65 protein-coding genes and 2 pseudogenes (2 of these 67 running past the window's edge) are annotated in these 56917 nt (G+C 40.1%); 11 read left to right on the top strand and 56 right to left on the bottom strand.

The window, feature by feature from the left end; translation table 11 throughout:
• The 30 genes from ISX45_RS00935 to ISX45_RS00805 form a co-directional block, all read right to left on the bottom strand.
• On the bottom strand, window positions 1–571 hold the beginning of the coding sequence (locus tag ISX45_RS00935) for a terminase large subunit (RefSeq protein ID WP_194519756.1). 1157 nt of this gene lie to the left of the window's left edge; only the first 571 of its 1728 coding nucleotides appear in the window; the start codon lies at window positions 569–571; its stop codon lies off the left edge, out of view.
• A 6-nt stretch (window positions 572–577) separates the two neighbouring features.
• Complete coding sequence (locus tag ISX45_RS00930) at window positions 578–964, bottom strand: phage terminase small subunit P27 family (RefSeq protein ID WP_194519755.1); 387 nt, start codon at window positions 962–964, stop codon at window positions 578–580.
• Window positions 965–1060: 96 nt separating this feature from the next.
• Window positions 1061–1408 (bottom strand): HNH endonuclease, encoded by a 348-nt coding sequence (locus ISX45_RS00925; protein ID WP_194520587.1) that lies wholly within the window; start codon window positions 1406–1408, stop codon window positions 1061–1063.
• On the bottom strand, window positions 1408–1554 hold the full coding sequence (locus tag ISX45_RS00920) for a hypothetical protein (RefSeq protein ID WP_194519754.1): 147 nt from the start codon (window positions 1552–1554) through the stop codon (window positions 1408–1410). The genes ISX45_RS00925 and ISX45_RS00920 overlap by 1 nt, the downstream gene beginning before the upstream one ends.
• Window positions 1555–1589: 35 nt before the next feature.
• A complete protein-coding gene (locus ISX45_RS00915; protein ID WP_194519753.1) occupies window positions 1590–1895 on the bottom strand; it encodes a hypothetical protein in 306 nt (101 codons plus the stop codon).
• Between the two features lie 46 nt (window positions 1896–1941).
• Window positions 1942–2370, bottom strand: coding sequence for a DUF6173 family protein (locus ISX45_RS00910; protein WP_228485599.1), 429 nt, complete (start codon window positions 2368–2370; stop codon window positions 1942–1944).
• Window positions 2371–2813: 443 nt separating this feature from the next.
• A complete protein-coding gene (locus ISX45_RS00905) occupies window positions 2814–3236 on the bottom strand; it encodes a hypothetical protein (RefSeq protein WP_194519752.1) in 423 nt (140 codons plus the stop codon).
• An 80-nt stretch (window positions 3237–3316) separates the two neighbouring features.
• Complete coding sequence (locus ISX45_RS00900; RefSeq protein ID WP_194519751.1) at window positions 3317–3679, bottom strand: hypothetical protein; 363 nt, start codon at window positions 3677–3679, stop codon at window positions 3317–3319.
• A gap of 4 nt (window positions 3680–3683) precedes the next feature.
• Window positions 3684–4172 carry a hypothetical protein gene (locus ISX45_RS00895; protein WP_194519750.1) on the bottom strand — a complete coding sequence of 163 codons (489 nt, stop codon included), beginning with the start codon at window positions 4170–4172 and terminating at the stop codon, window positions 3684–3686.
• Window position 4173: 1 nt separating this feature from the next.
• Entirely contained in the window at window positions 4174–4896 is a 723-nt protein-coding gene (locus ISX45_RS00890; RefSeq protein WP_194519749.1) for a TIGR04255 family protein, read from the bottom strand.
• A gap of 137 nt (window positions 4897–5033) precedes the next feature.
• Window positions 5034–5483: an ArpU family phage packaging/lysis transcriptional regulator gene (locus tag ISX45_RS00885; RefSeq protein ID WP_194519748.1), complete on the bottom strand. Its 450-nt coding sequence runs from the start codon at window positions 5481–5483 to the stop codon at window positions 5034–5036.
• 97 nt (window positions 5484–5580) lie between these two features.
• A complete protein-coding gene (locus ISX45_RS00880; protein WP_194519747.1) occupies window positions 5581–6753 on the bottom strand; it encodes a helix-turn-helix domain-containing protein in 1173 nt (390 codons plus the stop codon).
• Window positions 6754–6782: 29 nt separating this feature from the next.
• Window positions 6783–7586 carry a DUF5986 family protein gene (locus ISX45_RS00875; RefSeq protein WP_194519746.1) on the bottom strand — a complete coding sequence of 268 codons (804 nt, stop codon included), beginning with the start codon at window positions 7584–7586 and terminating at the stop codon, window positions 6783–6785.
• Window positions 7587–7661: 75 nt separating this feature from the next.
• Entirely contained in the window at window positions 7662–7856 is a 195-nt protein-coding gene (locus ISX45_RS00870; protein ID WP_194519745.1) for an XtrA/YqaO family protein, read from the bottom strand.
• 117 nt (window positions 7857–7973) lie between these two features.
• On the bottom strand, window positions 7974–8501 hold the full coding sequence (locus ISX45_RS00865; protein WP_194519744.1) for a putative metallopeptidase: 528 nt from the start codon (window positions 8499–8501) through the stop codon (window positions 7974–7976).
• A 12-nt stretch (window positions 8502–8513) separates the two neighbouring features.
• Window positions 8514–8951, bottom strand: coding sequence for a RusA family crossover junction endodeoxyribonuclease (locus ISX45_RS00860; RefSeq protein WP_194520585.1), 438 nt, complete (start codon window positions 8949–8951; stop codon window positions 8514–8516).
• A gap of 135 nt (window positions 8952–9086) precedes the next feature.
• Window positions 9087–9278 carry a Fur-regulated basic protein FbpA gene (locus ISX45_RS00855; protein ID WP_194519743.1) on the bottom strand — a complete coding sequence of 64 codons (192 nt, stop codon included), beginning with the start codon at window positions 9276–9278 and terminating at the stop codon, window positions 9087–9089.
• Window positions 9279–9280: 2 nt separating this feature from the next.
• Window positions 9281–9460 (bottom strand): DUF5320 domain-containing protein, encoded by a 180-nt coding sequence (locus ISX45_RS00850; protein ID WP_194519742.1) that lies wholly within the window; start codon window positions 9458–9460, stop codon window positions 9281–9283.
• Window positions 9461–9476: 16 nt separating this feature from the next.
• The gene (locus tag ISX45_RS00845) at window positions 9477–10376 is read right to left on the bottom strand and encodes a DnaA ATPase domain-containing protein (RefSeq protein WP_228485686.1); all 900 of its coding nucleotides are present in this window, start codon (window positions 10374–10376) and stop codon (window positions 9477–9479) included.
• Window positions 10312–11208: a helix-turn-helix domain-containing protein gene (locus ISX45_RS00840; RefSeq protein ID WP_194519741.1), complete on the bottom strand. Its 897-nt coding sequence runs from the start codon at window positions 11206–11208 to the stop codon at window positions 10312–10314. Before ISX45_RS00840 ends, ISX45_RS00845 begins: the two co-directional genes overlap by 65 nt.
• 176 nt (window positions 11209–11384) lie before the next feature.
• Entirely contained in the window at window positions 11385–12341 is a 957-nt protein-coding gene (locus tag ISX45_RS00835) for a RecT family recombinase (RefSeq protein WP_194519740.1), read from the bottom strand.
• Window positions 12334–13857, bottom strand: coding sequence for an SMC family ATPase (locus tag ISX45_RS00830; RefSeq protein WP_194519739.1), 1524 nt, complete (start codon window positions 13855–13857; stop codon window positions 12334–12336). Before ISX45_RS00830 ends, ISX45_RS00835 begins: the two co-directional genes overlap by 8 nt.
• A 121-nt stretch (window positions 13858–13978) precedes the next feature.
• A complete protein-coding gene (locus tag ISX45_RS20145; protein WP_407649682.1) occupies window positions 13979–14134 on the bottom strand; it encodes a DUF6906 family protein in 156 nt (51 codons plus the stop codon).
• Between the two features lie 185 nt (window positions 14135–14319).
• Complete coding sequence (locus ISX45_RS00825) at window positions 14320–14553, bottom strand: hypothetical protein (RefSeq protein WP_194519738.1); 234 nt, start codon at window positions 14551–14553, stop codon at window positions 14320–14322.
• Window positions 14553–14936: a hypothetical protein gene (locus ISX45_RS00820; protein WP_194519737.1), complete on the bottom strand. Its 384-nt coding sequence runs from the start codon at window positions 14934–14936 to the stop codon at window positions 14553–14555. Before ISX45_RS00820 ends, ISX45_RS00825 begins: the two co-directional genes overlap by 1 nt.
• Window positions 14933–15199, bottom strand: a complete 267-nt coding sequence (locus ISX45_RS00815; RefSeq protein ID WP_194519736.1) for a hypothetical protein — start codon at window positions 15197–15199, stop codon at window positions 14933–14935. The genes ISX45_RS00820 and ISX45_RS00815 overlap by 4 nt, the downstream gene beginning before the upstream one ends.
• The gene (locus tag ISX45_RS00810) at window positions 15196–15990 is read right to left on the bottom strand and encodes a phage antirepressor KilAC domain-containing protein (RefSeq protein ID WP_194519735.1); all 795 of its coding nucleotides are present in this window, start codon (window positions 15988–15990) and stop codon (window positions 15196–15198) included. Before ISX45_RS00810 ends, ISX45_RS00815 begins: the two co-directional genes overlap by 4 nt.
• Before the next feature lie 125 nt (window positions 15991–16115).
• Window positions 16116–16247 (bottom strand): hypothetical protein, encoded by a 132-nt coding sequence (locus ISX45_RS19830; RefSeq protein WP_267240191.1) that lies wholly within the window; start codon window positions 16245–16247, stop codon window positions 16116–16118.
• A gap of 188 nt (window positions 16248–16435) precedes the next feature.
• On the bottom strand, window positions 16436–16567 hold the full coding sequence (locus tag ISX45_RS19825; RefSeq protein WP_267240190.1) for a hypothetical protein: 132 nt from the start codon (window positions 16565–16567) through the stop codon (window positions 16436–16438).
• A 13-nt stretch (window positions 16568–16580) separates the two neighbouring features.
• Window positions 16581–16835, bottom strand: a complete 255-nt coding sequence (locus tag ISX45_RS00805) for a helix-turn-helix transcriptional regulator (protein ID WP_194519734.1) — start codon at window positions 16833–16835, stop codon at window positions 16581–16583.
• A 178-nt stretch (window positions 16836–17013) separates the two neighbouring features.
• On the opposite strand from ISX45_RS00805, the gene ISX45_RS00800 reads away from it, so the two are divergent.
• Both ISX45_RS00800 and ISX45_RS00795 read left to right on the top strand, forming a co-directional pair.
• On the top strand, window positions 17014–17673 hold the full coding sequence (locus ISX45_RS00800; protein WP_194519733.1) for a helix-turn-helix domain-containing protein: 660 nt from the start codon (window positions 17014–17016) through the stop codon (window positions 17671–17673).
• Between the two features lie 14 nt (window positions 17674–17687).
• A complete protein-coding gene (locus tag ISX45_RS00795; RefSeq protein ID WP_194519732.1) occupies window positions 17688–19139 on the top strand; it encodes a recombinase family protein in 1452 nt (483 codons plus the stop codon).
• A 30-nt stretch (window positions 19140–19169) separates the two neighbouring features.
• Here ISX45_RS00795 and ISX45_RS00790 read toward each other — a convergent pair.
• Window positions 19170–19361 (bottom strand): annotated as a pseudogene (locus ISX45_RS00790) (competence protein ComK); the annotation flags it as partial.
• Between the two features lie 109 nt (window positions 19362–19470).
• Window positions 19471–19677, bottom strand: coding sequence for a hypothetical protein (locus ISX45_RS00785; protein WP_194519730.1), 207 nt, complete (start codon window positions 19675–19677; stop codon window positions 19471–19473).
• A gap of 419 nt (window positions 19678–20096) precedes the next feature.
• Here ISX45_RS00785 and ISX45_RS00780 point away from each other — a divergent pair, with 419 nt between their 5' ends.
• Window positions 20097–20975, top strand: a complete 879-nt coding sequence (locus ISX45_RS00780) for an IS982 family transposase (protein ID WP_194519340.1) — start codon at window positions 20097–20099, stop codon at window positions 20973–20975.
• A 238-nt stretch (window positions 20976–21213) separates the two neighbouring features.
• On the opposite strand, the gene aceA is transcribed toward ISX45_RS00780, so the two are convergent.
• From aceA to ISX45_RS00765, 3 genes and pseudogenes are all read right to left on the bottom strand, one after another.
• On the bottom strand, window positions 21214–22497 hold the full coding sequence (gene aceA, locus ISX45_RS00775) for an isocitrate lyase (protein WP_194519729.1): 1284 nt from the start codon (window positions 22495–22497) through the stop codon (window positions 21214–21216).
• Between the two features lie 109 nt (window positions 22498–22606).
• Window positions 22607–23329 (bottom strand): annotated as a pseudogene (locus ISX45_RS00770) (malate synthase A); the annotation flags it as partial.
• 216 nt (window positions 23330–23545) lie between these two features.
• The gene (locus tag ISX45_RS00765; RefSeq protein ID WP_181555700.1) at window positions 23546–24811 is read right to left on the bottom strand and encodes a M48 family metallopeptidase; all 1266 of its coding nucleotides are present in this window, start codon (window positions 24809–24811) and stop codon (window positions 23546–23548) included.
• A gap of 142 nt (window positions 24812–24953) precedes the next feature.
• Here ISX45_RS00765 and ISX45_RS00760 point away from each other — a divergent pair, with 142 nt between their 5' ends.
• Window positions 24954–25544, top strand: a complete 591-nt coding sequence (locus ISX45_RS00760) for an SCO family protein (protein ID WP_181555699.1) — start codon at window positions 24954–24956, stop codon at window positions 25542–25544.
• 22 nt (window positions 25545–25566) lie between these two features.
• On the opposite strand, the gene ISX45_RS00755 is transcribed toward ISX45_RS00760, so the two are convergent.
• The 3 genes from ISX45_RS00755 to ade all read right to left on the bottom strand — a co-directional run bounded on the left by ISX45_RS00755 (window position 25567) and on the right by ade (window position 28522).
• Complete coding sequence (locus ISX45_RS00755) at window positions 25567–25872, bottom strand: AzlD domain-containing protein (protein WP_194519728.1); 306 nt, start codon at window positions 25870–25872, stop codon at window positions 25567–25569.
• A complete protein-coding gene (locus tag ISX45_RS00750) occupies window positions 25865–26584 on the bottom strand; it encodes an AzlC family ABC transporter permease (RefSeq protein ID WP_194519727.1) in 720 nt (239 codons plus the stop codon). Before ISX45_RS00750 ends, ISX45_RS00755 begins: the two co-directional genes overlap by 8 nt.
• 192 nt (window positions 26585–26776) lie before the next feature.
• A complete protein-coding gene (gene ade / locus ISX45_RS00745) occupies window positions 26777–28522 on the bottom strand; it encodes an adenine deaminase (protein WP_194519726.1) in 1746 nt (581 codons plus the stop codon).
• Between the two features lie 255 nt (window positions 28523–28777).
• Between ade and ISX45_RS00740 the strand changes: the two genes are divergently transcribed.
• The 5 genes from ISX45_RS00740 (at window position 28778) to ISX45_RS00720 (ending at window position 33985) form a co-directional block, all read left to right on the top strand.
• Window positions 28778–29884: a sensor histidine kinase gene (locus ISX45_RS00740; protein ID WP_228485598.1), complete on the top strand. Its 1107-nt coding sequence runs from the start codon at window positions 28778–28780 to the stop codon at window positions 29882–29884.
• Window positions 29881–30519 carry a response regulator transcription factor gene (locus ISX45_RS00735; protein WP_181555694.1) on the top strand — a complete coding sequence of 213 codons (639 nt, stop codon included), beginning with the start codon at window positions 29881–29883 and terminating at the stop codon, window positions 30517–30519. The genes ISX45_RS00740 and ISX45_RS00735 overlap by 4 nt, the downstream gene beginning before the upstream one ends.
• A gap of 148 nt (window positions 30520–30667) precedes the next feature.
• Window positions 30668–31600 carry an ABC transporter ATP-binding protein gene (locus ISX45_RS00730; protein WP_194520582.1) on the top strand — a complete coding sequence of 311 codons (933 nt, stop codon included), beginning with the start codon at window positions 30668–30670 and terminating at the stop codon, window positions 31598–31600.
• A 13-nt stretch (window positions 31601–31613) separates the two neighbouring features.
• Window positions 31614–32888 carry an ABC transporter permease gene (locus ISX45_RS00725; protein WP_194519725.1) on the top strand — a complete coding sequence of 425 codons (1275 nt, stop codon included), beginning with the start codon at window positions 31614–31616 and terminating at the stop codon, window positions 32886–32888.
• On the top strand, window positions 32885–33985 hold the full coding sequence (locus ISX45_RS00720) for an ABC transporter permease (RefSeq protein ID WP_181555692.1): 1101 nt from the start codon (window positions 32885–32887) through the stop codon (window positions 33983–33985). Before ISX45_RS00725 ends, ISX45_RS00720 begins: the two co-directional genes overlap by 4 nt.
• 85 nt (window positions 33986–34070) lie before the next feature.
• On the opposite strand, the gene ISX45_RS00715 is transcribed toward ISX45_RS00720, so the two are convergent.
• The 4 genes from ISX45_RS00715 to ISX45_RS00700 form a co-directional block, all read right to left on the bottom strand.
• Window positions 34071–34865, bottom strand: coding sequence for an ABC transporter ATP-binding protein (locus ISX45_RS00715; RefSeq protein WP_194519724.1), 795 nt, complete (start codon window positions 34863–34865; stop codon window positions 34071–34073).
• Window positions 34831–35835 (bottom strand): ABC transporter permease, encoded by a 1005-nt coding sequence (locus ISX45_RS00710; protein ID WP_194519723.1) that lies wholly within the window; start codon window positions 35833–35835, stop codon window positions 34831–34833. The genes ISX45_RS00715 and ISX45_RS00710 overlap by 35 nt, the downstream gene beginning before the upstream one ends.
• Before the next feature lie 57 nt (window positions 35836–35892).
• Complete coding sequence (locus ISX45_RS00705; protein WP_194519722.1) at window positions 35893–36882, bottom strand: ABC transporter substrate-binding protein; 990 nt, start codon at window positions 36880–36882, stop codon at window positions 35893–35895.
• A gap of 142 nt (window positions 36883–37024) precedes the next feature.
• On the bottom strand, window positions 37025–38569 hold the full coding sequence (locus ISX45_RS00700; RefSeq protein WP_194519721.1) for a fatty acid--CoA ligase family protein: 1545 nt from the start codon (window positions 38567–38569) through the stop codon (window positions 37025–37027).
• 937 nt (window positions 38570–39506) lie between these two features.
• Here ISX45_RS00700 and ISX45_RS00695 point away from each other — a divergent pair.
• Entirely contained in the window at window positions 39507–39749 is a 243-nt protein-coding gene (locus ISX45_RS00695; RefSeq protein WP_194519720.1) for a hypothetical protein, read from the top strand.
• A gap of 94 nt (window positions 39750–39843) precedes the next feature.
• Here ISX45_RS00695 and ISX45_RS00690 read toward each other — a convergent pair whose 3' ends face one another.
• Window positions 39844–40578, bottom strand: a complete 735-nt coding sequence (locus ISX45_RS00690) for an MBL fold metallo-hydrolase (protein ID WP_181555686.1) — start codon at window positions 40576–40578, stop codon at window positions 39844–39846.
• A gap of 150 nt (window positions 40579–40728) precedes the next feature.
• Between ISX45_RS00690 and yhfH the strand changes: the two genes are divergently transcribed.
• Entirely contained in the window at window positions 40729–40866 is a 138-nt protein-coding gene (yhfH, locus tag ISX45_RS00685) for a protein YhfH (protein ID WP_194519719.1), read from the top strand.
• 92 nt (window positions 40867–40958) lie between these two features.
• Here the strand turns inward: yhfH and ISX45_RS00680 are convergent, their stop codons facing one another.
• From ISX45_RS00680 to ISX45_RS00620, 13 genes are all read right to left on the bottom strand, one after another.
• A complete protein-coding gene (locus ISX45_RS00680) occupies window positions 40959–41786 on the bottom strand; it encodes a carbohydrate ABC transporter permease (protein WP_181555684.1) in 828 nt (275 codons plus the stop codon).
• 15 nt (window positions 41787–41801) lie between these two features.
• Window positions 41802–43139: a carbohydrate ABC transporter permease gene (locus tag ISX45_RS00675; protein WP_194519718.1), complete on the bottom strand. Its 1338-nt coding sequence runs from the start codon at window positions 43137–43139 to the stop codon at window positions 41802–41804.
• Window positions 43140–43207: 68 nt separating this feature from the next.
• The gene (locus tag ISX45_RS00670) at window positions 43208–44515 is read right to left on the bottom strand and encodes an ABC transporter substrate-binding protein (RefSeq protein WP_181555682.1); all 1308 of its coding nucleotides are present in this window, start codon (window positions 44513–44515) and stop codon (window positions 43208–43210) included.
• A 57-nt stretch (window positions 44516–44572) separates the two neighbouring features.
• The gene (locus tag ISX45_RS00665; protein WP_181555681.1) at window positions 44573–45586 is read right to left on the bottom strand and encodes a LacI family DNA-binding transcriptional regulator; all 1014 of its coding nucleotides are present in this window, start codon (window positions 45584–45586) and stop codon (window positions 44573–44575) included.
• A gap of 416 nt (window positions 45587–46002) precedes the next feature.
• Window positions 46003–48408: a YhgE/Pip domain-containing protein gene (locus ISX45_RS00660; RefSeq protein ID WP_194520581.1), complete on the bottom strand. Its 2406-nt coding sequence runs from the start codon at window positions 48406–48408 to the stop codon at window positions 46003–46005.
• A gap of 75 nt (window positions 48409–48483) precedes the next feature.
• Complete coding sequence (locus ISX45_RS00655; RefSeq protein ID WP_181555679.1) at window positions 48484–49056, bottom strand: TetR/AcrR family transcriptional regulator; 573 nt, start codon at window positions 49054–49056, stop codon at window positions 48484–48486.
• 97 nt (window positions 49057–49153) lie between these two features.
• Complete coding sequence (gene hemY / locus ISX45_RS00650; RefSeq protein WP_181555678.1) at window positions 49154–50578, bottom strand: protoporphyrinogen oxidase; 1425 nt, start codon at window positions 50576–50578, stop codon at window positions 49154–49156.
• 16 nt (window positions 50579–50594) lie between these two features.
• Window positions 50595–51530, bottom strand: coding sequence for a ferrochelatase (gene hemH, locus ISX45_RS00645; RefSeq protein WP_181555677.1), 936 nt, complete (start codon window positions 51528–51530; stop codon window positions 50595–50597).
• Window positions 51531–51534: 4 nt separating this feature from the next.
• Entirely contained in the window at window positions 51535–52581 is a 1047-nt protein-coding gene (hemE, locus tag ISX45_RS00640) for a uroporphyrinogen decarboxylase (protein ID WP_181555676.1), read from the bottom strand.
• A 197-nt stretch (window positions 52582–52778) separates the two neighbouring features.
• Window positions 52779–53909: a M20 family metallopeptidase gene (locus ISX45_RS00635; RefSeq protein WP_194520580.1), complete on the bottom strand. Its 1131-nt coding sequence runs from the start codon at window positions 53907–53909 to the stop codon at window positions 52779–52781.
• 165 nt (window positions 53910–54074) lie between these two features.
• Window positions 54075–55475, bottom strand: a complete 1401-nt coding sequence (locus ISX45_RS00630) for a hypothetical protein (protein WP_194519717.1) — start codon at window positions 55473–55475, stop codon at window positions 54075–54077.
• A 195-nt stretch (window positions 55476–55670) separates the two neighbouring features.
• Entirely contained in the window at window positions 55671–56177 is a 507-nt protein-coding gene (locus ISX45_RS00625) for an antibiotic biosynthesis monooxygenase family protein (RefSeq protein ID WP_194519716.1), read from the bottom strand.
• Window positions 56174–56917 carry the 3' portion of an ABC transporter permease gene (locus ISX45_RS00620; protein WP_194519715.1) on the bottom strand. 471 nt of this gene lie beyond the right edge of the window, so 744 of the gene's 1215 nt are visible here — the last part of the coding sequence; the start codon falls outside the window, past its right edge; it ends in the stop codon at window positions 56174–56176. Before ISX45_RS00620 ends, ISX45_RS00625 begins: the two co-directional genes overlap by 4 nt.

The raw sequence follows: 56917 nt of genomic DNA, 5'->3' as shown, positions 1-56917 counted from the left end.
TTTTACCGTTGACCGTAAACGAGTAAACAATCGCATTCACGCCGCCTTTGGGACCCTTATAAATTTGCGTGCGTTGGTTCAAGTCAGGACTATTTTCAATCGTAATCGCGATTTTCTTCGCAGAAATGTTCGCTTGCTCTTTATCAACCGCTGCCGTAAAGCATTCTGCGCCGAGTTCTCCATCTGCATAAAGTGCATATGTCGCTGCACCAGCCGCAATTGTTGTTTTTTCGTTTTTACGCGGTACTTGGATATAGCTTGTCCGAATAACTCGAACAACTTGACCTTTGTCATCTTTCTTTTTCCATCCATAAATGTTAGTGAAAGCGAACTTCTGCCAATCTTTTAAATCGTAATGTTGACCAGCAACTTCACCTTCTGCGTAAATACAGAACGTCTCTACAAAATCCATCATTCGATTTGCAGCATCTAAATCAAGCCAAATATCTTTGCGCTTTTTCCAACGCTCATAACGTTCAACCGCTTGAATCACGGTTTTCGGATATTTTTTCTTGTTTCTTTTTACCTTTTTAGCAAATAAATCTGCATAATTCACACCACGTTCAATCATGGTTCATCAATCCCATTTATTCGCGAACGCCTGGAAAGCGTCTGTTGTTGAATTCGTTACTTCACCGCTAATTTGTTTTTGCATTTTTGGCGTTAAGCCTAACTGCTCTAAAAGTTTACTCATTCTTGCATTCCAGTCTGCTGTTTGCTGGGCAAGTGGATGCTTCATTTGATTTTTTGCACCAGCTTTATTGGTATGCTCTTTTGTAGCAGGGAATCCTTCATCTCGCCATTGTTCATAGACATGCGAATAAACCATGTAAGCATCTAGGTATAGCTCAATTAACGGTTCAAGCGATTTGTTGTAAGTGCCGTTTTCCTTTAACAGATCGACAATTCGTTCCCGTTCCTTTTTGCGTTTTTTGGTCATCGCAGCTTTTTGTTTCTTATCCAAATTTTCACACCCCCTTTGAAAATTTCATCTTGGCGCACGTTTGAGGCCGCCGCCGGTCCTCTAATGTCTGGTCCATTTCTAAATGGGATAGGGGGGCTAAAGTCGAAAGTACGACTTATCCTCCCATTTCTTACTTCCTTCTTCAACTTTTTTATGACAAGACTCGCAGAGAAGAATTAGGTTTTCTGGATCGAGCTTTAGCGAAGGATTCTCTTTAATCGGAATGATGTGATGAACATGAGCTTGTCTGCCAAATACAAATCGTCCGCATTCTTTGCAACAACCACGATCACGTTCATAGATGTATTCTCTCATTCGCTGCCATTCTAACGAACGGTAAAAAGGTTTGTTTTTAGACTGATGTTTATATCTCAGCTTATGTTCATCACAATATAATCCACGCTCGACACGTTGGTTGCATCCATTGTAATTGCAGTAACGCATCATTCATCATCCACTTTTTCTTTGGTTGATGCTTTGCTCTTTGTTGTCTTCTTATCTGTTGCTTTCTCCTTTAACTCCATCACTACCCGTTTGTTCTTCTCATCCCACTTTTGAATATGCGTAGCTGTTTCGCGAATGATTTGCATATACATCCTCTCCTTTCGTAAAATAAAAAAGCATCCTAATTAGATGCTTCATAACGTTCACGTAATCTACTCATTTCCTCTTTGTTCTGCTCGACTAATTCATCTATGCGACAAATGATTTGCTTCAACTTATTCTCGTTCAGAGTCCTTCTTGCTTTAGCCCATAATTCCTTTATCTTATCCTGCCTTGTTCTAATCTTCTCATTCGTATAGAAAGAACGATATTCATGTTTACAGTTAGGACAAATAAAATAAGCTAACTCAATATCACGTTCTATAGTTCTTGTTTTGAGATTGATTTCAAATTCATTTTGGCAGTGATCGCATTTAACGTTAGGCATTTGCCTTTCACCTCACAAATAAAAAAAGCACCCCAAAGGATGCTTCTCATTCTTCTTCAGAATTAAATCCAATCCGTCTTTTCGGTTTCTCTGGATTCAATCTCTTCACAGCCATTAATAAAAAGCTTATTTGTGATACATGTTGAATCAACTCTACCTTGGTACCATCTTCTAATCTTCCGTAAAATATAATTAAACTAGGGTCATAATAACCTAAATCCTCAATATGAAACTGAATCGTCTGTCCATAGGAAACTAGTCTAACGCCTACTTCATGTTCCTGATCTAATTTCTCGTCAAACTCATTAATCATTTTAACTAGTCTTTTATAAAATTCACTTGCTAAATTAGGATTATTTGGAAATTTAATTGCAGGAAAATTTAACTTTGGTGGTTCAATAACTGTTTTCGAAAGACCAGCAGCCAACATCGAAAGTCCGGCTGATTCTGAGAATCCAAAGGCATCTTTACTCATATGTAACACCTTCCCTTCGCCTACTCAATTCGACAAAATGAGACATTTTCCTTCACCAATTTTCTGTTAGATGCCGACATTTATTTCAAATATTTATTAACTAAGATTGCCGCAATGGTGACAGGCATTAATCCTTTAACAAATGGACTAGCAAATTCATAAATCTGAGACAAATCAATTCCGTTTAGCACTCTGTCATCCCCCTTTCCATTTTTATATACGGAGATGACATAATTTGGTTTCGTTGCATAGCAAAATAAAAACGCCACCCAATCGGGTGACGCTAGGTAAAAAAGCCTTCTGTTTGGAAGTTTCGCCCTGCTTCATATCCCACGATACAATCATAACATGCCTAAAACAAAATAATCTGTCGTCTTTCTGTCATTTTTCCGTCAGTTTTCTATCAGTTTTCTTTCATAATATTGCTTATTAGATTTAGTCTATTATTTCTTATTAAAAATTAATTTTAATACATGTACTGTTGAAAATAATAAAAGAGCATTAACAGATAAGGTTAAAATATAATAAAAAATCTGTAATCCTTTAAAGTTTAGAGGAAAATACGCTAAATAAAACACCCCTATATTAAGCAAAATAAAATAAAACATTGCACCTATGTACCCGTAATACCTCTCTTTATTTACTTTGATATCAGTTTTATTTTGGACAGTTAAACATGTGATAACTAAGGCTCCTAATCCGATTCCTATACTTAAATTTAATTTTGCTGTTTCTTTCATTAATTCGGAAAATAAGCTTTGATTATTATAAGTACCAGTTAACGAGCCAACAATGATGATAAGTGTTACAAATACGCCTGTAACCAAAACTGCTACTTTCTGTAAATACATTTTAACTTTATTCAAATTTTGTAATTCCTCCTCCCCAATCACGAAAAAAGCATCCTGTATACGGATGCTTAACACATGAGTTTACTAAAAACTTGCTATTTTTTATTTTGTTCTAAGATACTTTGAATTTGTTTAGCCTCGTCAATTGCCCTTTGAGTAATTATATTTAATTGTTCAATTTTATTATCATAATCAGCCTGTTGTCTTTTCCTTTTGAGTCTATCACCGATAGCCGCTATTCGATTTAGACCGTTTTTGCGAATCATGAAGAACGTATTCCAAACAGCTGCATGCGCATTTTCCTTGGAATCTAAAGAATACCCTTGGTCTTCCAAAAAATTCCTCGCATTACAATAAGCTGAATAATAAGCTCTACTTATAGCAGACCTTTTACAGCTCTCCTCTTCCCTTTCAGACAACTCGATTGCTAAATCGAGATAACCATTCCAATTGAACATTGAATCAGAACTCCAAATCAATATTCATTTTGGATTTGGCACGATGAAGATTATTAAACCACCATGTTTCATCGAGTTTATCTAAAAGGGTGTATAACAATCCAGGATCTTTTTTTGACTTGATAAGTAAATATAGCTTACCTTCATCCCCATCATTTTTATCAACTGATAAAGAAAGTTGCACATTAGAACCAAAGATGTGTCTAATCCTTAAAAATGCCTCAAATAATAACTCTAATAAGAAGCTATTCTTTTTTAGAAAAGTGCTAACTGACATATAGTCACTAAATACATATATACTATCTAATAACTCAATTTGCTTGTTATAGTTCTTATAAATAGATAAATCTTCACTTTTATCCCATTCACTTAGGCCAGCTGTTATTGAAGTAGGTGTAATTGAAACAGAAGACACTTTTTGAAAGAGTGATGGAATAAAGTTAAAGAGTGAGTTAGTGTGTTGCCATGGATTAGATAACACTCCCAACTTCATTTTAATCACTCTCCCCAAAGATTTTTCTTAAAGAATCTTTTATGCAGGCCTCAAATGTAGACACTATTCTTTCGTGACCTTTATCTAACCAGCTATATAACTTTTCGAAATTTATGGACTCTGTTTTCCCACTAAAATATGTAAGATCGAGTATTATAGAAAAATCTTCCGTACTATTCATCTGTAATCTTAAAATATCCTTATCGTCCTCAAAAGGAATCTGGACTCCCAAAATAAAGGAGGAATAATCGGGTGGTAAACCTTCTCCTAAATATGGATAAAAATTAAAATAGTCCTTTAACTCTACAGTATCAGATTCAAATCTAATTTCATTAATGTAGCGAAGTAGTGTTCTTTCGATTCCGACTGGTTCAGCAACACTTATATAGACATTAAGTATTTGGTCAACTAATTTTAAATAATCATCCCAATTAGTATATGGTATTAGTGAATTAATAATTAAATGATGAGGACCAATTTGTATAATTACTTTTTCGTCTTCGCTGCTTAGTTGTAATCGCTCAGAAATCCTAAGGTTTTGTTCAATTCCTTCATTAGATATACCTATTTCCAACTCTTTCCCTTGAACTTTTTTAGGATATTGCCCCTTTATTCCCTCGTAAATAAGCCCAGGAATTGTTGAGTCCCAAGGAGAAGTAGAATCAAATTTAAATTCACAAATCACTTCTTTCACAGGTGGATTTTTATAATATTTCCTTTCCATAAAAAAACCCCCAATTTTATGTACGTAAACGATTATAACAGTTTTTTTCTAAACAAAACAAGAAATCAGTTATTATTTTTTATTATTTCTATATTCAAAAGAAAAAAACCTTTAAATAATAAAATAAAAAAAGACACCTACACAGGTGCCTCTTCCTTGTACACTTCAATTCGCAATATGAATGCCAGCTTATAAAAAGCCCGTGCTCTCAATCGATAGTACTTGCTTTCACTCATTCCCATCTCATTGTAAAGTTCATAATCATACATTTCCTCATCGCTCAAGTATCGCTTGATGATCAGCTCCCGTTCTCTCGGACTAAGCCGATTCACGCCGCGTCTAATCCATTCCATATATTTATCTCGTTCGCGTTCAAAATCCACCTTGTCAATCACTGCTGTTTCTGTAGATGAATGAAAAGCATTGGTGTGAGCAGGAGGAACAAGTGAATATGTCGCTGTCACCTTTGGTAATTGTTCTTCTGGAACCGTCAGGAGATAAAAGCGATATTTCTCCAGTGCTGCTTCTACTCGTTTTTTCGTTTCCTCTCGATCGATTTCAGGCAACTGGAAAGTCATTTGTTTCATCTTGCTACCTCCTTAAAAATAATGAAAAAGGACACTAAACAACAGGTTCAATCTGTTATTTAGTGTCCTCCCGCTTTCGGTATCAGACCCTCAATATTTAATCGTTATTTAAATAATCTTTTATATTTACGATATTATCTGTTTCAACTTTTACTGGAGCCAACAATCCAGGTTTGAGGTTTAACAAGGTTTCTACTTCTTTAGGTTGCAGAGATATGTTATATTCCCTTTTTAGTTTTTTGATTATGTCATACCCTGACAGTATATTATTATCAATAAGCAGCTCAATTGCTTTTTTCATTGCCACTGGAGAAGCTGATTTTATTGTATCATCTAATGGCTCTTTTTTTCTCCAGTTTTGTTGGCTGATTTTTCTTTGAAGATATTGATACTGACTTTGATTGATTGCTCCGATTTTATAAGCTCTAACAGTCATGGCTGATACAGATACTTTCCATTTTCGTTTTAGATATAGATAGTTGTCTAAATCAACCGGATGGTCAACAATGTCCCTTGCAAACGCATCTTTTGGGAGTAAAAAGGCTGCTGCAAACTCATTTGCTTCACGTTCTATGTCCCGAAAATGATCCTTATCTACTTCTGAAAGATCTAAATAAGGGTCGTGAAGAATAATATGCCCTAATTCATGCGCTGCATCAAACTGTCTCCTAACAGCCGAGCCTTTATCGTCTCCAAGAATAATGAAATAATAATCTTTACCATCAAATTCCTGTTTTTGACTAAAAGCATCAATACCAGGAGTGTTTGTCATTGATGTTGTAACAATAAATCCCTTTTTCTCTAACAACCTAACCATATTTGGAATGGGTTCATCAGAAAGTCCCCAATATTCCCTCAGTTGTTTACTCACATATTCAATGTCGTTTAAATGAGATTCATCAATTTCAGGTATATCTAGCTCAGGAAAATCTACATATTTTTCTAAAAGATGTCGAATGGAAAAAAGAAGTTTAATCCGATAAGTCTGCATCAACTGATCTTTTTTGCTCGTGGAAAAAAGAGACCTAAAATAAGTATTACCTACCTTAGGTTTTATTAGATCTTCTTCAAAGAAATAATCTTTTGGAAAATCAAGTACATCGACTATGCATAATAGTGTCTCAAATGTCGGCACAGACTTATTATTTTCGTATTTTGAAATCATTTGTTTACTTACACCAATTTTCTCAGCCAATTCCGAAATAGTTAATCCTCGATAAATACGTGCAAATTTTAATCTCTCTCCATTAAAATTATTATTTTTTAGCATTTTTACTCCTCCTAAGAGAAGTTCCTAGTTTAACCCTTTTCCTTCTCTTGTTGTTCTTTGTCCTCTGTTTTTGGGCTAACTACTTCTTCATAGTCACCTTTATTAACAAATTCTTCCTCAACATCAGGTTTAAGTTTAACAAGATCGTCTACTTCATTTTCATCATCATCAAAGTCCCAATCACTAAAGTTGATATAAGATTTGTCGTATTCAACGTTAATCAATTCGCTCCAGTCCTCTTGATAAATAATATTCATATTCGGCGACAATAACGTTGCCTTAACCGACTGGACTTCACCTTTAAACTGATTAAATGTTATTATCACATACTTTTCAACTTTGCCATAATATATACCTAACATATCCCTTAAAATTTTCTCAACTGCTTTTAGCCAGTCACTATCCTCTTCCAGTGGTAGTAGTTCTAGTTGCTGTTCAACATTGGACATGTCAATGTCTAATTCTTCGACATCTGTATTTATAGTGACTAATGCATCAACATAGTGAATAGACGACCGATTTTTTCTTTCTTCAATGAGTTGATCTAACCTTTTATCTTTCATAAATGAGTACAAATATTTACTTTCAAGATCATAAACAAGAATGAAAGACCATGGCCCTCTTCTGCACTTAATGCAGATGATGTTTTCATTTTTTAATTGCTTATAGATTCTCGTATATATAAAATCCCAGGTTAAAAAATGTACACTGTTAAAGAACTCTAAATAGTGAGTTGCCATTATTTCTTTTACATCGTTTTGAACAGCATCTGATAACAGACTTACAATCTGGTGTTTAACATCGTTATCCACTGGAATATAGTAACTGGACATAGTATCACCTCTATTCTAAAGATGATACCATTTTACATATTTTATTAAAAAAAGTCAACCAAAGTACTGTTTTATTTAAAATAATTCACCTGTAGTTACATCATATTTAGTAATTTTCCCATCTACTACTTTAATAACTATACTTCCGTATTTTGGTAACTCCAATTCTTTCATTTTTCCATCAGAAATCATAACTATCTTTGAATTACTTTCAACGCTTATATTCATTTGCTCTACAAGAGAATCCACATCAATTTTTTTTAATCCCATAAGATTCCTCCCAGCCTTATTTCCATACTTTCTGTTAAACTTGTGAATCCACTTTACTTTATTCCAAAGAAGATAAGAATTGTTTTCATGGGGAGCAGAAAAACTGCTCCCTTTGGTTTACTTCACAGCTCTAAGAACTCTTTTCTCTTCACGCTCAATATCGTCCAACGACATCTGATAATCGGCTTCACGAACTGCTGCAGCAAACTTTTCGATTCCGGTATCCCATAACCCGTGGCGCTTGATAACATCCGAAAACTCCTCAACGTCATGTTCTCTGATGGACCAGCTATCTGATTCATTTTTGTCTTCGTAAATCGTAATCCACTCTTTTGTCTCTGGATCAACATCTTTAAAGCTCTTACGAGAGAAATGACATAACTCATGATCGACGAGAGCGACACGTTGTTCATGCTTCATAGCATTCCAAGCCTCAGCATTGATGAACACAAAAAGCATTTTTCCAGTTACATATCTTTCAAACGCCGTGCATTTTTTTGCCTTTCCAGCCCAATCGCTTGCACCTTCACGGAAGTAGTAGCCAATGACATCTTTTGCATCTTGAAGATGAGGATGATACTTGTCGATGATATCCTCAGCAATTTCTCTTACTTCTGTTGCTTCTTTAAAAAATGCTCCTGCCATATTGATAACCTCCTAGATTAATAGAGTTTGTTGCTGCTCCTCTAAAGGAACAATGGTGATTTCCACCCGTGGTGTTTCGCTGTACCATTTGGAAATATGTAGGTCTACTACTTGGCTGTCGTCCTTCCAAATGACGTTTTTAAGAGCGTCCTTTACGCCTTTGACGTAGTTATCCACGTCTGGCTTGCTTGTTGGTCGCAGTTGGCCGGCTTCGGCTGCTGCTTTTTTCTTTTTGCTAAAGCTTTTCAATGTAGGCTTGTACACCTTAACGACAAGGGAGATAGGTCCCTCGAGCAATTTTTCTGGACGGTGCTCGGAAGCTACTAATCTAACGTAATCTTTGAAATCGCTCGATTTTTTCGGGTCATACATTCGGATATGGCCGTTGACCGTAGTTGCCCGTGGTCGCCCTTGAGCGACAGGCTCGCCATAGACAGTAAATTGAATCATCATGATTTAACCCTCTCCATCACTAGCACATGACGCAATGTGTAGTAGTCCAAATCATAGATGGATTGACCTTGATGTTCGGTAATTCCCATGTCTAACAGCTGGCGGATAACAATCTGTCGCTTAAGTTCTTGGCTAAACTGTATCTTCATGCCGTGACATCTCCCTTCCGATTTTGCATCTCACTTCGATATACATCCGTTCCAGTTCACCTAGATGTAACTCATAAAGCTGTCTGCCATCTTTCGCCTCGTAAACCTCATGGTCGATAAGGTAATCGATCAGATACTGCTTCCGTTTTGCAACGGCTTCTTTTGGAACTGACATTATCAGCACACCTCCTGTTTCAATCGTTCTTTTGCTTCCTGAATTCGTCGGCGTAGAGCCGCCATTTCTTGTTTGAATGCTGCCTTTTGTTCCGAAGTTAATGGCTGTGGTTCAAATAGATACATACCCGCGCCTAAATACGTCGCATTTGTCTCTTCAATCCGTTTGTTTACCTCGTGCATGATTCAACCCCCCACTTTATTTCGTCCGGTAGCTTTCGCCCTCGACAGCGTATAAATGGTTTTTCGCCATTCCAAAAAGCCGGTCAGCCGCGGCAAAGCCAATTTTGTCCTCTAGCGTGTCCGCGTCTTCGTTTGAATTAAAAATGATCGGCTTTTGCATTTTGTACCGCTCGTTAATTATGCGGTAGTACAACCCCTCGCGCGTTTCTGTGTGTTTTAACTTTCCTAATTCATCCCAAACTAAAACGTCTGCCCAATGGATCGCCGTGTATAGTAACTTGTTGAATTGTTCGCCGTCGTCGTTGAAACGCTTTGCCGCGCTCAAATCCTCTATGAAAGTATCGGATATACATAACACACGACAACCTCGCATATGGCCGTTTTCATCCGGTACTTTGGCGTTATAAATCAACCATTTCGCCGCTGCCATTTGTAAGTGTGTTTTGCCTAATCCGTAGTTATTGTGCTGCTGTCTAACCCTATTTCGTTCTCCCGGCGGTAAAGCTTTTATTTTTGCCTCGCCGTATGTTGCAATAAAACCTATGCTGTTATGCTTGCTGTTCCGTATACTGCTAAACTCCTTTAGGTAGTTAACCATGGCGTTATAAAGAAGCCGCTGAAATGGTTTTTCTCGCTCGTAATTATCAAAGCGCGCGTTTATAAATTCTTCCGGGATCATTGCGTTTTTTAAACGAGCCGCTAACGCTTTGCGTTCAAAACATTCGCATTTAACGGCTATGTCTGTAAATAATGGCTCCCCTGTTTTTGGGTGTTTCTTTTGTTCCCCTGTTTCCGGGTTTATGTCCGGTACTCGTTTAATAATATGGCCTTGGTCTTTGCATCTTGGACAATCATATTGTTTTAATAAATGGTCGTTTTCCTGGCTCGATGTTTGGGACTGTTCGGTCTTTTTCACTGCCTTCTTTTGTAGGTCTGCTAACACCTCGGCGATGCTTGTGAACCGTGTCGTCACTGGTTATTCCCTCTCCTTTTTGACCAAAATAACGATCCAGAATGACCTTTTCTAAATAGGTGAAACTTCGAATGTAATCTAACCGATGCTTTGGTTTGTACTCATCGAAAATTTCATCAATGTATTTCAGAATGATGTCTATAGGGATGTTGTCACCTAACAATCTATGAATGGCTAATTCATCATCAGGAGACAAATCAAAACCATGTGCTCTTCTTTGAATGAATTTGTTAGCTATTAACTGAAAATGATTCATTCTATCTTCCTCTTCTTCTTTAATATTTTTTATATCTTTTATATCTTTATTAGATGGGACATTTTCGTCCCATCTCTTGGACAAATTTGTCCCTTCTCTTTGTTCAGATAGGACATTTTTGTCCCTTCTCTCGCCGTGAGATGGGACATATTTGTCCTCTCTCTCATCGGCAGGTGTGCCATTTTTGGCACTTCTCTTTTTAGAGATAAATTTCTTCGATTTTCGAACTTTGTAAATCTCTCCATACGGAGCACGAACCGTTTCGATGTAACCTTCATCTTTTAAACGCGCAAGATTCCTTTTTGCATTCCGTTCACTTTCACCGAGTTCGGCAGCAATTTCTGCAAGTTTCACAGGTTTGCCACCGAGTACGATGCCCCAAGTTTCACCTTCCTCCTGTACCTCCTTTGTGACTTTAGAAACGAGCCATAAAAACTCCCAAATTGCTGGTCCGATTCTTTCTCTATGCTGTGAAGTTAATAATCCTGAATAAACAGGGAAATAAAAACTTTCGGGCATCGTATCACCTCGGCTTTCCTATTTCTTGACGCATATGACAAACGAACCTTCTACCCTCACCGGCTTGAGGCCGGGATGACTGCTTTTGATATATCCCTTGATGTACTCTATGTAGAGTTTCTTGTTGCCGGCAGCCATCCATTTGTAGCAGTGTGGAATGACAACTCGGTATTCCATCATTCGATGTTAAAGCTCTCCTGTTCAAATTCATCGAATGAGAATTGAAGATTTTCTGGATCAAATGTTTCTTGCTTTTGTGCAGAGGACTGTCTATTTTGGTGCTCCATGTCAATAAACTTTGACAGAGCTACAAGTTGCTGGAGCGTTAGCTCATTCGGCTTTTTATTATTGAAATGTTTAGCTGTCAATTGATTTAAATCGTTTGTAGTCATGTTATATCTCTGCATTTGTTGCTTAATTTCATCTTGCTTTTTCTTTAATTCCGCAGCCATATCAACTACTTCACCTTCATTTACTTCAATACGACCTACGTCTGGTGTAATATCAATTCGTTGCCGTGGTTCATAAGAAGCTGTTGCATCTAATGTGTTTCCAGACACAGGCTCGTCTTCCGCAATTTCAATGCCATATTGAAGTTTTGCGGCACGTTTCATGAGATGCTTTTTAAACATGTCATTGAACCACTCTTTCCACATATGAGCATTTCGTCCTTTTAACATATGCTCGACCTCATTGGTTTCCATGATAACGACTACATCATCAAATCCTTCCCGTTTCGCAATTGCATAGCCGCCTATCACTTTCCCTCGAGGAAAACCGATTTCATGTGTAATTTCTTTAGTTTTCGCATTGAATTTGAATTCATCATTTTCATGAACAAGCTGGCAGTCTATGCCTTTATAGCCTTCTGTCCGACGTGCTAAATAAAGGATTCCTTCAACAGCGATTTGAATGCTCATTGTCGGACCTTCTTTACCGTTATAAACAATGCAATGAATATGATTTAGAAACGGATTCAGTCCCGAGTTGACGCAAGTTTGAACAAACAGCGCAAACTGTTCATTAGTTGTTCCACGCGCAATTGTAGCTTTTAACGTATCTAGTTCTGTTTGAGTGAAATTGCCAACTACAGCTTGAGTATTGACTGGAGCTAATTGTGTTTGTTTACTCATTTACAACTTCCTCCTTCAACGAAACTGTTTTAATTTCAAAATCTGTATCAACAACCCGTGCAACAATAAGTTGTCCGGATGGTTTAGTGAAAGAAAGAATGCTTTCCGCATTGTCTACAAACGTCGGGGCAATAACGCCAGACTGCTTACTAAGAACCTCAATCAATTCAAGACCGCATTTGATTTTTTCGGCCGTTGATAGTTTGCTATATGGTTTGCCGTCCATTTCGATTTCGAATGTATCTCTAAGCTCTCCATTTTTTTGTTCCTCATAAAGACGAACAGAAATTTTTTCAAACAGCTTGTCCACTTTTTGGACCATGAGCTCTGCTTGTTTGGAACGGAATTCTTTAACCGCATCGATTAACGAGAGAGAATCATTTCGTTCTTGGCGAATGACTTCAAGCTGTTGTTTAGCTAACTCAATCTCTTGTTTTAACTGTTCAATTTGTGAGTGCTGCTGAATTTTTCCTTTCAATTCAAGAATCCGTGCATCAATTTCCGTCGTATCAATCGGCTGTACTTCAACAACCGGCATCTGTTTTAGTTGCTCCACCAAAGCGTTGTATTTCTCAACCATCCGTTTGCCGATTTCTACTTCTTTTTTCAAACGAGCTGCCTTGTTTGCTTTCACCTTTTCGATTGCTTCTTCATTCAACGGCTGACCGCATGTATGGCAATTCTCTTGTATTGTCTCTGCTTGAATTTGCGCAGCAATCTCTTTCTGGTGAAGAATATTTTGTTTTACCATTTCAATGTCTTTTTCTAAGCCAGCACGTTTGAGTTGAATCTCACGCTGCGGAAGTAAATCCTCATCAATTTTGAAACGTTTTTCTTGTAGAGACTTTAGCTCAGCTTGCAGGGCAGAAATATCGGAAATGCTGTCCCCGAACTTTTCTAATTGCTCTGTAAGAGTTCTGACGCGTTCACTCGCTCTCACGTATTCGGTATCTCGTTTGCGATAGCGTTCACGATGAATTTTCTCTACATCATCAAGAGAATGCTTTTTTAGCTGTTCTTCTAAACTTTTGGCACTCACCTTACTCATAGCAGCAAGAACTTCTTTATTGAGTGGCTCACTCACATATTGAAGCAGTTGTTTACGTTGTTCCTGCCAATGTTGTGTAAAGAAATAAGTTGGATTGAACAAAGACAGGAATAAATCCTTATCAAACAGAGAAGCTACTAGCTCGTTAAATCTCGTTGCTTTTTCCGGAACTTCGTTGATGTAATACTTTGCCGTTTTCTTTTGGGAACGACCGAGAAGAATTTGCTTATCATCCACTTGCAAAAGTAACTCGACTTTCGTTTCTGTATCATCTTTACCGATCGGCTTCGGTTCCAGTTTGTTTCCCATGATGTCCGTTCCATAAAGTAACCAAGTGATAGCATCACCGATTGAAGACTTACCAACACCGTTGCGACCTTGGATATTTGTGATATCGCTAAACTCGATTTCCAACGCTGCGTGATTTTTAAAATTTTCTAATGTCAGCTTTTTAAAGGTAATCACCATTGCACATTAATCTCCTCTCCATTGATTTCATGAGGTGATTCCTGTACTATGTAGGTATAACTTACTCTCTAAAAGGAATCACCTTCCTAAAACGTCTCACTCCCCACAGTGAGACGTTTTTTCATTCCGCTGGTATCTGTCTCACGGAGTTCGTATAACGATGCACCAACGTCAACATTCCGCCATTTCTTTTGGAGACCAGCCAGTTGCTAGGGTTCAATCTGTACTTTTCGATCAACTCCTTTTCTCTCCGAGTTGGGCGCTTGCCTTGTTTCATCGATTCACCACCTTTTCTAGTAATTTAGGTGATGTGCTAGTGCACATCGTCAAAGGCGAGAACGCTGATGACCGGGGGATGGAGTCAGCGCAACGTTCCCACCCTTGACGACAGGCACTAGGCCTATCGTGCTTGATGAACGATTCAAGCAATGATACAATGGATCTGTAGGCTTTGATTGAGTTCTAGTTGATGACGGCTAGTGTTGGGGCACTTGCCGTTTTTCCTTTTTGCCGCAATGCTGCTTTCATGCATCGACGACGAATAGAAACGATTTTTTTCATATGCCGAATCCAGCGTGCATCGTCGTGTAATCCATATGCTTTGCAATATTCTTCGACTAGAATCAACCAGACTTCTTCATCTATCAATCTGTGATACTCGTAAATGGATGGATTAACATAGTTTGGTTGAAACATTATTTATTCCCCTTTCTCTTTTGACTTTTCTTCTTTTTGAAGAACTTTTGCTTTTGTCGTTTTCTTCGTAACCGTTCATGCTTAATTAATTTTTTGAATCGCTTATATCGCTTATTCACTTGTTTTCGTGTCATAAGGTGAGGATGAAATACATCGACTAATTCCCCATTAATTCTGTATGTCTGCCTACCGTAAGCCCAATAATCCTCATATCCGCAATCGCAATATACCCCGCGTTCTACACAACCTATATACTCTTCTGAGTAATAGTGACTAGTTACCGCTTGGTTACATACCGGACAACGTTCTTCCGGCTCGATATAGTAAAAGTAAAATGGGTCGTTTGTGCATCGCTTTATTTGCCGTTTCCGCAATGTTTTCATTGTCCATTGTCCTTTCTCACAACAAGCATGATATCTATCCCGCGTTCTTCCAGCGTTTTGACGATCTGTACTAATTGGTCATGCTCCTCTTTCCTTCTGATGAGCTCGTCCAAGTCGTGTTTGCATCGAAGGAATTCCTTCGCCCAGCGCTCGGCTTCGTCGATTCTCTCCATTATTGCTGCGGATAAAGCGCGATGTAGACTTGTTCGACAACATCTCTTCAATTCAAGAGCCATCTGTTCGTCTTTCGGAAGGACGTTCATTGTGCGATCGCCTCCATTTCCTTTTTCAGACGATCGATAATATACATCTGACCTTTAGGAGTTACTCGCATTGTTAACCACGTAAAAACTCCTTTTTCATTCTCTTTGACACCTTGCGAAACTTCGAAATAACCACGATTCATGTACTCCTGCTTCGGTTCGTTCCGGTTTTTAAAAACTAATCCCCAGTCTCGAAGTTTTTGCCACAGCTGTCTTTCTCCGATTTTTATGCCTTGTTTTGTGCAAAGTTTCGCTACTTCGCGTACCAATAAACTCTTCTCTGATTTCATGCACGTCTCGGCAAAGGTGACTAAAGGTTTTTGTTCCTCTACTTTTTGTTCAGCTGCTAAACGTTTTTGGCGCTCATCTTTCAGCGCAGTTAGCAACCCTATCATGAAATCCGGGTCTTGGATGGAACGTTCCAGTACATCTTCGGTCATATATGCACCATGTTTACGGATGGAAGGAAGAACTTCTGATGTTACCCAACGTTTGAATCGTTTCGCCTTTTCCTTGATCTCTGGATTATTACCTTGTTTAGCTGCGCCGAAAATTAAGCTGTAAAGTCCAGATTCATTAATGAACTTTTTGTTTTGTTTCCTACCTAATGAGTCGATGATTGGATGGACCGTCGAGTCATCCTCGTCAACATGATTCGTAATGGCTTTGTGCGGATCGGAAAACGATAATGCCTTTGCTGCCTCTACTCCACCAAACCATTCAACACCTTCAACAATCACTACTGGCAACTCACCGAACATCGGATGATTAAAAACTTGAATGTTACTCATCGTTTCACTCTCCCTTGCGATATATAATTTAGATTTGCTTAAAAAATGTATCTGTCTAAATTCGCCCTTGATATGTGACCAACACCTCCTCTGTTAGCGCGATGTATCCACATAACTATATGACGTTACTGAACTTTTCGCGCAGTTTCTTCGAAAAATTTTTTCACGACGCATTCACTATATAATACAGTCGAAAATTCATTTTCGCGCAGCGCTTGGCTAAATTTTTTGAATAACATTTGATAATTATCATTCATTCACGCTCTCACCATAGACATCGCTCCAATCACCGATTTAGTTGCAATTTTTTTACGATGCTGTCTAATTTGTTCCTTTCAATATAGTTATCTCTGCGAGAGAATAAATAGTTGCAACAATTTATTGTTTATTTTTCTCCCTCCTCTTCATCACGAATTAAATCGAACTTTGCGCCGCACAATAATCGTTAGGCACGATTTTTATTTGCGGTTGCACTTTTTTGCTTTTCTTCTGCCAAAATACGCGGTACAGATGTTTCTAAAAAGAAGTTCAGGATTTTTTTTAGAGTCTCTTTTGAAGGTTGGTTTACTTTCTTCATTGCTCCCGTCTCCTTAAGATGCGTTTTCTTGTTTCGTTTTCGAAACTTGAGGGTCAATAAAAAATTCGTCAGCACTAATACCTAAAGTCATGCAAATCAACCGAACCTCGCTTAACGAGAAATCACCCCCAGTGCCATTTAGATTTTGGTTGATCGCATAACGTGATTTATTTAGTAGCTTTGCAAGATCAACCTGTGTCATGCCAATTTCATTTAAGTACGCCTTTAACTTCGTATAAGGAGCATGTCTTCTCTTTACCTTTTTCATGCTGTTTCCTCCTTTCTGTTTCGAAATCGAAACTAACATCTGACTAAAATATATCATCTATAGGTTTCGAAATCAACTACTTTATTTAAAATTTTTACAAAAAATATAGCGGTATCGAAACCGAAATGGTATAATCTGTTTAGATACATCTAAACACGATTAGAAGAAGGTGAATAAAATGGGATATTCGTTTGGTAAAAAATTAAAATCGTTGAGAACATCAATGAATTTAACGCAAGAGGGGTTAGCTAAAGCCCTCAATACCAAATACGGTACAAATTTTAATAAGGGAATGATTTCGAAATGGGAGAACGATAAAGAGGAGCCTAGAATCGACTCTGTGCGCTACATAGCAGACTTTTTTAATGTGTCATTAGATGAAATTCTGGGATTAAAGGATAACGAAGTAAACATATATGAAGTGGTAGAGAATGATTTTTCAAACATTGTAACCCTTCCTATCGTTGGAACAATCGCTGCTGGACAACCTATACTAGCTGCTCAAAATATTGAAGGATATATGCCAATCCTTTCTTCATTTCTTAATAGACACAAGGAATATTTTTATTTAAAGGTAAAAGGAGACAGTATGAATTTAGAGTTCCCAGACGGTTCTTATGTTCTTGTGGAAAGAACTAGCGAAGTAGAAAATGGTTCAATCGCCGTCGTATTAGTAAACGGCCATGAAGCCACAGTAAAAAAAGTGTCGATAAACAAGAATATTATCACTCTTATTCCGATGAGTAACGATCCATCTTATCAGCCGCAAATATATGACATCACAAGAGATGAAGTTAAAATTATTGGCAAAGTTATACAAGCTGTAAAAATTTATTAGAAAGGAGAAATAAAATGACAGTAGGTATTTACATTCGTGTCAGTACAGAAGAACAAGCAAAAGAAGGTTATTCCATCTCTGCTCAACGCGAAAAACTGAAAGCATACTGTGAAATCCAAGATTGGCATGACTATCGTTTTTATGTCGATGAAGGGATTTCTGCCAAAGATATGAATCGACCGCAATTACTGCAAATGATTCAGCATATCAAAGAAGGACTCATTGACACTGTTCTTGTATATCGTCTAGACCGTCTCACTCGCTCAGTTATGGACTTATACAAACTCCTAGAAATATTCGAAAAATACAACTGTACGTTCAAGTCTGCGACAGAAGTGTATGACACCTCTACAGCTATAGGGCGATTATTCATTACTCTTGTTGCTGCGATGGCACAATGGGAACGCGAAAACATGGGAGAGCGTATCCGTTTAGGTTTCCAAGAAAAGGTAAGGCAAGGTAAATATGCTCAAAATCAACGTCCTTTTGGCTATAATCTCGATCTTAAAACGGGTACTCTAACTATCAATGAAGAAGAAGCTAAAGTTGTTCGGCTTATTGTAGACTTATATTTAAAAAAAGGCTATGGAGCCAACCGTATTTGTAAATATCTCAACGAAAGAAATATAAAGACACGTGATGGTAACGCTTGGAACGATAAGCCACTTATGCAATTGTTAAAAAATCCTTTATATACAGGTACTATCCGCTGGGGACTTGATTATGAGAAACCTATGCTTGTCGAAGGGGCTGTTCCAGCTATTATCGATAAGCAAACGTTTGAGGAAATTCAAAGAACAATCGAAAAAAGAAGAGGATTATCACCGCGTAGCGTGGCCAGCGATTATATTTTCTCTGGAGTATTTAAATGTAGCGTGTGTGGTCATCCTATGGTTGGATTCATGACATACCAAACCTTAGCTACTGGGGAACGTGTTACTTATAAAAATTATAGATGCTTACGTAAGAAAACAGGAGAATGCAAAGGAATAAAAAATGTTTCCGAAAGAAAATTAGAAAAAGCTTTCTTAGACTACCTAAAAAAAATAGACTTTTCTCCCGTGCTTGAAGAAACAGCCGCAAGTGGAGAAGAAAAATTAAACAAAACAGACCACATTGATATTGAAGAACTAAAAAAAGAACTTGATAAAATTGAAAAGCGAAAAAAGAAATGGCAATATGCATGGGCTAACGAAATGATGAGTGACGATGAGTTTAGAGAGAGAATGAACGAGGAGCGAGAACTTGAGTCAAAAATAAAAAAGCAACTAGAAGAATTTGAGGTGCCGCAAGAGATAACAACCGATAAAACTGAATTATATTCTTTCCTTCAGGATATGGAAAGAAACTGGAGTAAACTAAGCACATCGGAAAAGAAAAGTTTAGTACAGCTAGTTGTAAAGCAAATCCATGTTGCGTTTAATGAAAAAGGGGAAGTGTATATCGATCATATCGATTTTTACTGAGTCTTTTTTATGTAGTACCATAACCTTTCAGCCTTTAAAACTTGAGCCATAATAACAACAACTTCGTTCAATAATATCAATCGGCCTCATTTTTACGATATATTCCCCGTCTTCCTCGATAACCTTCGAATAACGCTGCTCATGAAAACGGTAGGGTAAAATAGCCATTGTGTAGCGGCTGATAATAAATTCGTCCAGCACAATAAATTCATTAACTTTCATGACGCATTCTCTCCCTTTATTAAACTTATACGTTTCCATCATATCATTAATAGTTATTTTTTTCTATATTTTCAAAAAAATAATAAGTGATTTTCGAAATGAAAATCACTTATGAATTGTGAAACGCTTGACCAATTTCTTCTTCTGCTAAATATTCATTCGCCTGTTCAACCGCCGTATGCTCTCCGATCGAATCGCCGGCATATGCTTCTTCGTTCAAAAAGATTTGATGAAAATGGAAATCCGTACTCATTCTCATCTCAGGATTTAAGACGGAATCAAGCGGCAATTCTCTTTCCTCTTTTCCTTTTTCCATATCGGCACCTCCTGTTCTTATGATGTGCCGGATTTTCCAAAACATGCAAATAAATCAGGACATTTTTATAATCTCCTAAGAAATATTTAAAAAACGAAAAAAGAAGAAATTTTTTAATCAAAACCTATGGGACGAAGCGATACGTAGAAAATTCTGAGAGGACAAGTCAAGAAAAGAAGAAACTCTTGAAGAAGCTTTACGTCAGGAAATCCAAGAAAAACCAGGATTACACGTAACATTTCACGTCGCTGTGAGATGGAAGAAGGAGCGTTTTCATTTCAACGTACTAAAATCCAATAACTGAAGATAATATTAACCCGTGGTGCTAGATAAAATCAAACAAGCATAAAAAATAGCTCTTGCCTGGCGAATCTCCTGTAGAATGAAAGTGCGACCTACCATTCGAAAGGAGAATCCCCATGCAAGAGCACTTTCATTTTACTACAGATCGTGTCAAACTTCAAAAACAATATGCATCGATTTTGCTTTTTGTATCGGCTCAACTATCGAGTATCCAGATTCCTCTTCAACGTCGAAATCGTCATTTGTTGAAACAGAAAGACGAAGTCATCATCACCATCCATGTCCTTGGAAAGTTGTTGGGCTTCACTTCCGAACGGGCTTGGCATCGGTTTGTGATTGGGAATTTGTTTCCCAAGGACTTGTTCCCTGAGCGTTCTCGGTACAACCGTCGCTGCCGAGCGCTTAGCTTTGCGATCAAGTGGATTCGGCACCAGCTGGCCAAGCGTGGGCAACACCATGCGTATGCGGTCGTGGACAGCTTGCCGATCGAGCTGTGTCATTCAGCTCGAATGCATCGCGTCAAACGATTCCGTGGAATTGCCGATATTGGCTATTGTGCTTCCAAAAGGATCACTTTCTATGGGTGGAAACTTCACCTGCAGGTCACCGACCAAGGGCTTCCGATGGGATATGTTGTCACCGAAGCGTCTTGTCACGACCGGGTGGCCGCTGAAACCGTCATGACGCAAATTCCACATCCGTATAACCTCGGTGACAAAGGGTATATCAGCCAAAAGCTGCAAAAGAAGCTGTACGAAGAGCACCGAGTCGCTTTTTGGACGCCCGTTCGAAAAAATCAGCGAATTCGCCAATCGGACGCATGGAAACAGTGGATGAAGCGAAAACGTAAAGTGGTGGAAACCGTGTTTTCGATTTTAGTCGATTCGTATCGGATCACCGAGATTCGAGCGAACTCGGTTTCTGGATTTGAAACGGCACTGGATGGTATTTTACTGACTTACTCGCTTGTTGTTCTTGGGCTAGTTGAGCGTTAAGACTCAACTAGCACCACGGGTAATATTAATCAATTCATCACTTATCCTCATTTCAAAAATCGAGTGCTTGATGCGCTGAACCCTCAATTACTTCCACATGAAGCCTTTCGCCTGCAACCTTATGAAATGCTGACAAGATTTGAAGTAAAGTAAAAGGGCTCGCTTGTTTCTCGAGCCCTTTTTGCCAGTCTATATCAAATCCCCCATGTTCCCCTTAAAACTGTTGTCTGTTTATGAATTATGCCGTTGTAAATTGTTCTTCTTCCGTAGAACCTTTTAAAGCAACAGTTGACGATTGTCCGCCGGAAATGACTTGTGCCACTTCATCAAAGTAACCTGTACCGACTTCGCGTTGATGCCTTGTTGCAGTGTAGCCGTATTTTTCCGCAGCAAATTCGGCTTGTTGCAGCTCAGCGTAAGCGGCCATGCCGCGCTCTTTATATCCGCGTGCCAACTCAAACATGCTGTAGTTCAACGTATGGAATCCAGCTAATGTGATAAATTGGAATTTATAACCCATTTTCCCAAGTTCTATTTGGAATTTCGCAATTGTTTCGTCATCTAATTTTTTCTTCCAGTTAAATGACGGCGAGCAGTTGTAGGCAAGAAGTTTGCCAGGAAATTTCTCATGAATCGCTTCAGCAAATCGGCGCGCATCTTCTAAGTTCGGTTCACTTGTTTCACACCAAATCAAATCAGCATACGGCGCATACGCTAAGCCGCGAGCAATCGCTTGGTCAAGCCCTGCTCTTGTACGATAGAATCCTTCCGGCGTACGCTCACCGGTAATAAATTTGCGGTCGCGCGGATCGATGTCGCTTGTAATTAAATCAGCGGCATCCGCATCAGTACGGGCGATTAAGACGGTCGGTACCCCCATCACGTCAGCGGCAAGCCGTGCAGCAATTAAGTTACGTATTGCTGTTTGCGTTGGCAATAACACTTTGCCACCTAAATGACCGCACTTTTTCTCTGAAGATAATTGGTCCTCAAAGTGAACGCCCGCTGCTCCTGCTTCAATCATCGCTTTCATCAGTTCGAATACGTTCAACTGTCCGCCAAATCCCGCCTCCGCATCGGCGACGATCGGCACAAAATAATCAACATCGCCACTTCCTTCTACATGCTGAATTTGGTCAGCGCGCTGCAACGCTTGATTAATTCGCTTGACGACATTCGGCACGCTGTTCGCCGGATATAAACTTTGGTCAGGATACATTTGACCAGCAAGATTCGCGTCAGCCGCCACTTGCCATCCGCTTAAGTAAATCGCCTTCAATCCTGCTTTCACTTGTTGAACGGCTTGATTGCCCGTTAATGCACCTAAGGCATTGATATAATCTTCTGTATTTAATAGCTCCCAAAGTTTCTCTGCACCTCGGCGTGCAAGCGTATATTCGATGTCAATCGAACCGCGCAGCTTAATGACATCCTCTGCTGTATAAGGGCGTACAATCCCTTTCCAACGCTCATCCCTTTGCCAGCTTTCTTCTAATTGTTTTACTCTTTCATCACGTGTCATTTTCATTTCCCCCTTTTATGATTTACAAAAATTCATCCCCCGGAATCGCTAAGCATTCGGTAAATTCACCATCTAACACAAGTTTTTCAAACAGCTTGTCGCTTCTTTAATTGCGGAGCCATGTGAGATAGCTAAAAATATAATCCCAGCGCCCGCAGTTCCCCGGCGGAATGCTCACGAAGCCCATATAAAATTTCATCCGCTCCCAATGCAGCAAGAATCGTCTCGATTAACACGGCGCTTTCATCGTTCCAAAAGCGCGTTTCTAAATCAATTTCCATTTTTGTCAGGTAAAAACATTGATCTGAACCATTTGGGCGTCATGGTAAAATAAAGCCCAAAATCAAATAAGCTCGCAGAAATTAGCTGACCGTCCAACTTCACATGTTTTTCTTCAAGATGACAGCCGCGCGGACGAACTTTCAATACAGCGATGTCATCTTTCAATTCGTATTTTTTACCGTCTGGAGATTCATAGATGATGGTGCGATTGACTGTGTCTCGCAAATCGATTTTGTCCTTCGATGCAGGTTTCCCAAGTTGGAGAGTTTGCGTCTTCAAAATCCGCCATAAATACTTTTGCTCCGGAGTTTAATGCACTGATGATCATTTTTCTGTCGACTAAATCGGTAATTTCAACACGGCGGTCTAATAAATCTTGAGGAAGTGAAACTACTGTCCAGTTGCTGTTGCGAATATGCGCCGTTTCCGGCAAAAAGCCTAGCAATTTTCCGGCGTCAATTTCCTGTTGTCACTCTTTTCTTCGTTCTAACAGTTACCCTCTTCGTTCTCCGAAATTACTCTCTAATTTTTTCAATAAACTCAAGCGCATCCGCTGTTAAAACCGGCTCCTACCGCTCCTTCATGGGTCATTGACATGAAGCCCTAACATTAGCGTCTCCATATTTCCCCGCCCCTCTTGTTATAATACAAAAATTGAAAAATCTATTTTTATTATATAACAGAGTTTCTGAAAATAAAACTGTTTTTTTAAAAATTTCAAAAAATAAGCAGAAAGGGAATCCTTTCTGCTTCGGACTTATCGATGTTATTGAGACTTGGAAGACTGTACATGCTGTAAAAAGACGATTCGCTCCAAAATTGTCGGATGTGTATAGCGAAACAGCTTCACTATATACGGCGGGTTCACTTGGCTTAGCCCCGCTTTCGTCAACTTTTGAAACGAGGAAACCGCCGCCTCTGTATCCCCCGTCAGCTCAATTGCATATTTGTCAGCGGCATGTTCTTCGTACCTTGATACCGCATTGACTAAAGGGCTGACCGAAAAGTTCAGCAGCGAAATAATCAGCAAAAATAATGGAAGTGATGCGATATCTCTCATTTTCTTGATTCGCAAGTGCGCTCCCCACCTTGCAATGACCCACTTCATCAACCAGTTTGCAACGAGCAGCCCAAAAAAAGTGAGAACGATATACCCAGCAACTCCCCAATATACATGTTTCATCACGTAATGTCCCATTTCGTGCGCCATAATAAATAACACTTCATCTTCCTGCAATCGCTTTAATGTCGTGTCCCATAACACGATGCGCGAATGAGAGCCAATACCGGTGACATAGGCGTTTAACGCATTCGTTTTTTCTGACATATTCACTTCAAATACATGTTTCGCAGGGATATGCGCTTCTTGTGCTAACGTTAAAATTTTCGCCTCTAGCGCTTTATCTTTTAGCGGATAAAAATCGTTATATAACGGGTCGATGACAACCGGCTGTATGAACATGAAAAAAATCGTAAACGGTACAGATAACCCCCATGCATACAACCACCACCGTTTTTCAAAACGACGAATGAGCCCATACAACACTGTTACAATGAAAAACGTGAGCACATAATTCACGAAAAAATCGATCAGCTCATCTCTTAGCCAACTAGAGACCGGCTGTGTGCTGATGTCATACGCTCGTGAAATGCGATAGCTCACAAAATCAAGCGGTAGCGTCAGGGCCATAACGATAAGCGATAGCCAAAATACATAAAGCGCGACTTGAAGAACAAACAGCTTCGTCGCACGCGTAGCGCATGTTTGCAACACCTTTGATACCCCTAATCCTAGCACTCCAAAATAAACGAGCCAGTCATAAGGAACGGATACAAAAAATAAAAAATTTTTGAGTTGTGAATATTGCTCGCTTAACAGCTGTTCCCTCGGCGTTAAAAACGTCGCCGGATCCGCGCTTGTCCCTTTCCATTCCGGCGGAATCGACGTATCGGCAAACGAAAATAAATACCATGCCATCCCTACACAATACAAAACATAAATAGCGACAGCCCAACCTATGATCTTTTTCACAAAATCCCCCCTTTTATATGGACAATGCTACTATTTAGTGTAATCAAATTTGTGTCAATTAGAACGCTAAAGAAAATTCACAAATAAAATTCGTACGTGCTTTTATTTTCTTGTATGATAAAAAATAAGGAGAGTGATTTGTTTGAAAAAAATATATTTGACATTAATCAGCTTATTTATTATTTGTGTCGGTGCCGGCATTTTATATCTTACCGTCTATCGCCAGGCAAAGATGGAGCTCCCTCGTGATATCACAATGGAAACAGCTTGGGGAGATGAATACCGTTTTAGCGAAATGAAACCGAAAGTGCGGCTTCTCGAATTTATTTATACGAATTGTCCAGATATTTGCCCAAACACGACCTTTCAAATGAAAAAAGTTCGCGATAAACTAGAGAACCAGCACGTTTTTGGCAACAAGGTCGAATTTATCACTATTACCATTGATCCAAAACGGGATACAGCGGAAAAATTACAAGCGTATGCGAAAACATTCGGCGTTGATAAAGGAGATCAAGGATGGATTTTCCTTCGTGGAAGTGAAGATGATACGAAAAAACTTGCTGACACATTTAACTTTCAATATCGTGACCCGGGAAACGGCATGATCATCCATACGACGTCGACCTATTTGTTAGATGAAAACAATCATGTCATCAAACAATTTGGCATGGGGGAAAAAGGCTTTCGACAACAGGACGTATATGAAGCAATTATGAATAAAATAAAGTAAACCACCGAAACATCGGTGGTTTTTATATCAAAATCGCATATATACTTAAAACGGCAACCGAAGTCAGTACAACAAGAATGACGTTGGCACCCAGCCACGCTGCAACAAATGCGCTAAGAAATCCAAGAATGCCAAACCAAATATCTTCATGAATGAAAAAAATGCCCGGAACTATAAGTGCTCCTAATGTGGCATACGGAACGTTTTTTAAGACGCCTTGCAAAAACGGCGGCAGTTTCACATTATGAAACACAACAAGCGGAAGCATGCGCGGAATATACGTCACAATCCCCATACCAATGATCATCCAAACAATTGTGCTATGCATGACGTTCCGCCTCGCTTTCCTTATCAAAAAATTGTACAATGACGGCTGCTAACACTGTTGCGATAACAATCGCCCAGCCTTTTGACACATGAAACACAAGCAGGCATACCGAGTTAAGAATAGCTGCCGTTCCTGCAAGCCAAATCGTTTTTCGTTGTTTTTTCAATGCCGGCACTAGCAAACCGATAAACATCGCATAAAGCGCAACCGACATGCTTTCTTGCAAACTTTGTGGCAAACTCGCTCCAACAAGATGACCGATGCCCGAGCTAATCACCCAGCTTCCGTAAGAAACGGCAATGAGCCCAAACATGTAAGAAGTCGTGACCGTTCCTTCTTTTGTCGCGGCAACAGAAAACGTTTCATCAGTAATGCCAAACGCATAAAGCGCTTTTTTCCATAACACATCTGGCTCTACTTTTTCGTTAAGCGATGCAGACATGAGGAAATGACGAATGTTTAAAATAAACGTCGTTAAAACTATTTCAAAAGCTCCTGTACCGAGAGAAAGCAAGTTTAAGGAAATATACTGGGATGCCCCCGCATAAACGATTACACTCATTAATACCGTCTCAAATAAACTTAACCCCGTCGTTTTCGCCAGCAATCCAAACGTAAGCGCGATCGGCATATACCCGATAGCAATGCTCGCTCCTGCCTGAACCCCTTGTCGAAAATGCGATGATTTCCTCGCTGCAAGTGTTGTTTCCACCTGTTTTCCCCCCTGTTCTTTGCAGTCACTTATTTTTATTTTCATAAAATTTCATCAAATTTTCAAATAAAAAATGACAAAACAGACTATTCCGCAAAAACATAGGCTGTTGTGATGTCAATTTTCGTTCTTCATTGTACAGTAGTGTTCTTTCCTCTTTTAGTTGGGAAAAACCAGGATTTAGAGAACACTCTATTTCTCAGCTGCTTCTACGGAAATATGTTGAAATGCTTTCACATCAAATAATCCTTTGTCGGTGATTTTTAACTCCGGAATGACTGGAAGTGCTAAAAATGCTAAGGTGACAAATGGGTTAAATTGTTGAGATGCTCCAATGTCACTCAGCGCTTTGTTTAATTCCTTTAGCTGCTTATAAACGGTTTGGTAACCGCTAGAAGACATTAATCCCCCAATTTCAAGTGGCAAGGAAGCAAGTACTATCCCATTTTTTACGATGACGAGTCCGCCTCCGATTTCATTTAAATAATTGGCAGCTGCGGCTAGGTCAGCATCGTTTGTCCCGACAGCAATGATGTTGTGTGAATCGTGAGCAACGGATGAGGCAATGGCGCCACATTTTATTCCAAACCCTTTTACTATCCCTACACCGATGTGGCCTAACCGTTTATGTCTTTCAACGACAATAAGCTTTAATATGTCTTTTTCAATCGATGGAACAAACACACCATTTTCTACATCTACGTTTTCGATGATATGCTTTGTATGCAAATTGTTTGGTATCACTTGAATGACATGAGCTGTACGCCCTTTTGTAAAATGAATTTGTATATCGTCTGCGGTAATTTTCGGTGCATTCATTGAATGGAACAATTTCTCATCAATTTTCGTTACTTTGTTTTGTTGGTTCAATACATATGCCCCATTTTCCGCCACAAGCACTCCTGCTTTATAAACATGGGTAATGTTCATCGTTTCAAGGTCATCCAGCAACAAAAAATCTGCATCGTATCCCGGAGCAATCGCCCCTTTTGTATGTAATTGATAGCACTGTGCAGCATTAATCGTCGCCATCTGTATCGCTGTAACCGGATCAATCCCGTTTTGAATCGCCAAGCGAACGTTATAATCAATGCTTCCCTCGCTCAACAAATCATCGACATGCTTGTCGTCAGTACAAAACAAAAAGCGACGTGACGTTTGAGGATTCACAGCCGGGATTAATCGTTCTAAATCTTTCGCCACCGTTCCTTGCCGAAGCAACACATACATTCCACGTCTCACCCGATCGAGTGCTTCTTCTGCGTTTACACATTCATGATCCGTCTTAATTTGTGCGCTTGTATAAACATTAATGGCATCCACATTTAATCCAGCAGCATGGCCGTCAACTCGATTGGTATATCGGAACGTAGTCACGAGCTTGTCAATGATATGCGAATCTCCCTGTAAAAGAGCTGGATAATCCATTACCTCCGCTAATCCTATGACTCTAGGGTGAGAAAACAGCGGCTCTAAATCCTTTGCTGTCAATGCAGCTCCAGCATGTTCAAAAGGAGTAGAAGGAACACAAGATGGAAGCATAACATATACATCTAATGGTACATGTTCGGAATCGTCTAACATAAACTGAATACCGTCTATGCCAGCCACATTCGCGATTTCATGCGGATCCGTAATCACCGTCGTCACTCCATGTGGTACAACCACTTTTGCAAATTCGCTCGGCCTTACCATCGCTGATTCGATATGAACATGGCCGTCAATCAATCCGGGACAAATGTACTTTCCATTCGCATCAATCGTAATTTTGCCTTCGTACTTGCCAATTCCTGCGATTACTCCATCGACAATAGCGATATCTTCTTCAATGATTTCATGCGTAAAGACATTAACGATTTTTCCATTTTTAACAACGATATCGGCTTGTTCTTTTTTGGACGCAACAGCGATCCGCTTGATAAGTGAATGTTTCTTCATACTAGATCTCCTTTCTTGAACTCTATCGTAACAACTTGGCTGACATAAGAAGGATATAGCTCCTCTTAGTTAAATCATGCATGGTAATAGTTTCATAGAATTTGGAATGAGCATAAATTTTTCTTATTTTATTATTAAGCCCATCGGCTCGTCAATGGGGGCTTCAAGTATTTTAGCCAAAGCGACAAAGTGATAATTGACCTTGACAATTCATTCCAGTAAATTAAAAAATAGACTGAGATATAGGATGGGGATATGGTGAAACTATTTATCGTTCGTTCCCTTGTTTTTGCTATTTTGTGGATGGGGTATTTATATGAGCACTTTCAAAATACAAATGAATTCTCCCTTCTCCTGTTCATTAGTGCTTGCACGATCGGCACATACTTTTTTCTTGCTATTGTCAAAGAACCGCTTATTCTATACATTCTTATCGATTGCCTCATTCTTTTGGAAGAATGGCTTTATCCGCTGCCGAAAAATATGTATGTGCTATTACTATTTCTTTATATTTATTTAGAAGCCATTTTTCAATTAAATACCAGAAAATTCCGTTTATTTACAGTTGCCACTTTTCTATGTTCTGCAGCGATTACGATGCTTTTCCAAGACAAAGAAGTAGAATGGCTCATTGCTTTGGGGATTTTTTCGATAATTTCCATCACCTTAAATGAATATGTATACGAAAGAGAAGAACAGAGAGAAATGTATGAACAATTATTAGGAGAGTATCGGCGGCTAAAACGGTTGAATTATGAGATGGATCGTTCAGCGCGGCTCGAGGAACGGACAAGAATTGCTCGTGACATTCACGATTCAGTAGGACATAAATTAACCGCTTTACTGATGCAGCTCGAAATGCTATCCATTAATGAACCGAAAAAAGAATATGATGAATTAAAGAAATTAGTCCATGATAGTTTAGAGGAAACGCGCCATGCGGTAAAAGCATTAAAAACCGAGGAGAATGAAGGAATTTCTTCTGTGTTACAGCTAATTCGAAAATTAGAATCAGAAAACCATATCATGGTTCATTTCACAACAAAACAAGGGGTATTATCGGTTAAGCTTTCTAATCAACAAAATATTGTGTTATATCGCGTTATTCAAGAAGCATTAACGAACGCCATGCGGCATGCGCAATCGCGTGAAGTATTTGTGACATTAGGGAGGTCAGCGATAGGAGATTTAGAGTTTTCTGTGAAAAATCGCGTGTTTGAACCGAAATTGTTTCAACTCGGCTTTGGGTTAACAAATATGAAGGAGCGAGTTAAAGAAGTGGGAGGAACACTACGCATTTTTCAAACCGATCAGGAATTCGTTGTTCAAGGAACCATTCCGGTAAAGGGGAATTCACGATGATTCATATTTTGTTGGTAGAAGATCAGGCTCTTGTAAGACAAGGGTTAAAAATGATGATTGAACAAGATGAGCAGCTACAAGTCATTGCCGAGGCGGAACACGGACTCGAAGCGCTGCAAAAAATGGAAAAGCATATGATAGATCTTGTCATCATGGATATCCGTATGCCTGTGATGAATGGTTTAGAAGCGACAAGAAAAATAAAAGAGCAATGGCCAAATGTCAAAATTTTAATTTTGACTACGTTTAACGATGATGAATATGCGGTTCAAGCATTGAAAGATGGGGCGAATGGTTTTTTGCTGAAAACAGCTGAACAGCAAAAGCTGATTCAAGCCATATATAGTTGTATGAGAGGCGGAATGGCTATTCATGAAGATGTAGCAGCGAAAATGTTACCAAGATTATTAGAAAAATCGAAACAAGCACCTACTACAAACATTCCATTAACTCCCCGTGAACTAGCGATTACAAAATTAGTTGGGGAAGGAAAAACAAACAAAGAAATTGCCGCAGTTCTCCATTTATCAGTAGGAACTGTCAAAAACCATATTACGCAAATCTTACAAAAGCTCGATCTACGTGATCGTACACAACTTGCGATTTATGCGGTTAAACATGATATTACCTCATAAACATTGACCGGAGCAACACGGTCAATTTTTTGTTACGAAAATGACTCAAGTCACAGTTTTTCTCATGAAGTAATGACTGAAGATAGTAAGCGCGTTTACAAGAATATCGTAACATAAATATCAGATGAGAGGAGGAGAGAAAAAAATGATGTTAGAAGCAGTAGAATTAACAAAACAGTTTAAACAAACAAAGGTGGTAAACGGTGTTAACTTGTATTTAGAAAAAGGAGAGATTGTCGGACTGTTAGGACCGAATGGAGCTGGAAAATCAACGACAATCTCCATGATTTCCACTTTAATTCCGCCAACGAGTGGAGATGTTCGATTAAACAATAAAAGCGTCATTAAAGAGCCAAGTAAATTAAGAAAAGTGTTAGGAGTTGTACCACAAGAAATTGCTTTATATTCCGATTTGTCAGCGAAGGAAAATCTACAGTTTTTTGGTAGAATTCATCGCTTATCAGGAGCACGATTACAAAAGAAAGTAGATGAAATATTGGAACAAATCGGTCTAACCGATCGACAAAACGATTTAGTAAAACATTTTTCAGGCGGGATGAAAAGAAGACTGAATATCGGGGTGGCACTCTTGCATGAGCCGGAGTTTATTATTATGGATGAACCTACCGTAGGCATCGATCCTCAATCAAGAAATTATATCTTAGAAACCGTCAAACGATTAAACGAAGAAAAGCAAATGACCGTTTTATACACGAGCCATTACATGGAAGAAGCCGAATTTTTATGTGATCGCATTTACATTATGGACAAAGGTAGCATTATCGCTTCAGGAACAAAAGAAGAAATTAAAAATATTTTGTCGTCAGAAAATACAGTGGAAATGAAAGTCGAGAAAGTACAAGAACCATTTATTGATGCTTTGCGCTTACAACCAGTCGTTAATCACGTAACAGTGCAAGACAGAGTGATTACGATTTTAGCCCCTAAAGAAATCAATGTATTTCGTCTTTTATTTAAGCTGGCGGAAGAAACAAACACCGTTTTCACTTCCGTTGAAATCAAAACACCGACATTGGAAGATGTATTTCTGCATCTAACTGGTCGGGCGTTACGGGACTAGGGGGAAAATGAAGATGATTCAATCATTTATCAAAAAGCAATTTTTATTGTTTATTCGAAACCCGCATGAATTGCTTGTTCTTCTTGGTATGCCGTTTATTTTAGTGACCATACTCGGCTTTGCGCTTGGAAATGTCATGGACGGGGATGATGGTGCTCCTACAATTCATGCTAAAATTGCACTTGTTAATGAGGGAAATGAGCAAGCAGATATACAAAGGTTTGTTCATGAAGTAGAAAGCATGAAGCTATCGGCAAATCAGAAGCAAATGATGGTACACACAGCAAAAGCCATGCTTCCTGTTACTACTCTTAAAAATGAGGTATTAGGTTCAAAAGAATTAAAGAAGTATATAAAAGTAGTTACAGTCCAGCCATCGAAACTGAAAAAAGTTCGTCAAGATGATAGCTATGCCGCGATTATTAAGGTGCCGAACGGGTTTACGTATTCGGTGCTACGAAATGCCTTATTAGGAGAACAACAACCGGCAAAACTCTCTTTCTATGTGAACGAAGGAAAGGAAATGACATCTGAATTTGTTGAAGATATCGTATTGGAATTTCAACAGCGCTATTCTATGTTTTCTGCTCTCGGAAAGTCCGGATTCATCAATCATTCGTTCACAATACCTGACATTCATGTCCAAGGAAAAGTCGAAACCGTAACAAAGAAAAAACCGATCCATGCCATTACTTATTATATGGTTGGAATGAGTGTCATGTTTGTCTTATATATTGCCTCGAACGTCGGTTCTTATGCTTTTAATGAAAAACAATTGCATGTGTTTGACCGAATTTTGCTGGCCGATGTGTCAAAATGGTCGTACATGACTGGGATTTTTATTTCAACTGTGCTTCTTGCGTTTGTACAACTCAATATTTTATATGGAGTGACATCCTCGGTGTATCACATTAAATGGCCTGCCTTGTTTTCCTTTCTTATCGTTACACTCGCTTTATCATTGGCTGTTGGAGGCTTGGGAGTTTTGTTGACAGCATTAAATTTCCGGATCAATTCAGAGCAGGTATCGAGATTCTTTCAAAGTGTTTTAGTAACGCTCTTTTCCCTTCTTGGCGGAAGTTTTTTCCCTTCCGGCCAATTATCCGATTTCATGAATACACTTGGAAATTTTACACCAAACGGCTCAAGTATGAGTGCATATTTAAAACTATTGCAAGGCTATGGCTTAACGGAAGTTACACACTCCATCTTATATTTATGTTTGTTTAGCGCAGCAATGGTAGTAGCGTCAGTATGGGCCTTCCCAAAAAGGGGGAATTTATCATGATGAGTATTTTAGCGGCCAAAATTCGTTTATTTATTAGAAAGCCATGGATGTTTGTCATCACGTCTATCATTTGTATATTCATCGCTTTTATTATAGGTACAGCCAATCAAGATAAAATAAAAGTTCCTGTCTATAGTAGCCTTTCCAAACATGAAACAAACGAACTTCTTCATTCTTTACAGCATTCTGACCTATTTGCGTTTCAACTCATGAATCAAGAGAAGGTTCGCACACTCGTGAGCGAAGGAAAAGTAGAGGCAGGCGTCAAGCTAAAGAAAGACGATTTTGATTTGATCGTGTCATCCCAAACTGCAAATACAAGTTTAATTCGCCAATATGTTCAAAAAGTATATAGAGAGAAAAAGCAAACAGAGAAAATTGCTGAACATTCGAATGCTCCGCTTGAAGAAGTGGCCAAGGTGGTCAATAACGCGACGGCAAATCCTGTGTTTACATTAGAGAAGAAAAGCTTCCGTGGAAAAAAAGCAATCATTATTGATTCGCAATTGCAACCTATATTTGGATTTTCTCTATTTTTCGTCATTTACACGATTGCTTTTAACGTTTTTCAAATTTTAAAAGAAAAAAGAGAAGGAATATGGGATCGAATGATTCTTTCGCCGCTCAAAAAGTGGGAGATGTATATAGGAAATTTAATATATAGCTTTGTCGTTGGTTATATTCAAGTAGCACTGATTTTCACTGTCTTTCACTTTGGCATGGATATTGATTTTCACGGAAGATTTGCAGAGATGCTTCTATTATTAGTTCCCTATGTGTTTGCCATCGTTGCTCTATCGATCTTCATAGTAGGGCTTGTGAAAAACGAACAACAGTTTAATGCCATCATTCCGCTTATCTCTGTCAGCATGGCAATGATCGGCGGAGCTTACTGGCCTTTAGAAATTGTCTCCTCTAAAGTTTTATTAACTTTATCTAAATTTGTTCCTGTTACGTACGGCATGGAAATGTTAAAAGGAGCAGCGATATATGGAAATTCACTAAACGATTTATTATATCCTATTAGCATTTTGTTTTTTATGGGAGTAGTGTTAATGGGGATTGGCATTAATTTGGTAGAAAGAAGAAATGTGTAGTTCACATCCGGAAACTTAATATAAATATAAACGAAAGAAGAGGATATTTCATCAACTTATGAGACATCCTCTTTTTCATACCAACTTATACTAACATCGCCCTGTCACTTGCAAAGTGACTGCTGCGAATGCGCTGGAATTCTTGCAATAGCTTCTCAACCGTTAATGATTGTTTTTCTTTTCCGCTCGCTTCGAAAATAATTTGTCCCTGGTCCATCATAATTAAACGGTTCCCTAATCGAAGCGCCTGTTCCATGTTGTGGGTCACCATCAATGTTGTTAATTGTAATTTTTCAACCATGTCTTTGGTCAGTTGGGTAATAAGCTCAGCCCGCGCCGGGTCAAGCGCTGCTGTATGTTCGTCTAACAAAAGCAAATCCGGCTTTGTAAATGTCGCCATCAATAGCGATAATGCTTGACGCTCACCGCCTGACAACAATCCGACTTTTGCCGTTAATCGATTCTCCAATCCTAGCTGCAACGTTTTTAACGCCTCTCGGAAAAATTCACGGCGCTGTTTTGTCACTCCAAACTTCAATGTCCGCCGCTTCGTTCGATTGTACGCAAGCGCTAAATTTTCTTCAATCGTCATATTTGGTGCCGTGCCAGCAAGAGGATCTTGAAACACGCGACCAATGTAGCGGGCCCGTTTGTGCTCGCTTAGCTGCGTCACTTCTTGTCCGTTAATCCATACGGAACCTGTATCAGGAAGCAATTTTCCCGAAATAATGTTCATCATCGTTGATTTTCCGGCGCCATTGCTGCCAATAATCGTCACAAAATCACCGGGAGCTAACGTTAAGTTGATTGATTTTAAAGCAACTTTTTCATCGACTGTTCCTTCGTTAAACACTTTTGTAATCTGTCTGAGCTCCAGCAACGTGCTCCCCCCTCTCTCTTTCTTGTGCTCTCCGCTTTTTGCGCCGTTTTTCCTTTTGCGAAGATAAAACGTTTGGAACGATGAGAGACAGCATCACGATCAGTGCGGTAATCAGCTTCACATCACTGGTTTCCAAAAACTGCACACGCAAAGCGAGCGCTAAAATGATACGGTATACAATTGCCCCACCGATCACTGCCAAAGTGGCGCGGGCAACCGAACGAGCCCCAAACAACGCTTCACCAATAATAACAGAAGCAAGACCAATAATAATCATGCCGATTCCCATTCCGACATCGCTAAATCCGCCGTATTGTGCCACAAGCGCCCCGGAAAACGCCACAAGCGCATTGGACAAACCGAGCCCGAAAATCGTCAACAAATCGGGATTGGCGGAAAAGCTCGAAATCATTTGCTTATTATCACCCGTCGCCCGCAATGCAAGACCAATTTCCGTTTTCAACAATTGATCAAGCAATAACTTAATGATAAACACGGTAAGAGCCATACAGAACAGAACTGCCCATGTTCTCGGAACAAATGACTGTAAAGAAATGACGCGGTTAATCGCTTCATCAATCCCTGCCTTTTGCCACGCTTCCGTCAGCACTGTCACGACAGTTTCTTGCTGTAAAAGCGGAACGTTCGAACGCCCCATAATTCGTAGATTAATGGAATAAAGGGCAATCATCATTAAAATTCCTGATAAAAGCGGATTAATTTTTCCTTTTGTATGCAATAATCCCGTTACACAGCCGGCGATAAATCCAGCCAATAGGGCAACGGCAGAAGCGATGAACGGATTCGTTCCATTAATAATCAATACCGATGCCACCGCTGCCCCTGTTACAAAACTCCCATCAACAGTTAAATCGGGAAAATCTAAAATTCGAAACGATAAATAAACTCCTAATGCCATAATGGCATAAATAAATCCTGCTTCCACCGAACTAAAAATCGCTGTAAACATGATGTCCCCGTCCTTTTAAAAAATATCCCCGCCTTATATTCAAGGAGGGGCTGTACATTATTCAATGTATTCTGCGATCGAATCCCACTCTGGATTGAGCTTGACTCCCATTTCTTTTGCCGCTTTTTTGTTAATGAGTAATTTCAACTTCTGCGGATATTGAGCAGGCAAATCGGCCGGTTTCTTTTTCCCGGTTAAAATTTCTGCAGCCATTTCTCCCGCTTCATAACCGATATCATAATAGTCAAATCCATAAGCCGCAAAACCGCCGCGTTTCACTGAATCAAGCTCTCCAACGAATAAAGGAAGATCATGGTCGCTCGCCACTTGAATGACCGACTCTAATGCGGAAACGACCGTATTGTCGGTAATAATATAAATACAGTCCGCTTTTCCGACAAGCGATTCAGCCGCTTGCTTGACTTCCGCTGATGTCGATACCGAAACAGGAACAATCTTTAAATCCGTTCCTTTCATCGCTTTTTTGACAACATCCACTTGCGCGACAGAGTTTTGTTCGCCGGAGTTATAAATCATTCCAATACGGTTCCCTTTTATGTACTTGTCAATAAATTGCACCGTTTTCGGAATCGCGTCCGGATGCGTATCAGTCGTTCCCGTCGCATTGCCGCCCGGCTTTTCCATCGATTGCACAAGCTGTGCCCCCACCGGATCCGTCACGGATGTAAACACAATCGGAATGTCTTTCGTTGCATTGAGAGCAGCTTGAGCACTTGGCGTCGAATTGGCAAAAATTAAATCAACGTTATCTGAAACAAAATTATTCGCAATGGTTTGGTTGTTATTCATGTCTCCTTGGGCAATTTGCACATCATAGGAAACGGACAGCCCTTTATCTTTAAGTGCTTGCTTAAATCCCTTAAAAGCAGCATCTAATGAAGGATGCTCGACAATTTGTGTTACGCCGATTTTATATGTCTTCGTACCTTCACCTTCATTTTTGCTTGTTTCTTTTGCGCCGCATCCACCTAACAACAGGAAGCTAGCGGACAGCAGTATGGCCATGCGTTGAATCCCTTTTTTCATTTACTCCATCCCCTTAAAAACTTCATCACTTTTATGCTTTTATGTGTTAAATTATATAAGTTTATTATTCTACTTTCAACTATAATTTTCATAAAAATATAAAAATTATAAAAATAAAAAGCACCGAAAATCCGGTACTTTTTTACGCCTGAGAGGATGTTAATTTCTCTTTCAATGCTCTTCGTAAAATTTTCCCCGTCGTATTTTTTGGCAGTTCTTCTAAAAACTCGATCGAGCTTGGAACTTTATATTTCGCTAAACGCTCGCGGCAGTAGTCAATAAGCTCTTCCTCGGTTAGGCTAGGAGTTTTGGAGACGACAAAACATTTGACTGCTTCACCAAAATTGGGATCGGGCACGCCAATCACTGCCGCCTCGATAACGTCAGGATGGCTGTACAACACTTCCTCCACTTCGCGCGGATAGACATTATAGCCGCCGACGATAATCATATCTTTTTTCCGGTCGACAATATAAAAGTACCCTTCCTCGTCCATTTTTGCTAAATCTCCCGTATACAGCCAGCCATCGCGAATCGCGTGCGCCGTTTCTTCCGGCATTTTATAATACCCTTTCATGACGTTCGGACCGCGGACGACCAGTTCACCGACTTCACCGACCGCAACTTCTTCTCCGAATTCATTGACAACTTTATTTTCGACATTCATAATGCTTGTGCCGATCGAACCGGGTTTGCGCGGCCGATCAAGAGGGTTAAAACATGTCACTGGAGAAGCCTCCGATAATCCATATCCTTCTGAAACGATCACCCTAAATTTTTTCTCAAAATTTTTGAGCAGCGCTACTGGCATCGATGCCCCGCCAGAAATGCAGAGACGAAGTGTACGAAAATCATCTGGATTTCCTTCTTCATATTGGTAAAGAAAATTATACATCGTTGGAACTCCAGCAAAAATCGTCGCTTTTTGCTCTCGAGCAAGTTTGAAAATTTTCGCCGGGCTAAACTTCGGAACGATTAGCACCGTACCACCGTTCATCAGCGGTGCATTGAGCGCCACGGTTAAGCAAAAGACATGAAACATCGGCAGCGTGGCAATGACGCGGTCATCCTCATTGATTTTTAAATAGTTTGCAATGTCTTGAGCGTTTCTATAAAGATTTTTATGCGTTAACATCGCTCCTTTGGGCTTTCCTGTTGTTCCCGATGTGTAAAGGATGACAGCTGTATCATCGTCGGCTAACGTTGGACCCTCGTATTGAACATCCCCTGACAAAAGTATATCTGTAAACGATTTCATTTTTTTCGTTAATGAAATACCTTGTTCTTTTCCTTGTGGTGTTTCACAAATGATGACATGTTCAACTTGCGGCAGACGTGCTTCCATTTTGGCAAACAACGGAACAAGTAAATCGAAAGCGATGGCTGCTTTCACATCTCCATTCGTTAAAATATAACTGATTTCATCTGGCGTATAAATCGGATTTATCGGTATGACCGTCGCCCCTAAACGCAACGCCCCATATAACCCAATGACAAAATGCGGTGAGTTTCCGACTATTAACGCAATATGATCCCCTTTTTGAATCCCTATGTTGCGTAACCCGCTTGCAAATTTCGAAATCGCCGCATTCAATTCTCCATATGTACAACGTTCCCCTTCGTATACATACGCCTCCTTATCCGGTAATTGTTGAGCCACCTCTGCTAACCGTGATGATAGATTCATGAAACTCCCTCCCCCATAAAAGATAATGAATGAATAATCATTCATTTCATAATTTGAAAAATTCTAACTATATTATATGTAAACAATTAGAAATGAGCAAGAAAAACACAAATCCATACAGGATCTGGTTTCATTTTAATCTGTTTTCCTCTCATTCCTATTTTACCTGCTTACACAATGTCGAAATCTTCATTTTTTTCGTACGCCGACAAAGGAGATGATTTTATCACATATCCTTCCACCAGAAAATCAAAATCCATCTTCGATAAAGTAATAGAAATATATTACGGTCAGGTGATTCTTTTAGAGATAAAGTTTGAAAAATAGTTGTTTCAGTTGCACAACATGAGCGGGCAAGCCATTTGATCAGTTAAAGAATGACAGGGCTGAACAACCTCATTGGTATGAGTTTCTCTATTTTCACCCTAGTTTTGCCCCCTCTTTCTTAAAAATTCATTTTTCGGAGAATTATATTTGTTTCATTTGGTAAATTTTGAGTTGAAGATAAACCAATCGGTAAATGATGGAGCTACTATTTAAAAAACAATACAGTTGGCAATGCATGCGGCTCAACAATGATCAGAGAAAGTAACTTTGCAGGAACAGCTGCTGCAGCAATGGCAATTGTAACACAGGAATTGGCGCGCATACTGTTCCAGCACAATTGGGGTGGAGTGTAGCAAGGTCTCATGAAGTTGCCGATTCTTATCACATTAAAGCGACAGCTGGGAAAACTTCCCCCATTGTTGCTCGGCCATAGTATGATGCATACAATTTTGATGTTTGGTATGATCCCCGTTTTCTGAAGTGATTATCGTGTTGGGGATGGAGATGTGTCAAAAATCAATATTACTATTACTATGTTAATTAAACAAAAAGTGGTATTGAAGACGCTCTTCTTTAACAAGCACCGTCGCAAAATTAGGAGAGGATTTAGATGAATTCTTTAAAAAATATCAATCTCGTTAAAATCATATCTTTTATCATTAGTGTGATAGGACTATTTCTCATCTTAAAGAGTCCTGAATTAGGGCAAAGTTCTGCATGGGCACGTGAAGCAGGAGGAAGTGTGAAATCAGACGAGTGGATGCAAATGCTGCATGCCTATACTACATCATATAGAGCAGTAGGGATAATCTTTTTATCTATTGGTCTATTTTACGTGTTAAAGAAAGAATAGTTATTTCATCTCTTTATACATCATCCAAAAGTATAGCAAAACAAAAAGGTAAGCCACATATTCACATAACGAATATGGGCTTACCTTTATTTTTTTACTTTTCCCAAACAAGCCCCGTTTTTGCCAGTTGTACTTTTCCAGAAAACAATGCAGTTGCTTCCTTTACTAATTGCGGTAATTCGCCAAAATGCGGCAAATGAGTAAGCCAAAGCTCGCCGACATTCGCATCGCGGGCAATGGTTGCCGCTTCTTCGCTTGTCATATGTCCAGCCGGAGCAGCATTTTGACCTGCATAAAAATTGCATTCACAAATGAGTAAATCAGCATTTTCGGAAAACGGAACAAACTCCGGCAAATAGCTTGAATCTGCTGTGTATACGACCGTTGTCCCCCCTGCTGTAATCCGCATCGCATAGCAAGTCACCGGATGCATCGTCTTCATAAACTGAATCGTAAACGGTCCAACTTCGAGCGGTTTCTCAGGATCATATGAGATCGCTTTTGTGATTCCTTTATGCGCCAATCGAGTAAACCCGTCGCGATCGAACGAATGGCCGTAAATCGGAAGTTCGTGCAATGAAGCTCCAAGGTTTGTTTTAATCAGGCGTGCATATTGCAAAGGACCGATATCAGCAACATGGTCATGATGGTAATGCGAAATGATAACAGCATCAAGCTCTTCGACAGAAATATAATTTTGCAGCTTAGAAAGCACCCCGCTGCCGCAATCGACTAACAAGCGAAAACCATCATGTTCAAATAAATAGCCAGACGTTGCCTCGTTCACTGCCGGAAATCCGCCCCAGTATCCAATGACAGTAACTTTCATTATATTCCTCCTTAAAAACATGCTTTTTCTTCATCATACATAATTCCTCAATATTTTGCATCATTGATGAAATTTGTTTTAAAACAGTTATTGACATATCAAATTCTGTTATAATACAATATAAACAACAAAAGAACGGAGGCGATGGTGATGTTGGTAAAAGTGTTAGAATTTTTCAAAAGTATCCCACCTAAAAAATGTGCGGAATGCGGGAAAGAAATCGAAGAACAGCATGAATGCTACGGGAACAAATGTAACGATTGTTTAGGCGTTATCTATCATCATTAATAAAAAAAGGGATGCTCACCGTCAGTGAGTATCCCCTTTTTTCATGCAGTGTGATTTCTCTTATGTCATCAGGATCAATTGCATATTTTCCTTTACTCTTTCACCGAACCGGACGTTAAACCGGATACAATCCGACGCTGGAATAATAACACCATAATCACAAGCGGAATCGTAACAATGACCGTTGCCGCGGAGATTTCTCCCCAAGGAATCGTATATTGCCCTTGGAACATCGCAATTCCGACCGGAACGGTTTTATATTTTTCCGCTGTGTTAATCGTGAAGGAAAATAAAAACTCGTTCCACGCCGCAATAAAGACGAGAATCGATGTTGTGAATACCCCCGGTACAGCCAATGGCAAAATGACTTTAAAGTACGTCTGCATTGGGGTTGCTCCGTCCATTTTCGCCGCTTCTTCTAAATCAAACGGAATTTTTCTGAAAAACGTCACTAACAGCCAAATCGATAGCGGCAACGCAAATGTCGTATACGGAATAATTAAACCTAAATAACTGTTCGTTAAGCCAAATTTTTTCACAAACATATAAATCGGTGAAATCGTCGCAATTTGCGGAAACATAGATACTGCTAACACAATGCCAAGAATAACCGCTTTTCCTTTAAATTCAAGGCGTGCGATCGCATATGCGGCAAAAGCGGCAACGAATACCGTATAAACGGTCGTAATCGTCGCAACAACGGTGCTATTCCATAAATATCGTAAAAACGGATAGTTCACAAACACAGACACGTATGATTTCAATGTCGGATGGCTTGTAAACCAGTTAAACGCTCTGTCTCCGAACAGCTCGCTTAACGGCTTAATCGAACTAAGCAAAATCCATAAAAATGGAAACATAACGAAAAACACAAAGACAGCTAAAAACACGTAAAATAACGGGCCTGCTTTTTTCTGCATAATCTCACCCCTTCTTTATTTTTTCGCACTATCGGAGAGCAAATCAGCACCTAACAATTTAATATAAATAATCGAAATAATGGCTACGCAAATAAAGACGATGACCGCTAACGCCGAACCTTCTCCGAAGTTCGTTTGTGAGAACATCACTTTATACGCTAAAATTGAAATCGTTTCTGTCGAGTTCGCTGGACCTCCGCCAGTTAATACGTAAATTAAATCGAAGACGCGGAACGCATCAAGCGTGCGGAACAATAGTGCAACTAAAATGCTCGACTTTAATAACGGCAACGTAATTTTTATGAATTGCTGCCATTTTGTTGCTCCGTCAATCGAAGCAGCTTCATATAAAGAACTTGGGATCGTTTGTAAACCCGCAAGTAATAATAGTGCCATATAAGGAGTCGTCTTCCACACGTCAGCAAAAATGACGGCAAACATAGCGCCCACTTCTGTCGTCAGCAAATCTCCCATTCTATGAATAAGACCAATATCCGCAAAATACTTGGCAACAATTCCATTTTGTCCATCATATAAAAATTTCCACATCAACGCAGATACTGCCGTTGGAATCGCCCATGGAATCAGAATAGTAGCCCGTACAAGACCTCGACCGAAAAATGCTTTATTAATTAAAAGTGCAATTGCCAATCCCAGTACAAGCTCAACTGCAACAGAAATCACCGTAAATACGGTTGTATTCCATAGCGCCTTCCAAAGTCGATCATCTGTAAAATTATCTTTATAGTGCTTGAGTCCAACAAAGTTTGGTTCAATAATCGTTCCTTTTAGTCCTTGAGCAAGACCCGTTATTTTATCCGCTTGCTTTAGTTCACCTGCTTCTTTCATCTTTCCAAGTGTTTTTGCCACTTCGCGAATCGTGTTGTTGAATTTTTCCGCCACTTCTTTGTCTATCTCAACCATTTTTATCTCATCACTCGGAGACTCAAAATTATTCAATGCTTCGTCAACTTGTTTGTACCGCTTTGCTACTTCTTCATCAGAACGGATTTTCTCATCTATTCGTTGGAGTTGTTGCTGAACATTCGCTAATGTTTCTTTCACACCTCCGTTGGCAGTAGAAATTTCTTGTTTTAATGCACTATCTAAAAACGGATAGTTTTGTAAGTATCCTTCTAGATCAAGACTATAGTTTAAGTGAATCGATGATTTCGTCGGATCGTTTAATCGATAGTCAAACAAACTATAATAAAACGACTGAATGACAGGCCAAATAGCGACCGCTAAAATTAATAACATCGCCGGAGCAACAAGCGCATATCCTAATCGACGCTCTGAACGCTTCTCGTTTCCTAATGACTTCTCTTTTTTCACACGCTTTCCCCCTAGCATAAAGGATATTAGCCTTCAGCGCTTGTATCACAGCGAGCTGAAGGCTAATGAAATTGATGAAACAGCGCTTATTTTTGCATGGCTGCCTTAATTTCTTTTTCCATATTAGCAACCGCTTGCTCAACAGTGATTTCCCCTGTAATCGCTTTAGAGACATTAATTTGAATAATTTCAGATACCTCTGGATAGTTTGGAACAACAGGGCGTGGTACTGCTGCATCTAATGCTTTAACAAATCCTTCTTCTCCAAAGAACGGATTCGCTTTTAAAACATCCGCGTCTTTAAACAATTCTGGAAGAGTTGGTGCCAAGCCGCCGTAAATAGCGGAAATTTTTTGTCCCTCTGGACCTGTCATGAATTTCACAAATTCCCATGCCTCTTTTTTATGTTTAGAATATTTATTGATTGCTGTCATCCAACCGCCTAATGTTGCCGCTGAACCTTTATCACCTGCCGGCAGCGGCGCTACGCCTACTTTGCCAACAATTTTTGATTGTTCTTTGTCGTTCGCTAGTGCATATTGATAAGGCCAGTTACGGATGAATGGAGATTGCCCTTCAATAAAGGCCGTATGAGATTCAGGCTCCGTAAACGTTGTAATGTTGCTTGGAACAACGTCTGATTTGACGATCTCAACCATTTTCTTCAAACCTTTAATCGTCTCTGGGCTATTAACGACAACGTTATTGTTTTCGTCAACAATTTTTCCGCCATACGAAGCGATGAATTCTACCGCATTACATACTAAACCTTCATATTGTTTCGCTTGCATCAAATACCCGTATTTTGTTCCGCCTTTGCCTTTATATTCTTTTGCTTTTGCTAGTAACTCATCCCACGTTTTTGGTACTTGATCTTTCGGAATGATGTCCGTACGATAGAATAGCATTCCCGCATCGATAAACTTTGGCAGCGCCCATTGCTTCCCGTCAAAGTTACCTGCCGCTAATGCTCCTTGATTGTACTTGTTCAAATCAATACCATCCTGTTCGATAAAGCGATCTAATGGCAACGTATAACCTGCTTGAGCAAATTCTGCCGGCCAGACAACGTCAAGATCCATGACATCAATTTCGGATGACTGAGCGTTTAACATCGTGACATACGCATCATGTTGTTTGCCCGTGTCAGCAGGCATTTCGCGAAACTCAACCTTGATGTTTGGATGGGATTCTTCAAACGCTTCGATAATTTTTTCGGTTGCTTTTGTCGAATCTTGGCCGCGGGCATACACAATTTTGACGACTTTTCCTGAATTTTCGTTTGGTTTCGTAGTGTCTTTTTTATTGTCGCCTGCATTATTGTCGTTTGAACATGCTGTTAACCCAAGAGCAAGCGCTAACATTGCTGATGAAAATTTCATAGCCTTTTTCATCATTGATCCCCCCTGTATATGGTAACGATTTCAGATAACGGTTCCATCATTGCTCTGTTACAATTTTGCAAGCTTGTTGGTAACGGTAGATCCTCTTATGATTAGCTTTAATGGGAATTTATATATTTCGCGCTGCCGATACGTTCGAGAATGAATTTTTTCAATCATCACTTCGAGCGCCTTTTGCGCCATTTTTTCCACCGGCTGGTGCACTGTTGTAATCGTCGGTTCCATGAGTTGCGTAATCGCTTGGTTATCAAAACCGACAACCGCAAGATGGTCTGGAACTTTGCAACCGTGCTTTTTCGCTTCAGAAATAATTCCCGCAGCTACTTCATCACTACCGGTAAATACAGCCGTTGGTGGTTCAGACAGAGAAAGCATTCGATGGAACACTCGCCTGCCATCTTCACTATGAAGCGTATCTCGAAATGCATACTGTTCATCGAAAACAATCCCATATTCCGAAAGTGCTTTTCGAAACCCAATTTCACGATGATTGGCAACATTGCTCCGCGTGCTGCCACGACAATAGGCAATGCGGCGATGACCTTGTTCAAGCAAATGCTTTGTTGCTATGTATCCACCATGCACTTGATCAAGCATGACTGATGGGACATTCGCTTGTTCATCAAATTCGTTGCATAGAACGATTGGACCATAGTCTAAAAAAGGCTCGAGCACTTCCCAATCATTTTGAATCGACGCGAGAATCACCCCGTCGACCTGCTTGGTTTTTAAAAGATTCATATAGTTTAATTCTTTTTCTGATGAGTATCTTGTTTGGCAAATAATCAATTGATAATTGTGCTCAGCAGCAGCGATTTCCATCGACTCGACTAATTGGCTGAAAAATGGGTTCATAATTCGCGGAACAAATAATGCTATCAGCTCTGTTTTTTGGCTCCGCAAACTTCTTGCCGAAGAATTCGGAACATAACCGAGTCTCTCCATCGCTTCCATCACCAGTTTCCGCTTTTCTTCAGAAACATACGGATGGTTGTTGATCACCCTTGAGACGGTTGTCCGCGATAGTCCTGCCAATTTAGCGACGTCTTCAATGGTTGACATAATTTCTTCCCCCTTACGCTTGCAAAAATGTAACACCTCCCCAGGTTTTTGAAACCGTTTTCATATTCGGATTATAATGTACTTTATCTAAATATTCAACTAATAATCTTCAAAGTTTCAAAAAATTTTTTAAATAAGAAAAACGCCATCTCTTCAATTTCTCCTAAAAACTCCCCGCATCCTGCGCACAAACAGCGGAATTCCGTGAGAAGCAAATGTTCTCTCACTCAAAGGTGTTCTTGTCGCTCCAAGGAGACTGATTGGCCCCAGTGCAGCTTAAATCATCGTTTTCTAAGCCATGCTTTAAGCAAGTTTTGCATCTATATCATTTCAAGAAGCGAACTGCTTGGGTGTTGGAGCTAGATAAATTTCCGTTTCGCATTTATACTTTCTTAATCTAAAAAAACTCCTAAAGGCTACAATGCCTTAGGAGTTTCTGACATATCTTGTACTGCTTTGTAAAATTGTCGTTTATGTTGTATTGTAAAGTAAGTGATTGTTCCGAGAGCAAACACGATCATAAAAGCAAGTAAAGTATATGCATTTTTCCACATAAACGCAAAATCACCACTCGAAATGACAGAACGGAAGCCGGCTACGGAATACGTCATTGGCAACCAGCTGTGGATCGGTTGCAACACTTTTGGAATTAACTCTAATGGGAAGGTACCAGCACTTGTTGTTAATTGTAAGATTAAGATAATGATTGCTAAAAATCTTCCCGGATCACCTAACGTTGTGACAAGCAACTGAATTAACGCCATGAACGTTAAACTTGTGATGATCGTAAATACGATAAATCTTGCTATACTTTGCACTTCAATGCCTACCCCTGCAAGTAAAATCGTATCGGCTATCAACGATTGAATGATGCTGATCATAACTAGAACACCGAACTTGCTAATAAACCAACTTATTCCCGTTTTCGGTGTGCCTGCAGGTTCACGAAGAGGGAACACGATCGATACGAGTAAGGCGCCAACAAACAATCCTAACGATAAGAAGTACGGAGCAATCCCCGTTCCATAGTTAGGCACTTCGTTTAATTTTTCGTTTTTAATTTTAATCGGTTTCGCGAACATATCGTATACATCTTTGTTCGCTTTCACATTGTTAGCATCTTTGGCTCCATCGTTCAACTTGGCTGCCAATTCATTAGAACCTTTGTCTAGCGTCGTCATTCCTTCCGTTAATTGGTCAGATCCGTTAGAGAGCTGCTCCATTCCATGTGATAAGTTTCCTAATCCATTCGTGAGTTTTCCCATTCCGCTTGCCAATTGCCCAGATCCGGCTGCAAGCTGATTTGTACCATCTTGCAGTTTATCAGAACCGGAAGCAAGCTCATGTAGGCCGGCTGATAATTGTCCGCTTCCATTCATAAGCTGAGTCATTCCACTTTTCACTTCATTCATTTTTTCACCGAATGTCGCTAACCCTTGTACAAGTTCTCTCTGTCCATCGGCTAATGCTTCTGCCCCTGTAGTGAGTTGCTCTTGTCCTGCTTCTAATCGTTTGAGACCGTCGCTCAAAGCAATCGTTCCGTTATGCAATTGCGCTGCTCCAGAAGAAAGCTGATCAGCCCCTTCTTTCAATGCTGTAGCGTTTTCGGAAAGTTGGCTTATACCGTTGGTTACTTGTTTGCTTCCATCAGCGAGTTGCCCCACGCTCGCTCGCAATTCTTCAAGTGCTGCTTTTTGCTGTGGATCGGACGTTTGGGCGATCATATTATCAAGCCGGGCTGTCAGTTGTTCAAGTCCAGTACTTACCTGTGCTGCCCCCATTTTTGTTTGTTCTGCTCCCTGCGCCCATTGTCCTAGTGATGCAGACAGATTGCTAGCTCCGCTTCGTAATTGTGCTGCTCCGTTTGCGAGCTGAGGGGTTTTTTCATTCATTTGTTTCATCCCATAAAGAGATTGCTTTAATCCATCAGACAGTTGCTGAGAACCATCTCTCGCTTTTTCTGCACCATCAAACAATTTCTCTTGTCCTTCGATCAAGCGGGCAAAACCAGCATTGAGCTGATTCATTCCGCCGCTTAGACGCTCAGCTCCGGAACTAGCGGATTGTAATCCACTTTTGAAAACCAATGATTTTTCAGCCATCGTTTTTAAATGTGTGTACATTTCTTGAGCGCCATGCTCCGCAGAGAGCGCACCGCTGTGAAGCTCGTGTGTACCAGCTTTGGCCGAATCAACCCCATCCTTTAGCTTTATCGCTCCCTGTTTGGCGGAATCAATGCCATCATGCAGTTTCTTTGCTCCTTCGCTTGCTGATTCGAGTCCTTTGGCCAACTTCTTGATATTTTGAAACATCGTTTCGGCGTATGTTTCCGTCAATGTATCAGCAACGTCTTCTCTCAGTTTTTCAACGGCTTTATTTCCAATTTGCGCTGCCAAAAAGTTCATGCTCTCATTCGGCATATAAATGAGTTCCATTTTATGAGGATGTTCATCCTGCAACGTCGTTGCATACTTTGAAAAGTTTTCTGGAATTTTGATAACTAGATAGTATTTACGGTTTTTCAACCCCTTTTCCGCTTCTTTTTCGTCAACAAATTCCCAAGAAAACTGCTTTTTCTTTTTTAGATTCTCCACTAGATCGTCACCGATCTTCAACTGTTCTCCATTCAATGTTGCGCCTTGATCTTGATTGACCACAGCGACTGGTAATCTCTCTAAGTGGCCATACGGATCCCAAAATCCCCATATTAACATTCCGCTATACATAATAGGGATAAACAAAATAGCGATAATAGGAATCATAATTTTGCGATTCATCATAATTGTCTTTAGTTCTTGTAAAAATAATGAAACCCCTCGCATCAAACACTCCCCTCCTTTGTACGATTGACCGTTTTGTCCATTTAGTCATTTTATGTTAAAAAGAAGAAGGACTATCTATTTCGACAATCCTTTTAGAAAATACAACTCAAATAATTCAGCGATTTTCTCTTTTGTTAGCGGCTCATGTTCTTTTTCCCAATCAACAATTAAGGCAAGATACACTTTTAGCATTAAAAAGGCAGTGATTTCGGCATCACAATTGCGAATTTCCCCTTTTTTTATGGCGATGTCAATTTTCTCACGAATGTAGGCGATAATCGCCCGATCCAATTTTTTCATCACTTCTTGAACAGCCGGTGTTCCGATATCGCGAACTTCTTGAAGAAGCTTCACTGTTAATTGATGCTGTTTGCGAAACTCCGAAATGCGATATAAAGCGCGATGAACGTTTTCAAAAAACGGACGATCGGGATCCATTGCCTGCTCTGCCGCTTCTTTTATTTCTAAAATAAGCGAGGAGATAATTTCGTCTAACAAATCCTCTTTGTTTTTAAAAAACGTATAAATTGTCCCTTTTCCTACATTCGCAAGTTTTGCCACTTGCTCCATCGTCGTTGCCTTATACCCGAACAAGGAAAAAGATTTTGTTGCTGCATCAATAATTTGTTGTTTTCGATCGACTGCCATGTTCCTCATCCTTTTAATTGACTAAATGAACATTTTGGTCATTCCGTAAAATTATCATACCACATTGGTTGATAAAAATAAAGAGGTTAACTCCTTATTAGTTAACCTCCACGGTTTCCCGCTTATGCACTCGTAAATAATCAAGCACTTTTTTCACCGCTTCTTCGCCTTGGTCAATGCAATCTGGCAAGCCTAATCCTTCATATGAGCTTCCTGCTAAAAACACGCCCGGAAGCGCTTCTGCCATATTTGCTTTCACCTTCTCAAGCCGCTCTTTATGTCCGACCGTATATTGCGGCATTGCTTCTTTCCACCTTGATACGATCGAAAATTCAGGACGCCCGGCAATGCGCATAATTTTGTTTAAGTCGTCCATGACGACATTGACAATTTCATCATCGGACTGTTCGACGATTGCCTCATCTCCCGGCCGTCCGACATAGCAACGCAGCAACGCTTTTCCTTTTGGCGCGGTATGTGGCCACTTTTTATGCGTCCATGTGCAAGCGGTAATCGTATAATCGCTTCGGCGCGATACAACAAATCCTGTACCATCAATGTCTTGTTCAATTGCACTTTCGGAAAATGCAAGAGCAACCGTTGCTACCGACGTTGATGGCACTGATTTAAACGGAGCAAAAAACGGATAATCGGAAAACATCGTCGGTACCGTTTGATGCGGAGTCGCCACAATCACGCTATCAGCTGTCCATACGTCGCCGTTGCTTAGCCACAAACGATATTTTGTTCCTTGTCTTTCTACCGTTTCAACGCGAACTCCTTTTATGACACTTCCCGGCTCTAATCTCTTTTCGACTTCATCGACCAATGATTGCAGCCCTGTTTTTAATGTTTGAAACGCTCCTTTTCGCTGTTTCTCCGCTTTTGGCGTTGTTCGTTTCGTCCCTAACACAAGGCTGCCATACTTTTGTTCAACATGGAAAAACTGCGGGAACGTCGCCATTAAACTAAGCTGGTCGATATCGCCGGCATATATGCCTGATAAAAGCGGTTCAATTAAGTTTTCGACGACTTCATTTCCAAGTCTTCTGCGGAAAAATTGTCCTAAAGACAAATCGCCTTCCGCCTTTGTCGGCGGTAAAATGAAGTCGAAAGCAGCACGCAATTTTCCAAATGGGGAAAATAACCCCGTCGTTACAAATGGAGCGATTTTTGTGGGAATACCCATCACGGCCCCGCCCGGTATCGGGTACAAATTTCCCTTCAAAAGAATATACGATTTTCCTGTTGCGTTATGAACAATTTCGTCTTGTAATCCCACCTCATGAACGAGACGTGACGCGCTTAATTTTCTTGCTAAAAATGAGTCAGGACCGCGCTCGATCACAAACCCGTCACGAATAACTGTTTGGACTTTTCCTCCTAATCGGTGAGTTGCTTCTACTAATTTGCATTCCATGGGGAGCTGTTGCTCCTTAATAGCCTTTTGTAAATAATAGGCGGCCGCAATTCCTGTAATTCCGCCCCCAATAATGACAACCGTTCGTTTATCCTCACTCACTGTTTCATCGCCTTCTTTATAGGAGTTTTACACGCTTTAAAACGACCGTCGCTAATGCGTCAATAAACTGTGGTTGCGCATTCGGCATATCCGGTCTGTAATACTTTGCTCCAATTTCATCAGTTACATTTTTGCATTCGATATCATTATCATAAAGCACTTCTAAATGATCAGCAACAAATCCGACCGGAATATAGACAAAAGTCGTATATCCTTTTTCTTTGTGCAATTGTCTTGTTAAATCTTGTACGTCCGGTTCTAACCAAGGCTCCGGCGTATTTCCAGCGCTTTGCCAACCCACCGCGTAATGTGGTACATCTGCTTTTTTCGCAATCAAATCTGCTGTTTCTTGCAATTGTTGAGGATACGGATCACCGCTTGCAATAATCTTTTCTGGTAAACTATGAGCGGACACAATGAGCACGGCTTTTTCCCGTTCATCATCACTCATGGTGGCATAAATTTCTCTCACTTTTTCGACCCAATAGTCAATAAATTTCGGCTCTTGATACCAACTATCAATCGTGTGGATCACTGGACCACCTAACTTTTCTGCTTCCGCCTTGGCACGCACGTTGTACGATTGAATGCTAAACGTCGAAAAGTGCGGAGCAAGAACAATGCTCACCGCTTCCCTAATTCCGTCCTCATACATTTGCCGGACCGCGTCTTCTACGAACGGCTCGATATGTTTTAGTCCTAAATACATGTGAAATTCGATTTCGTCTTGAATGTCGTTTAATCGTTTTTCCAATTGTTTGGCTTGTTCTAATGTAATTTTAGCGAGCGGAGAAATACCGCCAATCGCCTCGTAACGTTCTTTTAAATCTTGCAATAGTTCAGGCAAAGGTTTTCTGCCGTGGCGAATATGCGTATAATAACGCTCAATGTCTTCCTCCTTGTAGGGGGTGCCATACGCCATGACAAGTAGCCCCATTTTCCTTTTTGTCATTTCTCTACACCTTCCATTGTCGTGATGTATATTCGTGAATAAACGCTGTTAATCGTTTTAACGTTTCCGGCTGAATGTCTGGGAAAATTCCATGACCTAAGTTAAACACATACCCCGGCTTCTCCATACCCTGGTCTAAAATCTCTTTCACCCGCGCCTCGATAACGTCCCAAGGTGCCAACAGCACCGCCGGGTCTAAATTTCCTTGAATCGCTTTTGTAATTCCGTTCGCGCGCGCCTCACGAATCGGCAACCGCCAATCTAATCCAACGACATCAAGCGGCAAATCATTCCACTCTTTCGCTAAATGGCTTGCCCCGACTCCAAACATAATGAGCGGGACGTTTTCTTCCCGCAATGCGGAGAAAATGCGTTCCATCGTTGGTTTAATAAAGTAGCGATAATCTTCAACATTCACAGCGCCTACCCATGAATCAAAAATTTGAATCGCTTTGGCACCAGCATGAATTTGCGCTTTGACATAGCGAATCGTCATCTCCGCAAGCTTGTCCATTAACGCAAACCACGCTTTTGGCTCTGCATACATAAATGCTTTTGTTTTATTATAGTTTTTCGATGGTCCGCCTTCAATCATATAGCTTGCTAATGTAAATGGAGCACCGGCAAAACCGATTAACGGCACGCTCAATTGTTCCGTTGTGAGCAGCCTAATCGTTTCTAACACATACGGAACGTCTTCTTCTGGATGGATTTCACCGAGTCTTTCCACATCCGCAAGAGAACGAATCGGATTAGCAATCACCGGCCCGATTCCCCCTCTAATCTCTACATCTACCCCAATCGCTGGAAGCGGTGACATAATATCTTTATATAAAATCGCCGCATCGACATTGTACTGTTCGACCGGTAAACGGGTAACATAGGCACAAAGCTCTGGTTGATGCGTAATTTCAAATAAAGAGTATTTTTCTTTTAACGCGCGATACTCCGGCTGTGAACGGCCTGCTTGTCTCATATACCAAACCGGAACATAATCGGTCTTCTCACCGCGACAAGCGCGTAAAAATGTATCATTGATCGCTTTTGTCATATTCATCCGCCTTTCTGACTCTCACTTCTATCGTATCAACAAACACTTCTATCTAAAAGAAAAATGACTTGTCCACTTTATTTGGCAAAAGAAAACTTGGCGCTACGCCAAGTTTATATTATAAGTACAATTACAACTATACAAAGTTCTTGCGACAATGTATAGGGAAGAAGCGAAACTGTCAAAAAATTGACGATTTATTTTTGCAAATACATAAGCGCCGCACTACCAAGCGTCTTCGCCGCAATAAGCATCGCTTTTTCATCAAAATCAAATTTTGGATGATGATGTGGAAACGGCTCAGTAATATGTTCCGCTTTTGCTCCGGTAAAGAAAAACGCTCCCTTGACATGTTGCAAATAGTACGCAAAGTCTTCTCCACCCATATGCGGCTCCGTCTCTTCCACTATTTTCACTTCTGGAATTTGTTTCGCAATTTCGACAATGAATTTCGTTTCCTCCTCATGGTTCACAACCGGTGGATAGCCACGCGTATACGTATATTCGTATGAGCAGTCCGCCGCTAAACAAACTCCTTTTGTGATTCTCCCAATTTCCCTCTCAATTTCAACACGAACTGCCTCATCAAAAGTGCGAACAGTACCAACAAGCTTCGCCGTATCAGCAATAACATTAAACGCATTATCCGCGACAAACGAGCCGATCGACACAACAGCTGGCTGTAATGGATTGACGCGGCGGCTGACAATTTGTTGCAGCGCAAGAACAAGCTGTGAGGCAATGACAATCGCATCTTTTGTTTTATGCGGCTGTGCCCCGTGACCGCCTGAACCTTGAATCGTAATTTCAAACCGATCTGCTGCCGCCATAATGGGACCGACGCGATATTGAATTTTTCCCGTTGGCTCCGTTGCCCATAAATGCGTACCAAAGATAGCATCAACACCTTCTAAACAACCGTCTTCAATCATGGAAATCGCTCCGCCGGGGGCATATTCTTCCGCATGTTGATGAATGAGAACAACCGTACCGGCCATCTCCTCTTTCATTTCATAAAGTACTTTTGCTAACACGAGTAACGTCGCTGTATGTCCATCATGTCCGCACGCGTGCATTACGCCTGGGACAGTTGATTTATAAGGGACGTCTTTTTCGTCTTGAATCGGCAGCGCATCAAAATCAGCGCGCAATGCCACTGTTTTTCCCGGCTTCGCACCGACAATTTTTGCCACAACACCATTTCCACCTACGTTTTCCCGCACCGGAATTCCTAATGCCTTATAATAGTCGGCTATGTATTTGGCTGTTTTATATTCCTGAAACGACAATTCTGGATGTTGATGTAAATAACGCCGAATCTCAACCATTTTATCAAAATACGCTTCTAAACGATCATGCAAATGTACAAGCAACTTCCTCTCCCCTTTGTTTTCCTTTTTTTCATTATATCATGGAAAAACGAAATCATTACTACAAAATGCTTCCATCCTCAAAAGCTGTCCCACTCTTATTGTGAGACAGCTCGATCTGCACTAAATGAGAAACATTGCAATAATCGTCGTAACAATAAGTCCGACTGTTACAGGAACCAAGTTTCGCCGCGCTAACTCAAACGGGTCAACACCACAAATGGCTGCTGCTGGAATTAATGCCCACGGAACAAGGGTACCACCGCCAACCCAAATCGCGGCAACTTGTCCTAACGCTGTTAACGTAGCCGCACTAGTCCCCATCGCCGTGGCAAATAAATGAGCAATCGAACCTGCTAACGAAATACCGGAAAAACCGGAGCCATCCAAGCCGGTAATCGCACCAACAGCCGTTAATGTGACAGCACCGATTTCTTTATTCATCGGTACAATATGCGCAAGCGCAACCCCTAAATCGTTGACAATGCCATGTGACATCTTTGGTAAATATTCACCAATGATTTTGAGAAATCCAGCGTCTCCTAAGTAAAAAAAGGCAGCAATCGGAATGACAGGACCGAACACTTTAAACCCAAATTGAAATCCTTCAATAAAGTAATTTGTAATTTCTTCAAAGCTTTCACGTTTATGAGCAAAGATGGAAATAAGAATGAGGATAAAAATCGCTGTTCCGCCGATAAGCGCCGTCGCTTCGCCACCTTGCAAATTCAAATACGACATCGCACCGACATCAAGCACAAATGAAAGAGGGATGATAACAGCTAACCATTTTTTTGTTTTATTAGACAGTAGTTGTTTTGTTTGCTCAGCGATAGGTTCGACCGCTACCGCAATTTCCTCCATCGTATGATGAAAGTAACCTCGTTTTATATCACGACGCAACAAAATGTAGGCAGTAACTGTTGTGACAATCCCCATAATAAATACGAGCGGAACACTAGCGGATACGACATCAGAAACTGGAAGCCCAGCTGCATCAGCGGTTAATTTTGGCGCACCTTGGATCACAAAATCCCCTGACAACGCAATTCCGTGACCAAACAAGTTCATCGCCATAGCTGCTCCTAATGCCGGCAATCCTACGCGGAGCGCCACCGGCAATAGTACTGCTCCCATTAAAGCCACGGCTGGCGATGGCCAGAAAAACCACGAAATAACCATCATGAGCAATCCAATCGTCCAGTATGCCCAGCTCGGGGTACGAATCAACCAAGCAAATGGTGAAATCATGACATCGTTAATGCCAGTTGCTGTTAACACCTTGCTCATAGCAACAATAATGGAGATGACTAAAATTGTCGGCAACAGTTCTGTAATTGCGTAAATAAAGCTATTAAATATACTGCTAATTGCCGCGCTTAATGAATGAGTAGCTGTAATGGCTAATAAAAAAATACCAACAATACAGACGAGCGATGTATCTTTTCGTGCTACCATAAAACTGATAATGAGCACAACAAACACAACATAAATCCAATGTAACGCTGTCAATTCAACGCCCATACATTTTCCCCTTCCCTTCTAAATCTCAATTAAGAAATAGGACATTTACCTAATTGATGTACTACAGCATATGAAAAGGGGAAAAAGATGTGAAGCTCTAAAGCAGGAAACGAATACTTTTCGTATGTCGATTTCCTCGGAAATAGTCGAAAAAGCAAAAAAGCCGCTTACCGTGAAGCGGCTTTTGACAATCCTTCAGCTTTGTTGAACAACGGTATACGTCGTCACATACGAAGGGCGAGGAAAGATTGTTTGTTGTTCTTCTTGATTGGCAGCATTGCGACGTTCATGCGCTTTTTCATACGCTTTTGAACGCTGCCAATTTTTAAAATGTTCTTCTCCTTCCCATAACGTCATAATGATATACGTATCATTCGATAACGGGCGAAGCACGCGAATCGCAACAAATCCCGGTTCTTTTTCAATGAGCCTTGCTCGCTGGCTAAAACGGTATTCAAATAGTGGCCTTCCTTCATCGGTCACCGGAATATTGTTCAATACGGCAAACGCTCCACCTAACTCTCCGACAGCATCGAGCACTTCATAGCGGCGCGGTTCTTGAAACACAGTTGCTCCATTGGTTTCGTGAAGTAACATCACATGATCTTTTCCTTCAAGCAATAGCGTGTTTTCATTTGAAACATTTTCTTTCAGCTTTTGCAAATATTCTAACGTACCTGTGGTGATGTACATGTTTTTCATTTTCTCTCCCCCTGTTTCCAACGTTTTTGTACATACATAAACAACAGCAGATAACTAAAAATTACTCCCATCACTAATGACAACAAGCCAAGCCATAGATCGCCGAGGACGACTAAAAACAGAGCAAAAAGAACGTTTTGAATGAGTAACAATAAAAACAAAAGATGAAGTACCGCCCTCCTTTGTTTGTCGTAAGATAAAGGATATAGCTTCACAAATATGTTTGCACGATAATGGCGGGATAACGTAAACAACTGAATGCCAGTCGCATAAAGAAAAAACAAGGATGTAACTATTTTCCCGTATCCTGTTGGAACAATATACAGCAAAAACAACGCGATAACCGTTAAGCGAACATAAAACGCAAAGTAATCACCGGCTCTTATAAACGTTCTTGCATATAAATATATAAACGCATTTTCTTGGCGATAAGGAATAAGAGCCAACACCCCATCAAGCCAACGGCGACGTTTTGCCCGCTCTTTGAGCGTTGGAACATCTATAAATAAATTCGCTATCCGATAAAAAGCTCGTTTTGCTTTTGCCTCCTGCTCGATCAATCGCTCCCATTTTAGCCCTTTTTGTTGTGTTACACGGGAAAAGTAAACGGAAAGCGCAATCATAATGAAAAGCAAAATGAGCAAAAACGCGATGGAGACATTCACCAACAGAAAATATACGATAAGCGCATTGAGCAACAGGCGCGTTCCCCAGCTTAGCCACTGAGCGAGCGGTTCAAC

The organism is Thermaerobacillus caldiproteolyticus (assembly GCF_015326725.1).
Lineage (GTDB): Bacteria > Bacillota > Bacilli > Bacillales > Anoxybacillaceae > Thermaerobacillus > Thermaerobacillus caldiproteolyticus.
The sequence above is the reverse complement of the archived record's forward strand: the minus strand, read 5'-3'. Positions and strand labels throughout refer to the sequence as shown.

Excerpts from the sequence above, each read along its gene's own strand:
- ISX45_RS00755 (WP_194519728.1), bottom strand. The coding sequence starts at position 25,872 with ATGCATAGCACAATTGTTTGGATGATCATTGGTATGGGGATTGTGACG.
- ISX45_RS00865 (WP_194519744.1), bottom strand. The coding sequence starts at position 8,501 with ATGGCAGGAGCATTTTTTAAAGAAGCAACAGAAGTAAGAGAAATTGCT.
- aceA (WP_194519729.1), bottom strand. The coding sequence starts at position 22,497 with ATGACACGTGATGAAAGAGTAAAACAATTAGAAGAAAGCTGGCAAAGG.
- ISX45_RS00820 (WP_194519737.1), bottom strand. The coding sequence starts at position 14,936 with ATGAAAACATTGCGGAAACGGCAAATAAAGCGATGCACAAACGACCCA.
- ISX45_RS00625 (WP_194519716.1), bottom strand. The coding sequence starts at position 56,177 with ATGAAAAACATGTACATCACCACAGGTACGTTAGAATATTTGCAAAAG.
- ISX45_RS00880 (WP_194519747.1), bottom strand. The coding sequence starts at position 6,753 with ATGCTAAAAAATAATAATTTTAATGGAGAGAGATTAAAATTTGCACGT.
- ISX45_RS00805 (WP_194519734.1), bottom strand. The coding sequence starts at position 16,835 with ATGAAAAAGGTAAAGAGAAGACATGCTCCTTATACGAAGTTAAAGGCG.
- ISX45_RS00910 (WP_228485599.1), bottom strand. The coding sequence starts at position 2,370 with ATGAGTAAAGATGCCTTTGGATTCTCAGAATCAGCCGGACTTTCGATG.
- ISX45_RS00705 (WP_194519722.1), bottom strand. The coding sequence starts at position 36,882 with ATGAAAAAAGGGATTCAACGCATGGCCATACTGCTGTCCGCTAGCTTC.
- ISX45_RS00695 (WP_194519720.1), top strand. The coding sequence starts at position 39,507 with ATGAATTCTTTAAAAAATATCAATCTCGTTAAAATCATATCTTTTATC.
- ISX45_RS00925 (WP_194520587.1), bottom strand. The coding sequence starts at position 1,408 with ATGCGTTACTGCAATTACAATGGATGCAACCAACGTGTCGAGCGTGGA.
- ISX45_RS00785 (WP_194519730.1), bottom strand. The coding sequence starts at position 19,677 with ATGGAAAAAGGAAAAGAGGAAAGAGAATTGCCGCTTGATTCCGTCTTA.
- ISX45_RS00915 (WP_194519753.1), bottom strand. The coding sequence starts at position 1,895 with ATGCCTAACGTTAAATGCGATCACTGCCAAAATGAATTTGAAATCAAT.
- ISX45_RS00800 (WP_194519733.1), top strand. The coding sequence starts at position 17,014 with ATGGGATATTCGTTTGGTAAAAAATTAAAATCGTTGAGAACATCAATG.
- ISX45_RS00900 (WP_194519751.1), bottom strand. The coding sequence starts at position 3,679 with ATGTTCAATTGGAATGGTTATCTCGATTTAGCAATCGAGTTGTCTGAA.
- ISX45_RS00630 (WP_194519717.1), bottom strand. The coding sequence starts at position 55,475 with ATGGGCGTTGAATTGACAGCGTTACATTGGATTTATGTTGTGTTTGTT.
- yhfH (WP_194519719.1), top strand. The coding sequence starts at position 40,729 with ATGTTGGTAAAAGTGTTAGAATTTTTCAAAAGTATCCCACCTAAAAAA.
- ISX45_RS00830 (WP_194519739.1), bottom strand. The coding sequence starts at position 13,857 with ATGGTGATTACCTTTAAAAAGCTGACATTAGAAAATTTTAAAAATCAC.
- ISX45_RS00710 (WP_194519723.1), bottom strand. The coding sequence starts at position 35,835 with ATGTTTACAGCGATTTTTAGTTCGGTGGAAGCAGGATTTATTTATGCC.
- ISX45_RS00735 (WP_181555694.1), top strand. The coding sequence starts at position 29,881 with ATGATTCATATTTTGTTGGTAGAAGATCAGGCTCTTGTAAGACAAGGG.
- ISX45_RS19830 (WP_267240191.1), bottom strand. The coding sequence starts at position 16,247 with ATGAATGATAATTATCAAATGTTATTCAAAAAATTTAGCCAAGCGCTG.
- ade (WP_194519726.1), bottom strand. The coding sequence starts at position 28,522 with ATGAAGAAACATTCACTTATCAAGCGGATCGCTGTTGCGTCCAAAAAA.
- ISX45_RS00920 (WP_194519754.1), bottom strand. The coding sequence starts at position 1,554 with ATGCAAATCATTCGCGAAACAGCTACGCATATTCAAAAGTGGGATGAG.
- ISX45_RS00730 (WP_194520582.1), top strand. The coding sequence starts at position 30,668 with ATGTTAGAAGCAGTAGAATTAACAAAACAGTTTAAACAAACAAAGGTG.
- ISX45_RS00665 (WP_181555681.1), bottom strand. The coding sequence starts at position 45,586 with ATGTCAACCATTGAAGACGTCGCTAAATTGGCAGGACTATCGCGGACA.
- ISX45_RS00895 (WP_194519750.1), bottom strand. The coding sequence starts at position 4,172 with ATGAAGTTGGGAGTGTTATCTAATCCATGGCAACACACTAACTCACTC.
- ISX45_RS00720 (WP_181555692.1), top strand. The coding sequence starts at position 32,885 with ATGATGAGTATTTTAGCGGCCAAAATTCGTTTATTTATTAGAAAGCCA.
- hemH (WP_181555677.1), bottom strand. The coding sequence starts at position 51,530 with ATGACAAAAAGGAAAATGGGGCTACTTGTCATGGCGTATGGCACCCCC.
- ISX45_RS19825 (WP_267240190.1), bottom strand. The coding sequence starts at position 16,567 with ATGAAGAAAGTAAACCAACCTTCAAAAGAGACTCTAAAAAAAATCCTG.
- ISX45_RS00835 (WP_194519740.1), bottom strand. The coding sequence starts at position 12,341 with ATGAGTAAACAAACACAATTAGCTCCAGTCAATACTCAAGCTGTAGTT.
- ISX45_RS00855 (WP_194519743.1), bottom strand. The coding sequence starts at position 9,278 with ATGTCAGTTCCAAAAGAAGCCGTTGCAAAACGGAAGCAGTATCTGATC.
- ISX45_RS00670 (WP_181555682.1), bottom strand. The coding sequence starts at position 44,515 with ATGAAAAAGGCTATGAAATTTTCATCAGCAATGTTAGCGCTTGCTCTT.
- ISX45_RS00815 (WP_194519736.1), bottom strand. The coding sequence starts at position 15,199 with ATGAACGTCCTTCCGAAAGACGAACAGATGGCTCTTGAATTGAAGAGA.
- ISX45_RS00890 (WP_194519749.1), bottom strand. The coding sequence starts at position 4,896 with ATGGAAAGGAAATATTATAAAAATCCACCTGTGAAAGAAGTGATTTGT.
- ISX45_RS00740 (WP_228485598.1), top strand. The coding sequence starts at position 28,778 with ATGGTGAAACTATTTATCGTTCGTTCCCTTGTTTTTGCTATTTTGTGG.
- ISX45_RS00870 (WP_194519745.1), bottom strand. The coding sequence starts at position 7,856 with ATGGGATTAAAAAAAATTGATGTGGATTCTCTTGTAGAGCAAATGAAT.
- ISX45_RS00825 (WP_194519738.1), bottom strand. The coding sequence starts at position 14,553 with ATGTTTCAACCAAACTATGTTAATCCATCCATTTACGAGTATCACAGA.
- ISX45_RS00660 (WP_194520581.1), bottom strand. The coding sequence starts at position 48,408 with ATGCGAGGGGTTTCATTATTTTTACAAGAACTAAAGACAATTATGATG.
- hemE (WP_181555676.1), bottom strand. The coding sequence starts at position 52,581 with ATGACAAAAGCGATCAATGATACATTTTTACGCGCTTGTCGCGGTGAG.
- ISX45_RS00635 (WP_194520580.1), bottom strand. The coding sequence starts at position 53,909 with ATGGTTGAGATTCGGCGTTATTTACATCAACATCCAGAATTGTCGTTT.
- ISX45_RS00885 (WP_194519748.1), bottom strand. The coding sequence starts at position 5,483 with ATGAAACAAATGACTTTCCAGTTGCCTGAAATCGATCGAGAGGAAACG.
- ISX45_RS00675 (WP_194519718.1), bottom strand. The coding sequence starts at position 43,139 with ATGCTAGGGGGAAAGCGTGTGAAAAAAGAGAAGTCATTAGGAAACGAG.
- ISX45_RS00700 (WP_194519721.1), bottom strand. The coding sequence starts at position 38,569 with ATGAATCTATCATCACGGTTAGCAGAGGTGGCTCAACAATTACCGGAT.
- ISX45_RS00840 (WP_194519741.1), bottom strand. The coding sequence starts at position 11,208 with ATGCCCGAAAGTTTTTATTTCCCTGTTTATTCAGGATTATTAACTTCA.
- ISX45_RS00680 (WP_181555684.1), bottom strand. The coding sequence starts at position 41,786 with ATGCAGAAAAAAGCAGGCCCGTTATTTTACGTGTTTTTAGCTGTCTTT.
- ISX45_RS00860 (WP_194520585.1), bottom strand. The coding sequence starts at position 8,951 with ATGATTCAATTTACTGTCTATGGCGAGCCTGTCGCTCAAGGGCGACCA.
- ISX45_RS00875 (WP_194519746.1), bottom strand. The coding sequence starts at position 7,586 with ATGTCCAGTTACTATATTCCAGTGGATAACGATGTTAAACACCAGATT.
- ISX45_RS00655 (WP_181555679.1), bottom strand. The coding sequence starts at position 49,056 with ATGGCAGTCGATCGAAAACAACAAATTATTGATGCAGCAACAAAATCT.
- ISX45_RS00850 (WP_194519742.1), bottom strand. The coding sequence starts at position 9,460 with ATGCACGAGGTAAACAAACGGATTGAAGAGACAAATGCGACGTATTTA.
- ISX45_RS20145 (WP_407649682.1), bottom strand. The coding sequence starts at position 14,134 with ATGAAACAAGGCAAGCGCCCAACTCGGAGAGAAAAGGAGTTGATCGAA.
- ISX45_RS00780 (WP_194519340.1), top strand. The coding sequence starts at position 20,097 with ATGCAAGAGCACTTTCATTTTACTACAGATCGTGTCAAACTTCAAAAA.
- ISX45_RS00690 (WP_181555686.1), bottom strand. The coding sequence starts at position 40,578 with ATGAAAGTTACTGTCATTGGATACTGGGGCGGATTTCCGGCAGTGAAC.
- ISX45_RS00795 (WP_194519732.1), top strand. The coding sequence starts at position 17,688 with ATGACAGTAGGTATTTACATTCGTGTCAGTACAGAAGAACAAGCAAAA.
- ISX45_RS00810 (WP_194519735.1), bottom strand. The coding sequence starts at position 15,990 with ATGAGTAACATTCAAGTTTTTAATCATCCGATGTTCGGTGAGTTGCCA.
- ISX45_RS00725 (WP_194519725.1), top strand. The coding sequence starts at position 31,614 with ATGATTCAATCATTTATCAAAAAGCAATTTTTATTGTTTATTCGAAAC.